Below are 45,597 nucleotides of genomic sequence, written 5' to 3'. Positions count from 1 at the left end.
TTGATGGCTGACCAGGTGGATGGGTAGTCGTCTTTAGCTTCAATTAGCATACGGACGGCGCGCTCTTTCATTTCGGGGGTATAGTTTCGTGTTTTCATTGTCGTATTCTCTCAGATAAATGAGTCTCCGACAATCCCGGGGCGGTTCAGTGTGTTTCAAAATCTTCTTCCTCCCACATCTCTATTGGTTGTGCCATAGTAAAATATAGCCATTCATAGCCAATAGCTTTAATGTATTTCAAAATACTTTGATTGCTAGGAGGCTTTTTTGCATTTAAAAAGCTGAGTATCCAGTGTAGTAAAACACGTTCACTCAGATCCTTATATTGATTGCAGCGCTTTTCAATCCGTTCAATTAAAGTAGGTGGTTTATAACTGAGCCGCTTTGTCTTGAGTTCCTTATCTAATTTAAAGTCCTGAGTCAGCTTATCAATCAGGTCCGACTTTCTAACTTTAATTTTCTTCTTATTAGTAATGACTGTATCAGTATCATCGGATTCGTGGATATTGAGCTCAATGATATCTTTGAGCTCGTAAGTAAGTTTCACTGCTTTATAGTTTTGACTTAACAGTGTTTCAAAGTTAAACGCCTTAAGCCCAGAGGTATTTTGCCTACCTCGCAGGACGGTTACGGACGCTTGGTCGATATCGACATTATCCAACACTTCCCAGTGATAGCTTGCGTAATACATGAGCTTTGCCAAAGTAGGTATCTTGATATCAAAAGGCTCGAGTACCGGTTTCAAAGCATTCTTTAAATGATGCTTTAGTGTCTTATCAGATAATTGGCGGAGTGTTTGCTCAGTCTTTTGTGGGCTAACCTGCTGATGATAGCGTATAAGCCAACATTGACTGACTAAATCGACAATGATTTGTTTGGTGTTGTAGAGAGTTTTGCCATCTTCAGATCGCTCATTGCCATAATATACATATTCAAACTTTGCGGATATAAAGGTTCTTTGATGAATAAAGGGTTTATATTCTTTGTTTAGCAATGCAGCAAGCCAAGCTCTAAGCATGTTACCTTCATTTATCCCACCATAGATGATGCCTGAGAAAATTAGCCAACCTAAAATTTCATCTGGGCTGTATTCTTTAGTTTGATACCAGTGATCATGTACGGCCCGAATAACCTGATTTAACTGTTTTCCCTGCTTAATCCAGCTTTGATTCACAGTCAGTGGGTTAGGTTTGGTTGGCTTCGGTGGATGAATGATAGGATAAAAATGCTTAGCCAGCATAAAGTGTTGATTCTGAAATTCAATAAAATCGGTAACACCAATTCCTGCTTGTTTTTGCTCCTTTTTAGTTTTGAACTTCCTAGCTATTAGTGCATTGCACCGCTCATGAAATTTTTGATAGCCTACGCTAGATAGAGGCCTTAGTCTTTCATAGACTTGGTAATGGAGCTTAGAGGGATAAGAACTCCAATATAACTGCAGGCTATTAAATCCTTGTTGAGAGCTAGGTTTGAATTCAAACGAAAGGCTTTCTATAGGTGCTACTAACTCGAAAAAATTTGAGGCTGATTTTAAAAACCTTATATTGCCAGGATACTCTTTTTGTAATTGTTCCCACAGTGTTTGTAGCTCTGAGAGTATCGAGATCCGAAGCTTTTTAACCTCACTGCTTTGGTTATAAATTTCGGGGTAAGGGACATATTTCTTTTTTCGGCCATCAAATTTGGCAAGCCCATCAATTATTTTAGGAGTATTTAATTTAAGCATTACTTGGCTCTCCATAATAATGCAGCGTTTTACTTTTGACGGTGCTTAGTTCCAGTAAATTGGCAAGATGCTCCAAGAATCCTCCAACTCCTTTAATCTTTGCTTTGCTAGAGGAGGACAGCTGGCCAAGCGCTTCTTGACGACCTTTCTCATGACCAATGACTGTATTAATCAGTGCAAGATTAACTCCATACTTCTCTAGCTGTGTTCTAACAAAATGACGATTCCAATAGGGGTCAGCGTCGAGTATATCTTGAGTCATCCGATAAGCATCACCTCGCTTAATATTATCTAAGCCATCTGCACTGTCTGATAACAGTCTTAGTAAAGCAACGTCCTCTCCAAGACTGATTGCATCGACACACTCGCTTATCTCATACTTTAAGGGATTGCGTAGCTGATAATCTATGAGGTAGGCCTTGTAGTCTGTTAAGTACCGTACTAGGGTAGGGCATAGGGGTACAAGCCTATGGTTTTGAACATTTTTGCTGGGCTTGTCATAAACTAATAGCCACCCTGTTTCAAGATCTATATCTGATATCGTACCGATGCTATTGTTTGGGCGCACTCCTGTTAATGTGCAGAATATAAACCAGACTAAAATGCTTGTCCTATTAAAGTGGATATCAGGATTTGGGCTATTCCGAACCCATGCTTTAAGCTCATTCATAAAGCTATGAACATAATCGACTTTAAAAGCGAAGGCTGACCCTAATGTGTATTTATGCCAAGCGGTTATATACGATAGATCAAAGTCTTTATTTGCATTTAATTTATTTAAAGCGGCTTTATAGTGAGTAATTAACTCTTCACTCGTATGACTGCTGTAGTACATTGCAGGCGCATGGGAAGCAGGTACTCGGCAAATAATATCTGCAATATGAGAATGGCAGTTAGGGGTGTATCGAGAAAGGATAACGTGAAGCGCAGTTTCTACTCTATTTATTGACAGATAGGGCAATTGAAGAGAGGTGCGCAGCGTTGATAAGTAGGCAATTAACGCTTCTTTTGTGGGAAGTTGATTTGATGAGAGGTATCCAATTAACCAAACTGGTAATGGTATTTTGACCTCATCAAATTCGTTCTCGAAGATTGCGTTATCAAACTTCTTGGACCTTTTGGTAACACCCAAGTGGTGCTTAATGTAAGCTCGACTAATGCCGACACTAAAGACACTGGGCTGATCGATATATCCCGGCATCATTAAAGACTTAACAGGTAGGCCTGTAAGCATTGACAGTAATAACAGACTAGCTGTACCTTTGTCACCCTCTTTAGCGGCTGCTTTGGCATCATGACTTAGTCTACTAAATAAGCCTTGATATCCTGCCAAGGATAGTATTCGTGTATTTGAATTTAGCTCCAGCTCACGCTGGGACATATAGTTTTGTTGCAGTGTGATATCTATTGCTTGTAAAGGAGCTGAGTGATTAATTAGTGGGTCTGGTGGCCTACTATAGCTAATATAAGGTCTATCATAATGGTCAATTATTTCTTCAGTGCTTGCCTTTAATCCACTAGACTCATCTTCTTCAATTTCAGCCTCGAAAAACCTTGTATCTACTTTTGGGAGGTACGCCTCAATATCATTAGGTGTTGTGTCCCAATAATAAGGCTCAGGCTCATTATTTGAAGGTTCATAAACAGGATTGTCCTGGGTTAAGTTAATAGCTTTAATCTTCTTTTTATTAAGGGCACCCTCTTTGTTTTTACGGCTTTTTGACTTTCTGTGCCTGGCTATTAAGAAGAAGACATCTTGATAAGCCAAGTGTATTTTTTGTATTTGCCCAAGCCTAGTGCTTAAAGGAGACCTACTTTTTTCTGATTCAATAAGACTGATAACATCACTGTTTTCAAAAGACTTAATCTCGTCTTCTTTTTGCTCAAGGATGCCCAATAGTATAAGTAAGATACTCTCTGTATCCATGCTTAACTCAGAGATGCCAGGTAGTGAATCCCATATCCAAGCTCTGTTAGCAGACTCATAAAACTGAGCTAACTTAAACTGCATTAGGATGTCTTTTTTAACACTGTATGACTGATAGTAAATCTGTAATACAGAGGTGTGTAGGGCTATAGATATCCAAATTAACTGATTTTTTAGTTGATAATACTGCTTATTAATCACGATATCCTGCATTAGCATAATCAATGTCATTAAACGTGGCTTGCTCGCTAATGCCGATTTGTTGATTTGCATGTCATCATTGGAAACAGGTCTTTTTTGCAATTGCTCTATGATGATCTCAATCAAGCTATGGGTGGATATGCTTGGATTCTTGTAGCTTAAGTGTACGTATAAGGTGATGGTTGATATAGCAGACCAAACGGCCTTAGGATATTTGGGATTAATATCAGTGTAACTGTAGTTAGATAGGTCGATATTAAACTCATATCTCCAAGTCAGCTCTAAAGAGAAAGGATTTATGGCCTTGTTATAATTGCTAAGAAAATATGATAGTTCTGGGTTACATAACCATTTTTTTGGATTAGTTTGTACTTTATCTTGTGTCATAGCTTGAGACTCTTAGTTCTGCGAATATGGTAGGTTCTCTCCGTAATACCTATGAGTGCACAAAATGTTCTGATAGAAAAATTGTTTTTTTTGAGAAGCTTTTGGGTCATATCTTTGGTCAGTATGTTATTAAGCTTCGTATAAATAATGCTTAAGTCTAGGATAGCTTTATATCTGGAGATGATTTCGAGTAACTCAAAAAAAGCTATACCAAAGCTACCTTCCTCTTCAGTTAATGAGCTGACAAGGACATTTTGTTTAAATGTGTCTTGATCAAGGTTGTGACTTTTGATCAGGTAGTAGAGCTCGAAGTTATTGGCTAGTAGCTGTTTTTTCTCGCTTTTAACAATAAGAGTCGGTTTGAAGAAGGCGCGCCTTTGCTCAAGCTTAAGATGCTTGTTTTTCTGCTTATCTAGGACAGGTCTGATATCTACAGTGTAAATTTCAAATAAATTGGCAATGACAGGGGAGATGAGAACCCCTTTCTTTTGTAGCTTGGCTATTGTTGTTATATCCATTATTAAATCTCTAAGTTCAAGGCCATCATTAATAGCTTTGAACTTAGCACTGTATGCTTTGAATTTGAAGTAAATTTACATTTGAAATTTTTTAATACCGATTTGGGTTAGTTTAAATAGGTGAAATTTGAATGAGGTTGTATAGAACGCCTCGGAATCGTCGGACTCTTTAAAAGTATTTGATTAAATCCTAGCCTAGAATATAATTTTCTAGGCTGCAGTCTATAATAAAGATATAGACATTAAAGAGGTGCCTTTTATGAATACGTCTTTAGATTGCACAAATATAGTCGGTCAAGCCTGTGCCATAACCTTTCAAGGTAATGCCAGTAACAACCGTCAGCAGGATGCTTTCTTTTTTATAGATGATTATTACCAAGAAAGACTGGGTGTGACAGCAGTTAAGTCTATCAGCCCGCCTTTTTGCTTGGCTGTCTCTGATGGTGTTGCCAGCTCTAACTACTCTCAGCATTGCTCAAAAGCTGTGGTGAAATCTATAAAATCTTTAATAGATAGCCAGCAGTCATTGAACGCTATTAATATTCATAATGTTATTAGCGAAACCAAACACAGTGCTAAGCGTTATGGCGCAGCTGCCACGTTGGCGATGCTTGAGGCAAAAAGTGAGCAAGGAGGTATTCAAGGCAAGATAACCCATGTTGGCGATAGCCGCGTTTATCGACTTACAAGCGAATCTTCGCAGTGGGAGTGTTTAACCCGAGATCAAAATTTGCTTAATGACTTGATTGATGAGCAAGTACAAGCGGAAGGCAGGCAAGCACAGATGACAGATTATAACCAAGCAGGTATGGCTGGCATGCTATATGGCATTACTGAGTGTTTTAGTTTGTCTACTAAGGATGGGTTTAATGCTGAAGCGCCGCAAAGCGAAGTGACTACGATAGAGATTAATACTGGCGACAGCTTGGTTGTTTGCACTGATGGTATACACGATTTGGTGCCTAGTGATGAGTGGAAATTAATAGACAAGCATACGGATTTGCAGAAATGGCTACTGGCATTAAAGACACAAGTTTATCAATCAGAGGGCAAAGCTTATGACAATGGCACAGCAATTGTGGTGCGTTTTGATTAAATTAAGCAAATTTTAAAGCACAGTTATCCCAGCTATGTAGTGTCATAGGAAAGTTAATACTAAATAACGGTATAGCAGCCTAATAAAGCGAGTAAAAATGTCAGCCCATCCTATTTCAAGCTATAAAAAATCTGAACGTCTGTTTGCGTTATATCAATATTTGCCGCGTAGCAAAGCGCAGGCGACATCACTGACAGAACTGATGGATAAATACGCTAGCGACACTGATAACGTTTCTAATCAACGTAAAAATCTTGAAAACGATTTGTTTAGCTTAAACCAAATATTTACAGATATCTTTTATAGCCAGGCTTTGGTTCGGATACCAGCTTGGGGTCAAAACATTAGCGGGCAAACCGCACGGTTTTATATCGAACCTGATTTTAGTATCGATGCTATTAATGAGCAGACCGTATTTTTTTGGGAGATGCTTAGTAATTATACAGCCAACTATTTACCTATCTCCTTTCAGCAAACCCTTCATCATAAATTAGCGCAGATTCGTAAACGTGAAAAGGTACGATTCCATCAAGGTGCATTGGGGCAGTGGCAAGAGCATCTCATAAATTTACCAAGTGTGGTACAAGCGCCAACTATCGATAACCAAGTATTAGCAGGCATACATCAGGCACTGCTGAATAAAAGCCAGCTATGCATTGTTTATCAAAACAAATCCTGTTGATGAGCATATTGATGATGAGGTTTTATTAAAAGCACATCGAAACTTCGCGGTTAATCGAATCAAAGAAGCGGTTGTGATTGATAAGCCCATGCCAGACTGGGTTAATCGAGATGCCTTCACGCTTACTCATTTGCATAAGCTTGGTAAGCTTGAGCCCACCAATAGCCATGAGATTAAACTGGTCCTTAAGGTTCAAAAATATGCTTGTCAGCATTTATTTGAGCGTCCCTTAGCGGATAATCAGCAAATTGAGAGGATTGATGATAACTGGAATAGAGTGACGGCAACGGTTGCTAACACTCAGCGTTTAGAGGACTGGCTGGTGAGTATGTCGCAATTGGCTGTGGTGGAAGCGCCAAATGAGCTGAGGGCGGCAGTTAGGGAGAGATTGTTGAGTGCTATAGAGCTTTATAAAGATTAAGCGCTTTGGCTGTATTAGATAAATATTAAAAAAGATATTGAGTATAAGGACTAAGCAATGATTAGCGATCAAATTTATGTGAGCAATAGCCAAAAACAGGGCTATGTCAGAGCTAAGCTATATAAACCAGACATCATCGATGATACGCCATGTGCTTTTGCTTGCGTGATTATTGATGAACAATGGAATGAAAACTCTCTTTTAGAACTAAAGGATAAAACAGGGTGTGTGAGTCTGATAAGTATATGGACTGATAGCGATAAGGACGACACAAGTAATAAATGTTTGGAAGTCTTAAATACCGTTGACGGAGTAGTGAAGTGCCAACCAGATGAGGTACAAGAGGTTGTTGAGTTGGTGCAATCTAAACCGTCAAATGGATTATTGGTTCTAGATGCGTTTGATATAAAGTTGTTGTTTGAAACAGAAGGCATTGTTAAGTTTACTCAGGTTCATCCTATAAAAATTGAATCAACTCGAGAAGAGACACTTAAAATAGTTGTAGATAAGATAATAGAGAAGCTATCTCAGCCCGCATATTTTGGCAGTATATTATTGGACTTTAATGCCCAAGATGTTCTCATAGAAGAGCTTGGCTATATCTGCGAGACGATTGAATCGACCTTGTCTGTTGATGATCGTAACCTGTTTTATCAAGCGACTCATGCCAATAAGCCTGACCATATGGGGTTTAGGGTGATTTACGCTTAATTATATGGATAATTTTGATCAATTAAATTATGCTTAACTAGCAGTTAAATTAAAAAAAAGGAGCTAAACAGGCTATTAACGACATATGAATCAAAATCATACGATTGAAATTGGCTTGGTTGTCTATGAGAAAGCGCAAATGGCTGCCATCCTTGGACTGACGGATTTACTGATGGTGGCCAGTAAACTCACCGCTAAATCTCAAGATACAACCGATCTGCCTTTACAAGTCAGTCACTGGGAAATTAGCCGTGCTGAGCAGCGGCCTAAGCGCACTTTTTCGAGCAAGCCTGATAGCGTAGGAAAATTAGCAGCCATCATCATTCCACCCACGTTAGAGGCACCTATTGCAAAGCAAGCCGCCGCTCCTTGGCTTCAATGGTTAAAAGAGCAGCATTCGACAGGGACGATACTGTCATCTGTCTGCGCTGGTGCTTTTTTGTTGGGCGAGACAGGACTACTATCTAAACGTCAGGCAACCACACATTGGGGTTATGTAGAGGATTTTAAGCAGCGTTTCCCCGATGTGTATCTTGATGTGGATCGCATTATTATCGAAGACGGTGATATTGTGACCGCTGGTGGGGCAATGGCTTGGACAGATTTAGGTTTAAGAATGATTGATCGCTTTCTTGGCTCTAAAGTGATGAATGAAACCGCTCGTATGTTATTAATTGATCCCTCAAGGCGTGAGCAATGCTATTACAGCGCGTTCTCTCCAATACTCACTCATGGGGACGCGGCCATACTAAAAGTTCAGCATTGGCTGCAAAAGACCAATGCACAAGATATTGATTTGTCCACATTAGCAGGCTGTGCTGGATTAGAGGAGCGTACTTTTTTGCGTCGTTTTAATAAGGCGACGGGCATGACATCGACAGAATACTGTCAGCGATTACGCATCGGAGCAGCCAAAGACTTTCTACAGTTCTCATCGTCTCCTGTTGAACACATTGCGTGGAAGGTGGGTTATGGTGATGTCAGTGCATTTCGTAAGATATTTAAGCGCCTTGTTGGGTTGACACCAAGTGAGTATCGGCGCAGATTTAATGTCAATAAGGCGTGACCTCTACGATCCATCTTATAGCCATTAAATTTATCTAACTCTCAAGGTATCAATGACGGCTCGTAGCGCAGGCGATACATTGTGATGTGGATAATATAAATGAAAGCCGCTAAAGGTATGACTGAACTCTCGCAATACATGAATGAGTTGGCCACTTTTTAATTCCTCTTTAACCATATCGATGGGCACATAACCAATGCCCAGTCCCCGTTTTGCGGCGTCAATTACAGAATAGTCAGTCGAAAATACCCATTGCCCTTGCGTCTTTAACTTATAGGGCTGACCATCAATCACAAAATCCCAATGATACATGCCACCGTTCATAAATCGATAGCCCAAACAGTTGTGATTATTCAAATCTATTGGGGTCTTAGGAAAGCCAAATTCATGGAAATAGTCCGGTGAACCTACTACAGCAATCTCCTCATCATAGTCGATACTTACCGATATCATGCCATCAGTAACCAAGCTGCCAAAGCGTACACCTGCATCAAATTGTGTGCTGATAATATCAGACAGCGCGGTATCGCTTATCAATTCTAGCTCAATATCAGGATAAAGCTGCTTAAACTTAGCTAATTTAGGCAAAAGAACTTTATCAATAGCGTATTGACTAGCACTGATCCGTACCAATCCCGCAGGCGTTTCTCGCAAATGCTTGAGTTCATCTAATTTTTTATCTAATGCGCCAAAACTTTGCTCGGCGGTCACAAATAATGCTTCACCTGCGTGTGTCAAAGACAAGCTGCGTGTGGTTCTCGTAAATAACTGTAGCCCTAAGCGCTGCTCTAATAATTTGATGGAGCGGCTCAATGCCGATTGTGATATCCCAAGTTTGATAGCAGCTTTGGTAAAACTGCTTTCTTGAGCAACCAATAAGAAAGCATGCAGCTCATTATAATTTTCTTGTTGTCGCATATCTAGAACCTGAGTGAATAAATAAAAGCTAAAAAATAGGTATTATCACGGCAATGGTAGCAGGATAAGATAATCTCATAACCACAAAGAATAGATTATAAAAAGCTTTGCTTGGTTTATAACACTACTATTTTTGCACACACAATATAAGTAATCATCAGTTACGTTATTGTCTGACATTACAAAGGGTGACCAATGACTGCCTCATCAATGATAAAAAAGCTTAGCTTAGGATTACTTGTCAGTGCAACTCTCTTTGGAGCGAATCATATGGCACAGGCAACCACATCCACTCTACCACTTACACAAAAATGGGACAAAACCTTTGCTAAAAGTGACAGCGTCACACATCAAAAAGTAACCTTCAACAACCGTTATGGGCTCACTCTCGCAGCAGATCTTTATATCCCAAAAACATATAAGGGTAAAAAGCTGGCAGCATTGGCTATTAGTGGGCCTTTTGGGGCTGTGAAAGAACAAGCCTCAGGACTATATGCCCAAAAAATGGCAGAGCAGGGCTTTGTCACTATCGCCTTTGACCCTTCATATACAGGTGAAAGCAGCGGTACGCCTAGAAATGTCGCCTCACCAGATATTAATACTGAAGATTTTAGTGCAGCGATAGATTATTTGGGGTTACGTCCTGAGGTCGATAGAGATAGGATAGGCATTATTGGTATTTGCGGCTGGGGCGGCATGGGGCTCAATACGGCTGCGATGGATACCCGTATTAAAGCGGTCGCCACGACCAGTATGTACGATATGAGCCGTGCGATGGGATATGGTGTTGGTAATGGCGCTGATCGCTATGATGCGGGCGATCGTCAAGCCATGCTAAAACACCTTAATCAACAGCGCTGGGTAGATGCAAAGAATGCGCAACCTGCGACGGCCAGTCATGACCTCAATGTAGACGATAATGGCAAAGTGACCACGGCAGATAGAGTTTTGCCCGAAACCTTGGACAGTAACCCGAACCCGGTACAAAAAGAGTTCTTCGATTACTACCGCACGGATCGAGGTTTTCATAAAAATTCGGTGAACTCAAACGGTGCATGGACGGCTACGATGCCCTTGTCATTTATGAATATGCCACTGCTGAGCCATATTGATGAGATATCTCCGCGTCCCATTTTAATGATTGTTGGTGAAAACGCACACTCTCGATATTTTAGCGAAACTGCTTATCAAAAAGCCAAAGAGCCCAAAGAGCTACTTATCCTGCCCAATACTAACCATGTCGATTTGTACGATCGCATGGATAAAATCCCTTTTGATAAATTAACAGAATTTTTTCGCACAAATCTAAAATAAAAACAGAGCAGCTAATGAAGCATAACAACAACCGGCTACGTGATGGCCGGTTGTTCATTTATGTTGAGGGAGACTTCTTTAGCCCGTCATGTCTCTTTAAACACCGACGTTTTAAATATATTAATATCGAGAATAGATATGTTAAACACCAAAAAAAGTGAACTAATTGAAGAGCAGCCTGCTTACTGGAGTGGGGTTTTCGCCATGACACTGTGCGTTTTTACCTTAATTGCTTCAGAGTTTATGCCAGTAAGTTTGTTAACTCCGATTACAGCAGATCTCAATGTCAGTGAAGGCATGGTGGGTCAAGGTATTGCTATTTCTGGCGCTTTTGCTGTGGTTACCAGTTTATCTATTTCTCACTTAGCAAGAAGCATGAATCGTAAAACACTATTATTGCTTTTAACGGCAATGATGGCCGTATCAGGTGTCATTATTGCATTGGCACACAGTTATATGGTTTATATGGTGGGTCGAGCGTTAATTGGTATTGTGATTGGTGGTTTTTGGTCAATGTCAGCAGCGACGGCCATGCGCTTAGTATCAAGCTCGGATGTACCTCGGGCAATGGCGATTTTTAACAGCGGTAATGCACTGGCAATGGTTATTGCAGCGCCTATGGGCAGTTATCTTGGTTCCGTCATTGGTTGGCGCGGTGCGTTTCTGTGTTTGGTTCCTATCGCTATACTGGCGCTTATTTGGCAGTGGATTAGCTTGCCCTCCCTACACGTTACGGTCGATCACTCAGCAAAGCAATCGACTATTTTGGGGCTATTACGCAATCCTATAGTGACCATGGGTATGCTCGCAGTCAGTTTGTTTTTTATGGGGCAATTCTCACTTTATACCTATGTAAGACCTTTTTTAGAAACCATTACCCAGGTTGATACTTCCACCCTGTCCTTGATTTTGCTTGGCATTGGGGCGATGGGTTTTATTGGAACCTGTGTTATTACTATATTTTTAGATCGCCGTTTCTATGCCACGTTAATGATTATTCCCGTTATCATGGCAGCCATTGCCGTGATGCTCACCTTATTTGGGACATCGCTTGTGGCTGTGGCCGTACTATTTGGTATATGGGGGCTTTTAGGCACAGCAGCACCTGTAGGTTGGTGGAGCTGGCTTGCTCGCACGCTTCCAAAAAATGCTGAAGCGGGTGGCGGATTGATGGTGGCTGTCATTCAGCTTGCTATTGCGGTGGGTTCGACACTGGGTGGGGTTTTATTTGATCATAACGGTTACCAAGTCACGTTTATAGCCAGTGCTGTTATTTTAGTAATTTCTGCGCTCTTAACATCACGCTTGGCGACCAATGACGGTCATCTGGTAGAGAAGAGTTAACTTGGAAGGTGTTAACCCTACAGTTCGTCGATGCCTAGATAGCCTACCAGTCTTATTTGAACCATTTTTAAGACAGTATGGAGATGACAACTCAGGCAATATTTGAAAGCGTCAATCTCATGATTGGGGCTTTTTTTATGCCCATTTTATAAGAGATTCCATATTTGAGTAAGGTGTTTTAGGGGGTAGTTACAAGGGGACAGCTACTTAAATAGACGGCTTTGACGGCAAGGCACCATAACTTAGCATAAAAAATGGTGATCATGCTAAAAGCACAATCACCATAAAAAATTATTTTAAGGCCAGCTGAAAGTTTAAACAGCAGACTTCTTATAATTTCTACGATATACACTGCGTATAACTGGCATGAACACCATTAAAATAGCCAATAACCATAATACTACTGTAATAGGACTACTCCAAAGAATACTCAGTTCGCCTTGAGAAATAGATAAAGCACGTCTTAGGTTGGACTCCATTAGCTCTCCTAATACGTAGCCTAAAATAAGTGCTGATAATGGGAAGTTTAATTTACGTAAGAAATAACCGAATATACCAAGTGCTACCATAAAGACCAAATCAAAAGTGGTGCTATGAATAGAATATACGCCAACAAAACTGACAGCAGCAATGCCTGGTATTAATATGTAATTTGGTACATCAAGCAGTTTGGCAAACAAACCAACCAAAGGTATGTTCATAACTAACAAAATGACGTTACAGATGAACAAAGAGGCAATAAGACCCCAAACGATATCTGGCTGCTCAGTAAATAACTGCGGACCTGGCGTAATGTTATATAAGGTTAGAGCGCCCATCATAACGGCTGTCGTACCAGAACCGGGTACACCTAAAGTCAGCATGGGTACAAATGAGCCACAAGCTGAGGCATTATTTGCTGCCTCTGGTGACGCGACACCACGTAGATCACCCTCACCGAAGGTACCGGTATCACCAGCAATTTTGCGTTCACTGGCATAGGTCATGGCACTGGCAATGGTAGCCCCTGCACCTGGCAAAATACCAACCACAAAGCCCATTATACCGCTACGTAGCATAGCGCCTAGTGTAAACGTAAACTCTTTGAAGTTTAATAAGCTACGCTTACCTTGTTCAATGATCTTGTGGCCTGTAGTGGTTTTTTCGAGCAAGATTAATATTTCACTCACACTAAAGAAACCAATAACAATGGTGGTAAATTGAATACCATCAGACAGGTTGACAGAGTCAAAGGTAAAGCGGTAGATACCGGTCACGGCATCGACACCGACAGTTGCTAGACCAAGACCAATTAACGCGGCGATACCCGTTTTAACAGGCTGATCACCCACCAAACCGCTTAGGCAGGTAATCGCGAATACCATTAATACAAAGTATTCAGCGGGACCAAAAGAGATTGCCCACTTAGCTAATAAAGGGGCAAATAGTACCACGCCGATTGTCGCGATAGTGGCGCCAACAAAAGAGCTGACAGCAGATAGCGATAGTGCAATACCTGCTTTACCTTGCTTTGCCAGTGGATAACCATCCAAAGTCGTCATAATGGCACCGGCATCACCAGGTACGTTAATAAGAATGGCAGAAATACGGCCACCGTATTCACAGCCAAGGTAAACGGCTGCAAGTAGAATGAGTGCACTCTCTGGTGGTAAACCAAGCGCAAAGGCGAAAGGCAGTAATATCGCCACGCCGTTGATTGGACCAAGACCGGGCAGCATACCAACAATGGTACCTAAAAAAGCGCCGATCAGTGCAATCAGTAAATTATTTGGGGTAGATGCGATAGCAAAGCCATGCATCAAAAAATCAAAAGTATCCATATTGGCTATCCTATTATCCCTGACAACAATCCGAGTGGTAATTTGACATCTAAAAATATGTCAAATAAGACATATAAGCCAATACTGATTAAAACTGAAAAGACAAGGCTTTTTATAGGATTACCTGCAAACAGTAAGCCTAAGACAAAAGACATTATGATAGTAGAAATAATAAAGCCTAAGCCTTCAAAAATAAGACCATATACCAATAATGCGAGTGCACAAAGTACTAGGTTTTTGATGATCGGCTTAGTAAGTCCCATCTCAATAGGCTTAGTAAAACGTGCTGGGCGAAAAGCGACTACTAAAGCGCCAAATGCCAGCAATGAAAAGATTAAAATAGGGTAAGGACGAGGACCAATCGGATCATAAGCAATAGGGGCTACATAACCAATCGCTAGGTATATTAAGAATAAACTAACCAGGGCCATTATCCCAGAAAACAGACGTTCCATTGTCATAAGGAGACTCCTTGAATTTTGGGGAAAAAAGGCTGACATATTCATATTTTGTCAGCCTTTTAAAAGTACGATAAAGCTTTAGTAGTCAATCAATTAAATCAGTGAGGCTTAATGTTGCTATTTTGCTTCAGCTTCAACAAGACCATACTCAGCAGACAGTTCACGCAGCTCATCAGTACGCTTATAAACGTAGGCTTGTAGTTCTTCGCCTGTCATAGAGAAGGGTAATAATTCCTGCTGCTCACGTATTTCAGCGAATTTTGGATCAACAAGCATCTTATCAAAAGCATCTTTCCACCAGTTGTAAGCACTAGGACTAACGTCTGGACCCATATAGTAACCACGAATGACCGGCCAAGTAACATCGTAGCCTTGCTCTTTGGCAGTAGGAATATCAGCCATGGTGCCACCTAGTCGTTCATCTGAAAATACTGCTAAGACACGTAATTTACCAGCAGAAGCTTGTGGCATGATTTCAGCAATACCCGCACTAACAGCTGTAATATGGTTGCCCATTACCGCTGTAATCGCTTCACCACCACCCTCCATCGCGACATAAGTCATGTCACTAGGATTGACGCCAACTGCTTTGGCTAAGATGGCAGTTTGCATCCAGTCTTGACCACCGACACTACCACCAGCGCCAAAGCTAATAGCTTTTGGATTTTTTTTGAGCTCAGCAACTAAGCCAGCCAAATCTTTAATAGGAGAATTTGCGTTGACCGCAATAGCGCCATAATCAGTACCAACACCAGCTAGCCATTTCACGTCTTTTTCAGTGAATTTACCAAACTTACCTTGCGATAAATTAAGAATAGAGCCCGTAGAGAAGGCAATGATAGCATCGCCATTGTCACGATCATTGGCAACGATTTTGTTATAAGCAACAGCGCCGACACCGCCTGGCATGTAGGTGACGCGCATAGGATCTTTTAAGATGCCAGTATCTCTTAAGCCAGCTTGTGCAAGCTTACAAGTTAAGTCAAAACCGCCGCCTGGTTTGGCAGGCGCAATACATTCTGGACGTGAAGGTGCGGTTAGCTCACTTGAGCCTTCTGCGGCAGTCGCATCTGTACTGGCAGTTTCGTTTGGCTTGTTACAAGCGGTCAAAGATAAGAGAGACAGGCCAAGAGCCAGATAGGATAATTTTTTCACACGACACTCCTTGTGTGTATTTTTACGGTAAAAATTCAGAAGAATTCTAATCAAAATAAATAAAGGTATGACAGGTAAAGCTGAACCTTATTAACGAGGTTACTAAACTTCATCAAAATATGTTTTTTTGTCACTGCACAAAAGTAACAGAATATTTTGTAAATGACAAGAAACATATGTATGTATATATGAATTTTATAGTAATATATTGACTCAAAGATTAATTATTGGCCTTCTTTATCAGTCTAAAAAACAAAAAAAATCAACTTAATCCTTATTGTTGATGGAATTTTTTTATAATTAAAACAAATAGATATAAGGGTGTTTGGTGGTGCAGATTATAAAAATGTAGTGATAATCATAGTGATGTTAGGGGCACTATGATGTTAAGACAATGGCTCAAGCACTTATGCATTCAGTGAGAAGAATAGATATAGTAGTGGGACGTAAACTAGGGTAAGCATGTATGAGAGACACTAAAAAACCAGGGTGATTTTTACTTATGACAGGGTACTTTTTACTTATGAGTCGTTAAAAAATGAACTGGATAACTAAAATTGCGAGTATTCCAATAATAATATCTAAGGGCACAGCTTTGAATAATAGCGTATTAAAGAGCTTGTCTTTATCTATAACGACTTGAGAGGCGCCTAACATCAGACTACCTCCTGATGAGAAAGGGGAGAGTGATGAGCTTTGCGCTCCAACAACGATACATGTAAATAGTAATAAAGGGCTTAGTCCTGAGGCAACGGCTAAGGGCAGAACCATAGGAAATAAGGTAGGGGCGACTACCCCGAGTGTACTGGCAAATATCGACATAATAGCGCTAATAACAAAAACTAAAATCGGTATCATCCAGATAGGTACATTCGTACTTAGCCACTCTGTTAGCTCGTAGATGACGCCTACTTCTACTCCGAGACTAATTAACATACCGACGCCACAAATCATAATGAGAGTATTCCAGGGTATTAAAGCAATGACTGCTTTTTCATCGCCTAGTTTCAAAAATAAGCTCACTAAAGCAAAAACAATGGCGATAAAACCAATGTCAATCCGAGCGTTCAAAAATTGAATCACTGACACCTGTGGCATGAGTAGATTTAAAATAGGCACGATAAGTACAATAGCCATCATAATGAAAATTAGGATAAGAGATTGTTTTTGCTTGCTATCAAAGGGCTCAGGGACGGTGGTTTGAATCAATATTTTGCTATTTTTGGCATTAATCAAGCTATAACTACCCAATACGATAACAGGCATTATAAAAGTAGCAGAGAATATTCCTAAAACATAAGTAAAGGTATTGTCATTTGCGACACCTGCGCCGTGCATGAGCTCTCTAAAAATAACGCCGCTTTGTGAAGTTATAAAGTTAGCGCCAGCTAAGGCACCATAGTTAATTGATAAAGTAGCAATGACAAGATTTAAGTTGGTGCGTTTAGACAACAGCAAGATCATCGGTGCCATTGTCGCTAAAACCGTATAATAACCAGCACCTAAGCCTGCGACAATTGTGGCAACAAAGAAAATAACTAACGGTAAGAATGTAGGAAAGTGACGGCACTTATAGATCAAATAATTGCATAACTTTTCTAAAGCACCATTAGCTAAAGGAAAGTTGTAGAAAAGAGTCACAGCAAAAATAACAAAGAAAATTTTGAGAGGCCACAGTTCAATAATTTCATGAGCCTTTAATCCCATACCAAAACAGCCGATAAGATATGAAAAAGCTATCGCAAATAGGCCAATATTAATTTTGGTGGTATAGCCCAAAATGATACATACCATGATGGCGGCTACAATATAAAGAGTCACGGCTATTCCTTGACTTTAACTGTATGAATTCTATAAAAACCATAGCAGTGTTTATAGCGTAAAGAGTATTAGGGCAATATCGACAAAAATATTTCTAGACTAGAAAATCGTATGAGCCTTAAAACACAACTAAATGAGTAGAATGATAGCAAAAAAGATGAGGTTAATTAGATAAAATTGACCACCGCTACTTAGATGAATATTAATATTAAAGGGATTTGGTATGTTCTCGCTTTTACAGTAATAAAAACGCTTGACGAGATTGAGACAGTTTATAAAAACGTATCTATTTTGGTGAAAAAAAATGTTAAATAATTTTAAAGATTTTAAAATCCCACGCTATGAGCAAGTGCGTTGGCACATACAGACATTATTGACTGAGAGCAAATGGGATGAGAATACGCCTTTACCTACAGAGCAGGAGTTTGCAGATAAGTATAAAGTATCGGTAGGAACTGTCCGTAAAGCTGTTGAAAAACTAGTAGAAGAGGGGATTTTAATAAAGCAGCAAGGCAAAGGCACTTTTTTAAAGCGTCCAGACTTTGAAAGCTCATTATTAAGGTTTTTTAAGTTCCGTGATAAAGACGCTGGCTATGGCACACCGACAGGTGTAATCAAAAAAATCATGGTAATAGACGGTATTGCTGATATTAATAAAAAACTTAATATAGGTAAAAACAAAGCTTTAATTTATATAGAACGAATGCGTATGGTTGAAGATAAAGTCTTGTTGAGTGAGAAGATTTGGTTACCTAAGAGTCGTTACGAAGCCTTTGCAACTTTAGATCCTGAAGATTTTGAGAATCTTCTCTATCCGTTTTACTATAAAAAGTGCGGCCAGTTTGTGTCATCTGCGGTAGAGACATTATTTTTTATAACTGACTATAAAGACCCTTATTTGGGCAATTCTGAGCAAGAAAGCTTGGTTAAGGTATGTCGTGTCGCTAAAAATTTAGAAGGTGAGCCTATCGAATATAGAGAGTCCTATGGGCTAGCTGAGAAGTTCAGTTATGAAATTAATATTATTTGATGGTGACTAAGCATGATTGTTTAAGCTAAGGGATATAAGATAAAAGGCAGTAACGTTAATAGGTTAGCGACTGCCAATCACTCAGCGAACATTTATATCTATTGTACTTTCAGGGTTTTGTATCGAACTGGGCGTCTATATAAAAGTAATGGTTTATGAGAACAACACATTGACGTTTCTTATTATCATTACTATGCCGCTGATGACCATTAGAATCAGCAACATTATTCTAAACTGACTAATACTCATGCCCGCCAAAAATCGTTTACCAATGATATTGCCAATAACGGCACCTAGCCCTAACACCAGACCATATACCCAAAGCTTGGCAGTGATTACGCCAAAAAAACTGTAGCTTCCTATTTGTACAATACCGACAAAAAAAGAGTTAGCGGTTTTAGTGGCAATAAGATTTTCTTTTTCTAGTCCGGCATTCATATAAAAAGGATTGAGGATAGGACCGAGACCACCTACCAACGTACTCATAAACGCGACAATAAAGCCCAAAGGGATAAAACCTACTTTTGGCATATCAAATGTTTTACTTACCTTGCCAAATTTATATTGAAAAATAGTAGAGACTAAAAAAACGCCAACCAATAACTGAATCCAGTTTGCATCTAACCGGCTAAAAACCAATGCTGCTAGCCACGCGCCTATGATGGCGCTTGGTACATAGTATTTGGTTAATGACCAATCAATAGCACTCCAGAATAAATAAAGCCGTGAGGCATTACTAATAAGGGTAGCCAGATTAATGACAGGTGGTGCAATTGCTGTCCCTATCATCGACGAGGTGACTGGTATCAACAACATGGCACCGCCACCACCTGATACCGTAGAGATGATAAAAGCAATGATGCCAGCGACAAATAGGCCTACTAAATGCCAATGTGGGATGGTCTGCAATAGATCTAAAAAAATGCACACTATGAAATCCTATTCTAGGAGTGACACCAAATAATGATTTTTCACATAATCAATGCACAAATCCTGTCAGCACGCCACGCTTAACACAACATCATAGAACATTAAGCCACCTGTCTGCATTCAGACATACGAAGTTTGGGCGATTAGACCATCTGTCTTAAGAAGCTGTTTATTGCTAGTGCGGTGCATCAGGTTGGTTCATAGGCTCAGCATCAATAAATGCTTTGATCGTACGACAGCGTTCATCAATGCGCATAATGTTGGGGAAAGGGGTTAAATCAACTTTGAAGCGACGCGCCGAATAGATTTGTGGAATCAAATAGCAATCGGCAAAAGTTGGGCGGTTGCCATAACAAAAATCTTCTCGAGCACTGTCTTTGGCCAATAACGTCTCAAGTGCAGTAAAACCATCAGAAATCCAGCGTTGACACCACAATAGAACCTGTTCTTCATCGACCGATAACTCGTTGCGTAAATACTGCAAGATGCGGCGGTTATTAATAGGGTGAATATCGCAGCCAACCATGGCGCTTAGTGCGCGCACTTTCATGCGGCCAGCAGCATCTTTAGGCAATAAAAGTGTTTCTGGATAGGTCTCCTCTAACCACTCTAAAATAGCCGGGCTTTGGAACAGCATTAGATCATCTGTTTGTAGCGCAGGTACCAAACCTTGCGGATTAATCACTTTGAAGGCCGATTCTAGCTGCTCATCTTGGGCTAAGTTAACAGAGATGTTATCATAATCTAGGCCTTTAAGGTTCATGGCAATACGCGTACGATGTGACGTACCGCTACGAAAGTAACCATATAAAGTCATCATAATTGTTCTCCTAAGTTTCTTTCTTTCAAGTGTTTAAGATAAATGACGGTTAATAATTAACGGTGACTGTTTAATCTCTTTAACCGTGTTAATAATTAATCATTGTGTATATAATTACATAATAAGTAATATGACCATGTTTTAATGAATAATTACCGTTATTAAGGTATTTACTGCACTTGACCAAGCACTATTTAACTGAGGGTATAATGTCAGCAAAAGAATCAACACCTAAAAATCAAAATGGCGTACAGTCGCTTGAGATCGGACTCTCAATTTTAGATATACTCATTGATCATCACGAACCTATGATGCTCAAAGACATTGCTCAATCAATGGGAATGCATCCTGCAAAAATGCATCGCTACTTGGTCAGTCTCATTCGTAAAGACTATGCACGAAAACTAAGTGATGGACGCTACGGACTTGGCAATCGAGGTAACACGCTAGGCCCCATCAGTCTGGATCAAGGCAGTCTTTTGCAGCGTATCATGGATGCCGCAACCGAAATCAAAGACACGGTTCATTGCGGTGTACAAGTTGCCAAATGGTTTAACGAGGGGCCAATTGTTATTCACTCATTCGAACCTGACAGACCCATCAGTATCATTACTCGCATAGGGTCGCGTATGCCATTGACGTCTTCTGCCACAGGTAGGCTATTTGCCAGCTATCAGCCTGATACCCTCATTAAGCCATTGGTGCGCTCAGAGTGGCAAGATGATGGGCATAATCCTCTCTTTAATAAGCCTACTGATTTGAATGCTAAATGGCAAGATTTTACTCAGCTACAAACCGATATTCGTTCGCAAGGTTATGCAACGGTGACAGGTGATATGCTCATGGGTATTAACGCAATCAGCATTCCGGTTATCCCTTCAGCGCCTAAAGCCGATGAAACTGAGCGTTCACTTATTGAACAGACACCGCTGGAATATGCAATCACCATTATTGGTACGCCTGAGCAATTGCCGCTAGGTAACGGTGACATCATAGATGCCGTACGTTCAATCGCTAAGCGTTATCAGATTAGCCAGTTTTAATTTAATCTAAGCTTTTGTTTGATGAGTGGCAAGTCCGAGCTCACCTGTGCGTAGTACATTTTTAGTCCTGCGCAAAGGTAGCTTAAGCCCAGCTCTCCATCAGGCGTCTTTATAAAACGGTGCTTGGGACAATCTCCCCAGCACAGTGATAAAAAATCACATGTCTTGCAATAATTAGGCAGGGTGGTTTGCTTTAAATAACCAAACTGAGTTTGCTTTTTGCTAAACGCCAAGTCTCCTTGATGAGTGTGGTGAATATTGCCTAATTTATATTCTGGGTAAACAAAGTGATCACAGCAATACAAATCCCCATTGTGCTCTAAAGCCAAAGCTTTACCGCAAATGGGCGCGGTGGTGCATTTTTGCGCGCCTTTTTTTAGAGCCTGTGAAATTGTATTTTCAAAATGGTCGACAAACACGCGACCGAAATCTAAAGCAATCCATTCTTGCCACACAGTGGTCAAAAACGCCCCCCAGCCTTGGGGTGTGATTGACCAGTCAGTGACCACGTCATCCGTTATTTCTAATTCAGATCTGTCTGTTAGCTCATCGATTTGCTTGAGTGAATTTGGTTTCCAGTGCAAGGTTGCAACGGTTTTATAGTCCAGCGGCTCAACCCCAGCCAAGAACTGAATCATGCGCGGTTTGACCTCGTCACGCAAAAATCGATAAACAGCCAAAGGCTCTTTTGCGTTTTCATTATTAACCACACACAGCGCATTAAAAGGGATGCCGTACTCTTTTAGGCGACTAATGGCTGCCATCACAAGGTCATGGGTGGGCTTGTCGTTATTGGTACGGCGGTAGCGGTCATGCAAATGTTTGGGGCCGTCAATCGAGATGCCTACCAAAAAATTATTGGCCGCCAAAAACTGACACCATTTTTCATCGAGTAATAAGCCATTGGTTTGGATGTCGTTATGAATGACCATATCATCAGGACAATATTGTTTTTGCAGCTCAACCACTCGAGTAAAAAAATCTAACCCCATTAAGGTTGGCTCGCCCCCTTGCCAGGTGAAGACCACTTCTTTAGCGCCAAATTGTGCCTCGATATATTGCCTAATGTGCTGCTCTAGGGTTTCTTCTGGCATGCGTGGATGCTTAGGTTGATTCAGCAAATCTTGTTTGTGCAGATAAAAGCAGTAATCGCAATTAATATTGCAAGCAGACCCGCTCGGTTTTAACATGGTATGAAAGCGATAAGCCGTATGCTGCGTATTCTTTAAATTGAGTTTGGGATGTGTTGCTAGGTTATTGGGGTTATGGTGATTGACAGGTACGGTAGGGATGCGTTTCATAAGTATAGACTCTATAAGTTTAAAGCGTATGTTGCTCAATTGATGCTGAGCTCAGCTTGAGTCAAAAGCGGCAGCCTTAACCGGGTATATCGCACCCAAACGTTTTGGGGTTGGTTAAAGCTGCTTACGTTTTGTTCAGATTAAGCAATGACTATCAATGCCTGAATCCTTTTTATTTGCTACTTGGCGACACTTCCACTATCCCCACTTTTTTAGCATAATCGTTGTAACTGTTGATCATACTGTCTAAGATTCCAGGGTGCTTATCAGCAATATTGGTTGTTTCACCTGGATCCTGACTGAGGTTGTATAGTTGCCATTTTTGAGTGGGTATGACGTTCTCTTCTAACCCTGCAAAGCGATGCGTATGGGCAATCGCTTTAAATTCGCCCAAACGAACCATTTTGGCACCATTCATTTCAAGGGTTTTAGGCTCATAAGGACCTTGTGCCCCCAGTGTCGGCTGTGAGATGGCCTGCATTAAGCTCTCACCATCTAAGGCAGCTTTACCTTTTGGTGTGGTTTTTTCTACGCCAGCAATATCGAGAATGGTGGGTGCTAAATCCATAAGGTTGCTATACTTATTTGATACTTTTTTCTTAGGAACGCTAGGTCCAGAAACAATCAAAGGAGAGCGGACGCCACCTTCAGAGGTATATCCTTTAAATAGCGCAAATGGCATGTTAGACGCTTGAGCCCAGCCAGTACCCATTGATACATAGCTGTCGTAATTGCCCATATTCTCTAGAGAGTTATTGTGCGCATTATTGACCCAGTCTTTCCATCTACCAGCAGTTTCACGATATTTGCCCGCAGCGCCATTGTCTGAGAAAAAGAAGATGTAGGTGTTATCAAGCTCACCTTTAGCACGAAGGTTGTCAACAATTCTGCCAATATTACTGTCCATGTTATCGACCATGGCAGCATATATTTGCATACGCTTGATCTCTTTTTGTCTGTCCAATTCGCTAAAGCTATCCCATTCTGGATACCCAACCATAGTAGGTTGTTTGGCTGTTTGTGGAATAAGGTTTAATTTTTTTGCATTCTCAAATCGTTGGGTCGCTAAAGCACGTGGGCCATCTTGATAATAACCACTGTATTTTTCTATATCTTCACGTGGTGCTTGCAAAGGCGAGTGCGGTGCTGTGAATTGCAAATAGGCAAAGAAAGGTTTGTCCTTTGGACGCTTATCTAGAGAGGTTATTAAATAATCGGCAAAATTTTTCGATGAGTAATAGTTGTCAGGTAGCTCTGTAAGCTTACCATTTAAGCGATAGGGCTGATCGCCATCGGGTCCCTCTGGATAGTTATCGCGCTTGAAATGATTTCCTTCCCCTTTTAGATACACAAAAGATTCATCAAACCCCCATTTATTGGGGGCATCTTTTTCTTCTGTGCCTAAATGCCATTTACCAGACATCACGGTAAAATAACCTGCTTGCTGCAAACGCTGAGCAATCGTTATAGCGTTGTCATTTAAGTGGCCTACATAATCAGGACTAGCTTTCTGCTCTGGTGTACTCAGTTCAATTAGATTACCCAAACCCACTTCATGTGGATCTGATCCTGTTAAGAATGCAGCTCTAGAAGGTGCAGAGTAGGGCGTTACCGTAAAGTCGGTAAAGCTTACCCCATTTTCTGCTAGCAGCTGTAGGTTTGGCGTCTGAATTTCACCGCCATAAGGCGAGATATCTGAGAAGCCAAGATCATCAGCCATAATGACCAATACGTTAGGGGCTTTTTGATTATTAGCATTATCAGCAGGCATCGTTGCCGCATGTCCTAATGACATGCCGGTTAGCATCATGCCTGATACTGTGGCTAATTTATGATTAAAAGTAGTCGACATTGCGTATATCCTTATACTCTTGTAAATAAATTTAATAATATAGAAAAAACCGTTATAGGCAGATAGCTAAGCCTTGATAAAAGAAGGTTTTTCCTGGCTTTTAACTGATGTTGTTAATCTCTAACTCATCAGTACTAACGATATTGCAGCAGGTGCAATTAAGAAGGCTAATCGGATTAGGTCAGATACAATAAATTATCCAAACTTAATAAACCTTGTGTGTCTAATACCGATAAATTTAGTGCACACTCTTTAATGGCAATACCTGTACGGCAAGCACCATCTTCGGTATGACTAAAAATAGCATACGCAAGGTCGTGGATAGAAAAGTCAGAATAAGCAGCGGTACGGATGAAAGAGGGGAGGGAATGGTCAATCATTGACATGATATGCTCCTTGCAAATATAGCTCCCTTTACGCTATAGATAACTTCTTACGTATAGTGGAATTTATATTATCTTATATTACATTGCAAGTATTTTTGCCAGATAAACTATCACAAATAGCGCATTCTAATTTGGCCACTCGTTGCAGGCAGGCGTGGTCAAGTCGTCGGCTTAATGGATGATATTTCAACCTGTGCTGCGCTATTAGATCGCATTGTCGCTGATTGTAAGCAGCGATTGTTTATTGCCTCAAGCTAGATGGCATAGGCCATCCTAAGGGCTGCGTTGTGTATGTTACGGGGCTTAGTGTTTTTGGCTGAAGATAAATGGTAGTTAGCTGTCATTATCTTGGTGAAACAAGGCATAACACACCTGTCTTAGCCACTGATTATCAGGATTTGCATGCATCCGTTCGTGCCAGTGCTGCTTTACCTGATATTTGGGAATGTCTAAGGGGAGGGGCAAAGTGTGGAGACGGTTTTCTTGTAACAGTAATTTGGCCAATTTATCAGGCAACGTGGCGACCAAATCAGTCTGTTGAATAATTAACCCCACGCCTAGATACGTGGGTAAGGTGATGGCGATATGACGTTTTATATGTCGCCGTCGTAAATGGTCTTCAAGAAGATAGTGACCTGTACCACTGGATATCACATCCGCATGCTGCTCTTGTTGATAGGCTTCAAGTGTTAACGTATTTTGTGTGAGTCGTGGATGGTCTTGACGGACCACTACCGAATAATGCTGCTCAAAAAAGGTTTGTTGAAAAAAGCCTGCTTCAAGATGTGGAATATAACCAATTGCCAAATCAATTTCGCCACTACTCATCCGTGAAGGGGTATCGCTATTAATGGCAGAGATATCAAGCTTGGTATGAGGCGCATGCTGTTTTAGATATTTTATCAATTTAGGCACAATAATCATGTGACTGATATCAGTCATACTGATATGAAATCTTCGTGATGAATTTTTTGGTTCAAAGTGATGTGTATAGTCATTAACTGCGCGAATATGCTGCAGCGCATTATTAACTAAAGGAAATAAATTTTGTGCCGTTTGGGTAGGCTGCATTTGATTACCCACTCTCACAAATAATGGATCATCAAAATGCTGGCGTAATTTATTTAAGCCCAGACTTGCAGCGGGCTGCCCTATATCCAGCTTTTGTGCAGCTTTGGAGATGGTATTCTGCTGATAGATGGCTTGGAACAGTAATAACAGCCTGACATCAATATCAAACATATGGTCTTTCCTAGTTGTCTATTTCACTTTAAATAAGCTTGTTTTAGAAGTGGCGTGTTTTAGAAGTGCCGTGGCTGTTTTAACCGCCAAGCGGATGCTTGATAAGATGTATTGTAGCAAGGTTATTAATATTTTTAATAGAGTGAATTATTTTGATTGCATAGATGAAACAGATAGTGGGTGATACAGTATAAAAATAGTCAATCACTATTTTTATGGAGTCTCCCTCATGGAAGAGTTAGCCACCTTGGCAGATTTGCCAGCCGATTATGTCACAGACATTAACAGTAAAAATTTGGTTCCACTTTGGCCAAGCCTACGTGATGTTCTTCCTCCTCTGAGTCCTAAACCTCGTACCAAGCCCACGCTTTGGGCGTATAAAGATATTCGTGGACCACTTTTAAAGTCTGGTGAGTTAACACCGGTTGAAAAAGCGGAGCGTCGAGTATTGGTACTGGCTAACCCTGGGCTTGGACTTGACAATATGTCAGCAAGTCCGGTGATTTATCTGGGCATGCAGTTACTACTGCCAGGTGAATGGGCGCCTTCTCATCGTCACACCCCCAATGCCGTACGCTTAATTGTTGAAGGGGATGGGGCGTACACCACCATTGATGGGATAAAATGCCCCATGGAACATGGTGACTTGATTTTAACCCCCTCTGGTACTTGGCATGAACATGGTCACGATGGCGATGAGCCTGTCATTTGGTTAGATATTTTAGATTTGCCGCTGGTTTATTATAGCGAAGCTACCTATGTAGAGCCTATCGGTCGCCAACAAGTCGAGTCCACCTCCATCAACTCTCCCTATGTCAATGGGATCGTACCTGTCAAAAACTTTGTCCGTAATGATGCGGCATATCCCATCTTACGTTATCGCTGGCGTGATGTTAAACATGCGCTGCACACGATAGCTGAGAATGAGCCAGACGCTGAAATCGTACAAGTAGCGTATACCAACCCTGAAAATGGTCAACCTGCTGAGCAGATTATCGGCTTTAGCTGTATCATGCTACGCCCCAATGAAACGGTTAAGCTTGTCAAGCGCTCGTGTGCCATGGCGTTTCATGTCATCGATGGTGATATGAAAATGACCATCAATAATGCAAATGACGTACAAGACTTTACCATGACACGCTCTGACACCAGTGTAGCCCCTTGTTTTGCCGAGGTCGACTTAACGAACTTAAGCGACAAGCCTTGCTACGTCTTTGTGGCAGATGAAGCCCCATTCCAGCAAAAAATTGGGGTGTATTCAGAGCGTGAACGGGGTTAGTCGTCGTTTGACCAACACATATTGACCAACACATTAAAAATAAAACGCTGATATCAAAAGCTCACGTTTGTTAACTAGGGGGCTATTTTACGCCCTATTATAAAGGGTGAATAGATGAATGTCGTTTTATTGAATTTTTTCAAATCAATGAAGGTCGTACCGGTAAATTAAGGAATAGCCATGAAGCTCTACAATTTTTTTAGAAGTGGTACATCGCACCGTACTCGTATTGTATTGAACTTAAAAGGGCTGGATTATGATTATGTGGCGGTAAGTCTTGCTAAAGAAGAGCACTTACAACCTGCATTTAAAGCATTAAATCCTCAAGGGCTTGTGCCAGTTCTCCAAACAGACGATACGTTATTATTTCAAAGCCCTGCCATCATTGAATGGCTTGAAGAGCAGTATCCTGATCCTGCATTACTACCCAAAGATCCTTTTGAGCGTGCTCACGTACGTGCGTTAGCAGCAATGGTAGGCTGCGATATCCATCCCATCAACAACCGTCGTATTTTGCAATACCTTCGCAATGAATTGCACCAAGATGAAGAAGCGGTATTAACGTGGTGTAAGCAGTGGATTAACGATGGTTTTACTGCCCTAGAGCAAATACTTAGCGAAGATAAGAACCGTCAAGGTTTTTGTTTTGGTGACACACCGACCATCGCTGATGCCTATTTAATTCCACAAATTGAATCTGCAAAACGCTTTGAGGTGGATTTGACCCCATACCCCTTAATTCGTGAAGTAGAAGCCAATTGTATGCAGTTACCAGCGTTTATTGATGCTGCCCCGTTTAAGCAACCTGATGCCCCTGCTAAGGTATAAAGCATCACTAATTAAATGATTAAAAATAAGGAGTTACCATGAGCCAAGTTGTCGCCCCTATGAATGCCGTTGAGTTACCCATTCATGGCAGTCAAGATACCTTTCCTGTTCGCCGTATTTATTGTGTAGGACGCAATTATGCCGCCCACGCCAAAGAGATGGGCTTTGACCCTAACCGCGAACCACCATTTTTCTTTTGTAAGCCTAATGATGCTGAATCAATTCTGCCAATAAAAGCAGGTGAAAATTATCAGCTACCTTATCCGGATCAGACCCAAAACTACCATTATGAAGTTGAACTGGTAGTGGCTATCGGAAAACAAGGTAAAAATATTAGTGTTGAGAGTGCTAAAGACCATATCTATGGCTACGCAGTTGGCCTTGACATGACACGTCGTGATTTACAGATGAAAATGCGTGAAATGGGCCGTCCTTGGGAAATCGGTAAGGCATTTGATTACTCTGCGCCAATTGGTGAGATTTATCCGCTAAGTGATGTTGGTGAAATCAACCAAGCTGATATTAAATTGACCGTTAATGGTGAGACTAAACAGCACAGCGATGTCAACCACTTGATCTGGGATGTGTCTGAGACTATTGCTGAGCTGTCTAAACTTTTTGAGTTACGAGCTGGCGATTTAATTTTTACTGGTACACCTGAAGGGGTGGGGGCAGTGGTCAAAGGCGATACCATGGTTGCTGAGGTTGAAGGACTGGGCAAAATTGAAGTCACTGTGGTATAGACGAACCATTTTTTATTCCATAAGCCATTCCCTTGTTCAACGATGATCATGTGATTCATTTAAATCACTGTGAGAAAAGTGATGGATAAACATAGATAGTGAGGTTTGATTTTTAAACATTTAAAAAGGTGATTAAGATTTCTAACTCACTATCTATAGGTTTATTGATGTTGCTCGTTGATAGTAGATGAGTGCTTTGAAAAGTATTTTAAAGTAGGTGTTAAACAAGGATGTTACATGAAATCAATCGTATTAAAGGATTTTATTGATAGTCGAGCGCTTGGCAATCGTCAAAAGTCTATTATAGCCCTATGTATGGCTCTAATGATTTTGGACGGTTATGATATACAAGCGATGGCTTATGCCGCCCCTCTAATTATTAGTGATTGGCAAATTGACAAAACCATGCTGGGTGCGGTGTTCAGCTCAAGCTTGGTTGGTTTGTTCTTTGGTTCATTATTGATTAGTAATTTGTCAGATCGCTTTGGGCGTCGTATCATTTTGCTAATCTCAACCTTACTGTTTTCGATATTTATGTTAGTCACGCCAATGGCTCATAACCTAGAGCAATTGGCGATTTTGCGTTTTGTGACGGGTATTTTTTTGGGCGGTATTATGCCCAATGCTATGGCATATTGTGCTGAGATTGTGCCAAGCAAATACCGTGTGTTTACAATGATTATGATCTCATCAGGCTTTACCATTGGCGCAATGCTAGGTGGTTTTGTGGCAACGTGGTTAAAGGCTTATGGGTGGCAAGCAATCTTTTATTTTGGTGGTATCGTCCCCTTAATTTTGTTTGTGATCATGTTTATGGCCTTGCCCGAGTCGTTACAATTCTTGGCCTCAAAGCCCAATAATGAGAGCAAGATAAAGTCAATATTACAGCGCTTTTATCCCAGTGCTACTATATCTAATGACACCACTATCATATTACCTAAGAATGAAACGGTTAAAGCCTCACCAATAGAATTATTTAAAGAAAATCGCAGCTTTTTTACCATCACTATCTGGATTGCCAGTATGATGAACTTGATGAGCTTGTACTTTTTATCAAGTTGGCTACCGACACTGGGTATGGAGGCAGGACTTACCACCACTCAAGCGTTAATGATAGGCTCAACGTTACAATTTGGCGGTACAGTGGGTAGTTTATTGATGGGGACACGCATCAATAAGCTGGGCTTTTATAAAGTATTAATTCCCATCTTTATAGTGGCTGCTCTTAGTGTTGCAATGATTGGCTTTAGTGCAGGCAGTATTGTAGTGCTATTTATTGTGGTGTTTATTGCAGGGTTCACGGTTGTCGGTGGACAACCTACACTTAATGCGTTGTCTGCTGAACGCTATCCTACCTTGCTACGTACAACAGGTGTTGGCTGGAGCTTGGGAATTGGTAGAATTGGATCGATGATAGGCCCGGTTATTGGCGGCTTGCTCTCAAAATCTTTAACATTAAGTACACTGTTTTTATTTGCAGCAGTGCCTTCAATTGTGGTAGTTATAATGATGATAATGCAAGCAAGACACCCTGGTAGTAAGTCTGAGCTTTAGTAACTTAATTTCAGATACGATCTCAGTTACGTTTAAATAAAAAGCTAAGACCATAGGGTATTAACGAACAATAATCTAACAAGGAATTGCCAACATGACATCAACTAATAAAACAATACAACATGCGCGTCACTGGATAAATGGCGAATGGGTAGATAGCGGTATTAAGAAAGAAAGCATCAACCCAAGTACCGGGGAGGTGATTGGCAGCTATGTTGAAGGTGGCGAAACTGAAGCAGAGATGGCAATTAAAGCTGCTCATGACACATTTACTAACACTGATTGGCGCACCAATCGTGAATTAAGATTTAACGTACTACAAGAAATGGTACAAGCATTTGATGCCCGGCAAGATGAGCTTGCCACAATCCTTGCCACTGAAAATGGTAAGATTTTGGGCGAGGCCAATTTTGAGATCAGTCTGGTTAAACCCAACCTAAACTTTGCTGCATCAACTATTTATACTACTTATGGCCGCGCCGCCGAATGGTCAGCAGGCAAGTTCTCAGTCGTTTTAAAAGAGCCTGTGGGCGTAGCTGGCATTAGCGTACCTTGGAACTCTCCAGTAGCCCTGTTGATTCGCTCATTGGCACCTGCATTAGCAGCAGGCTGTACCACCGTGCTTAAAATGCCGGGTCAAACAGCATTAACCAATGCCACAATAGCTGACATCTTAGCAAGCATTAAGTCCTTGCCAAAAGGTGTGATTAATATGGTCACTGGCGAGAGAGAACTGCTAGAAACCATCGTTACTCACCCTCATGTGCCAACCATTAGCTTTACTGGCAGTACCAATACGGGTCGTGCATTACAAGAAGAGGGCGCGAAGCAATTAAAACGCTTTGGTCTAGAGTTAGGTGGCAAAACACCACTGATTGTTTTCAACGATGCTGACATTGATGCGTTGATTCCCAAGGCCGAAAAAGCCCTGACCGTATTTGCAGGACAGTTTTGTATGACAGGCAGCCGTATCTTGGTGCAAAGCGATGTCGCTGAGCAAGTACGTCAAAAGCTTGTCGAGCGCTTAGCCAACGTCAAAGTCGGTAATGCCCTTGACCCTGAAAGCGATATGGGCGCACTGATAGACATGAACAGTGTCAATCGGGTTGATGGTATGGTTGAAGATGCCATCGCTAAAGGTGCTAAAGTCTTATTACGAGGCGGGAAATTTACCGACGGTGAGCTTGCCAAGGGGGCGTTTTATCAACCTTGCTTATTAGAAGTCGATGATAATCAAGCAGATATTGTGCAATCAGAGGTATTTGGTCCGGTCTTGACGCTACAGGTATTTGACACTGAGGCCGAAGCGATTGAGCTGGCGAATGGCACACAATATGGACTGGCAGCGAGCATCTGGACAAGAGATGTGGACAGACCGTTACGCATTGCCCGTGCTATTGAAGCTGGCACTATCTGGATTAATGATTGGGTAGTGATGCGAGATGAGTTTGAGGAGGGCGGCTACAAACAAAGTGGCAGTGGTCGTTTGCGCGGTATGGCAAGTATTGAAGACTTTATCGAATACAAGCACATCGTCATGCAGCCTGGTGTCGCAGGTACGTCAGCCGATTAGTATTTAGCTACTTCTTCGCGTTGTTACATAAGGAAATGATAATGCAACACGATTCAATAACCCCCTTATCAACAAAGACGTCTATGTTAGATACCACAGCGGAGTCTGTGGTATCGCAGACCGTGCAGCAGGTGGTGTTTGAGTTAATGCGCACGCTTAACATGACCACCGTTTTTGGTAATCCTGGGTCCACTGAACTGAATTTTCTGACCAACTTTCCTGAAGACTTCTCTTATGTATTAGGCTTGCATGAAGCTTCAGTGGTCGGTATGGCAGATGGTTATGCTCAGGCTACAGGTAATGCCGCTTTTGTTAATCTACATTCGGCTGCAGGTGTGGGCAATGCGTTAGGCAATATTTTTACCGCCTACCGCAACCACACCCCGTTAGTCATTACAGCAGGGCAGCAAGCCCGTAGTTTATTACCCTTTGCTCCGTATTTGGGCGCTGAGCAAGCTGCACAGTTTCCACAGCCTTATATTAAATGGAGTATTGAGCCTGCCCGCGCGGAAGATGTGCCGCTAGCTATTGCTCAGGCATATTTAATAGCCATGCAGCACCCACAGGGCCCGACATTTGTGTCGATTCCGTCCGATGATTGGGACAAGCCTGCGGTATTGCCACTGCTATCACAGTCTTGTGGCCATAGTATTCCAAGCCCAGATGCGTTGGCTGAGCTGGTAGAGGTTATGTCAACCAGTCAGAATATGGCACTGGTTGTTGGCTCAGATGTTGATCGCCAAGGGGGTTTTGAGTTGGCGGTTGCTGTCGCAGAAGCGTGTCAAGCTCCTGTGTGGGAAGCGCCAAACTCCAGTCGAGCAAGTTTTCCTGAAAACCATCCTTTATTTGCCGGATTCTTACCTGCAATTCCTGAGAAGCTGAGCGAAAAGCTACTTGGCTATGATACGATTGTGGTGATAGGGGCACCTGCTTTTACTTTACATGTTGCAGGGACACTCTCGCTCAAAAAGAGCAAGATTTATCAGCTTACCGATGATCCACAGTATGCGGCTCAATCATTGGCAACAAAAACCTTATCAGGCAATATACGCGATAGCCTACAAGCGCTATTAGACAAATTGCCCACGAGTATGACACCTCGCTCAGGGCTTGATTTGCCGGTTCGTAAGCCTGCCGCTGAGGTTCAGGGCAGCAATCCAATTAGCATTGAGTATGTGATGGCGACATTGGCGAAATATTGCCCAGAAGATGTCGTTATCGTTGAAGAGGCTCCCTCACACCGTCCTGCGATTCAGCGTTATTTGCCCATTACTCAGCCTAAGAGTTTTTATACGATGGCAAGCGGGGGACTGGGTTATGGGTTACCGGCTGCCGTTGGGGTTGCTTTGGGCACCCAGCGTCGCACCCTATGTCTCATTGGTGATGGCTCCTCCATGTATTCTATCCAAGCCATCTGGACCGCCGTACAGCATAACTTACCGGTTACGGTCATTGTGTTGAATAATACAGGCTATGGGGCGATGCGCTCGTTTAGTAAAATTATGGGTAGCACGCAAGTACCAGGCTTAGACCTACCTAATATTAATTTTGTTCAGCTGGCACAAAGTATGGGATGCCAAGCGCAAAAAGTAACAGACTATTCTGTGCTTGATAAAGTGTTCGCTGATACCATGCAAGCAGCGGGTAGTTATTTGCTAGAGATTATGGTCGATGCCAATACAGGCGCTGTCTATTAGAGTTGGCAAGACTTGTCACCCTAGGGCGGCAGTTTGCAATACCAGTGCTAACAATACTAACACTCTCGTCAGTACTGACATCCTGATGAGGCTTACGACAGCTCATCGCTAAATAACATCATAATAAGCAGGTTACCGCCGGTGACCTGCTTTCTAAGCTTGCAATATTTTAATTGCGAACCCTTCTCATTACTATTATAATCCTCAGTCCAATTATCAAGTGAATAACTAGGGTTGTTTCATACTGCTCTAACCCTGTGGATTATTAAATGACCCAAATAATGAGCAAACACATCATTCGTGAGCAACGACGAATAGAGAACAAGCGCCGTATGGTATTGTTGGTGTTTGCGATAGCGTGTCTTGTGGGACTGGTTTTGGATGTGATGACCGGTCCTTCGATGCTGCCTGTAAGGGATGTGATTGAGGCTTTATTACGCTTAAGCGGTGTCGAGGATACCACGCATACCATTATCTATGATTTGCGTCTGCCCATTGCTTTGATGGCATTATTGGTTGGTGCCTCACTTGGGGCGGGCGGCGCTGAAATGCAAACCTTATTAAATAACCCGATGGCCAGCCCTTATACATTGGGGTTGGCCGCCGCCGCAGGGTTTGGCGCGTCATTGGTGATTGCCTTTGGCGGCTTTGGGTTGCCTTTGCAATATGCGGTACCGATCGGGGCATTCGCCATGACCATGCTGGCCTCAGCAGTACTGTTCTTATTCGCCTCTTTAAAGCAATTTGCCGCCGCTACTTTGATTTTGGTGGGTATTGCACTTTTGTTTATTTTTCAATCGCTATTATCCTTGGTGCAATTTATCGCATCCCCTGAAGTCTCCCAACAAATTCTATTTTGGCTCTTTGGTAACCTCAACAAAGCCACCTGGACCAACCTTGCCGTGGTTGCTGTGGTCAGTACGGTGTGTATTACCTTACTTATGCGAGATGGTTGGCAATTAACCGCGCTACGTCTGGGCGAAGAAAGAGCAGCGGCACTTGGTGTCAACTTAACAAGGCTGCGGATCAGAACCCTTATTTTGGTGGCTATGATGACCGCAACGGCGATTAGTTTTGTCGGGGTTATTGGGTTTATTGGCTTGGTTGCCCCGCATGTGGCCCGTCTCTTGGTTGGTGAGGATCAACGCTATTTTTTACCCGCGACCATGCTGGCGGGCGCCGCTTTTTTATCATTTTCATCGGTGTTGTCTAAAGTCATTATTCCTGGGGCATTATTCCCTGTGGGTATTGTGACCTCTTTTGTGGGCGTGCCTTTTTTATTTTGGATTATTTGGAGTAAACGATGAGACAAGCTATTCGTGCCACATTGGCAGCAGCAGTATTAATGGCAACGATGAACTCACAAGCTGAAGTTAAGACCATTCATGATGTGTTAGGGCGTGATGTCAAAGTTGACGTGCCAGCCAAAAGGGTCGTGCTAGGGTTTTATTATCCAGATTATATTGCAGCAACAGGTGCCGAAAATTTTGGACACGTGGTGGGTATTTCTCGAGAGTTTTGGGAGAGCTTTAACCCAGGAAGCTGGGCGCTATACAGTCAACAACTGCCCAATCTAAAAAACATTGGTGATATTGGCAATATTGATAGAGGCACATTCTCACTCGAAAAAACTCTGGCCATGAAGCCGGATGTGGTGGTATTAGCAAAGTGGCAATACGATACGCTAAAGGCTGAAATACCACGTTTTGAGGCCGCAAACATTCCTGTGGTAGTGGTGGACTATAATGATCAAAGTGTCGCTAATCACACCAACAGTACCAAGATTTTTGGACAAATTGCAGGGACAGAGCAGCGCGCCAATCAAGCGGCACAAGAGTATGCCGATGGCATTGCTGATATCCAAAAACGGGTTAAAGCGGCAGGGACTGCCAAGCCAAAAATCTATATTGAATTTGGCGATAAAGGCCCACAAGAGCATAGCTTTACCTTTGGCAAAAATATGTGGGGCGCTATTGCCGATACGGTAGGCGGTGAAAACATCAGTAAGCCTTTTGTTGAGAATTGGGGACCCATTAACCCCGAGCAGCTCTTAGTGAGTAAGCCGGACGTGATTATTATCTCAGGTACCGAAGTGGGTATGAAGCAGACTGATGCTATGGCAATGGGTATTGATATTAGTGCTGATGAGGCTCAGCGCCGGTTAAAAGGGTTTACCACCCGAAATGGTTGGGAGAATCTGCCTGCGGTGAAGAACAACCGTGTGTATGGTATCTATCATACCGCTTCTCGCTCGTTGTCTGACTTGGCATCGGCTCAGTTTATGGCAAAAACCTTGTACCCTGAAGCCTTTAAAGATGTTGATCCTGAAAAAACCTATACAGAGTTCCATGAAAAATACCTGCCCGTTAAACCCAGCGGTACGTTTTTTATTCAGCTAGGCTGCGGTGCAAGCCTTTGTAAAGACAAGGCATCTGCTGTAGAACAAGCGGCGCCAACAGAGGCAGCGCCTCAGACCCTGTCATGGTGGGATAAGCTGGTCAATTGGCTACGTCACTTGTTTACCTGATTTTTTGCCATTAACTTTATAAAGATATCATCATGCTTGAACTTGAACAGTTAACCGTGAAGCGTGGCGCACTTACCGTGGCCCAATCTATCAATGCCCAGTTCCATCCGGGCAAAATATACACGCTGCTCGGAGCAAATGGTGCAGGCAAATCAAGCTTATTAAAGGCAATCTTTGGTGAGTTAGCGTTTTCAGGTAACATTCGTTATCACAGAACCACACAAAGTAAAGCCAACCTGATGTCTTGGCGAAAGCCTATTGCTTATATGCCCCAAGACAGCCATACCGATGCGGAGCTTAACACGCTTGAGGTAGTGCTATTGGGGCGTATGGATGCACTGGGCCGACATATTAGTGATGAGCTGATGCAAGAGGCCATTGAGCTCATGGCACAGTTGAATATCGCCGAGCTGGCACATCGGCCGATCCGTGCGCTAAGCGGGGGACAGCGTCAGCTTGCCATGTTTGCTCAAGCCTTATTAAGTTGTCCCCAAATCTTGTTGCTTGATGAGCCTGTTTCAGCACTAGACATGGCGCATCAAATCAATCTATTACATAAGGTGAGTCACTATACTCAGCAAAATCAGCTTATTTGCTTGATGGTATTACATGATTTAAGCCTTGCCGCTCAATTCTCTGATGAATTGTTGCTGTTATCTGAGGGTCATATTCAGGCTCAAGGCGCACCTCAAGATGTGCTACAACCGCACATTTTACGCCAAGTATATCAAGTAGATATCGAGATTCTAACCAGCTCTCAAGGGCTGCCCGTCGTCTATCCTTACCGAAAAAACATGCAAAGTAAGTGACTAATATAAGTGGCTAATATAAGTAACCAGTATAAGCGCTTAATATTGGTACAGAATTACTGTGCGGTTTTTTCGGGCAAGCTACTCACCACCCCTGCTAAGATTACCGCCACAATACCTAAGATCTCTAATAGACCAATGGTTTCACCGGCAAAAACCACCCCATAAATGGCTGCAAATACCACGGTCAGATAAGACAACGCCGCCACCGTAAATTTTTGGCCAACATGATAGGCATGAGTCATTGCCAGCTGTGCCAATAATCCTGCACCGCCAATACCCAGAATATAAGGTAAGCTCTCTACAGTTAGGCTGTGCCATCCTATCCAAGTTGCCAATACTGCCGAAATTGCCGCTGCGACTGCCGAGAAATAAAACACAATACGCCAAGCCGGCTCGCCCATAAAAGACAATGCCCGCACTTGTAATAGAGCAAAAGCGGTAAAAATGCCACCACTTAGAGTGATTAGGGTTTCAATTAATCGGTCCGACTCAAATGCAGGTTGCAACATTAAGCAAATACCGCCTAAGCCCATCAATAGCGCCGTCCATGTCTTTATCGATGGCGTCTCTTTTAGCCAGACAATAGATAAAATAGCGATGAATACCACTGAGGTATAGTTTAGAGTAACCGAGGTCGCTAAAGGCAGCTGACTTAACCCATAAAAAGATAATAATAAAGCGGTTGTACCGGCGACGCTACGCTTGATATGCCCCACAAAAAAAGGGGTTTTTAGGGTTTGCCCACGTACTAGGGTGCCACAAAAAATCATCAGCGCCGGTAAAAGCGATCGCCAAAAGGCCAACTCATAAAGATGCATACCCAGCTTTGTGCCTGCATTTTTTACCAAAATACTCATTAAGGCAAATAAGAAGGCCGCCACAATCATCCACGCCGAACCTAACCCATACTTTATTTTTATCATAGTAATATATCAAGTCATAAAAACCGTTATTGTACCACTGGCAAGCATTTTCTGATGACTTTGCTATGAAGACTTTGCAAAAGGGTAGGCAAGTTAAGCCTAACAAACAAGACAGCCCCAATATTAGGATTGGGGCTGTCTGATGCTAACTGATGCTGATGTTGTTATTTAGTGCCGAAGTAGTTTTTACCGCCAGAGTCTTCAATGGTAGTGGCCTGGCCGGTGAAGGAGAACCCTTTATTGCTAAAGGTGCCGATCATAATGGTCTCAACCAAAGGTTTGGTTTTTTTCTCACTACTTTCAACAGCCACCACGAAGTTGGCCCCATCACCACCGGTGTCATCAAGCTTTTCAACGATATAGTTGAGTGTGCCCATGGGCGGCAGCTCTATGGACTTGGTGAGATAAGGGCGGACATAGTCGCCTTTGGTATTGTAGTAATCAATTTTGGTGATATAAATCTTATGGCTTAAGCTGGTATTACGGATGCTTAAAGTGGCTGAAAGCATTACTTTAGGATTGTCCTCATCCACATAGATATTGGAGTATACCGGCACATAAAACAGCTTTTGGTAAGGCATATTACCAGCAGGAACTTTATCTATCTCAAGCTGTTTTATAGGATCTTTGTGCTCGTCACTGTACAAAATATTGGGGTCATGCTCGGGTGCATTACAAGCACTTAGGCCAGTAATAAGCAATAAGGTAGCTAACGCTGATAATATTTTCATAACGCTCCTTGTGATAGTCCCAACGCTTGAGGTTAACCCACCAAGACGTTGGTTTCAGGATAATGTATCCGCGAGCTTTTTGGCATGGCAATAAGATAAGCTAAGGTTAGCGGACCTACGCGGCCTGCGAACATCATAAACATAATCACCACCTCACCGGTATGACTCAATTGTGTGGTTAGTCCTCGGGTCAGTCCCACGGTACTTAGTGCTGAGACCACTTCAAATAAGACATCTTCTAAAGAGTGCTCCGCTTCCACCACAGACAAGATAAACACACTCATAAATATTAGCATCATAGTAATGCTAATCAAAGCCAGTGATTTGCGCACCAGACGATCGGGAATACGGCGCTTAAAGATAATCACATGATCACGTTGACGCAAAAATGCCCACGTGGTTAAGATTAAAATAACAAAGGTACCAATCTTAATACCACTGGCGGTAGAGAGAGAGCCGCCGCCAATAAACATCAAAAACATGGTCAGTAGTGTACTGGCATCGGTCAGCTGATCAATCGGTATGGTGTTAAATCCAGCCGTTCTTGGGGTAATGGCTTGGAACCAAGCTGCGGTCAGTTGATCACTAAGGCTTAAGTGGCCAAAGGTATTCGGATTATTGTGTTCCAGTAGCCAAAATAGCACAAAGGCGACAAGGTTTAGCCCAATAGTTGTGCCAACCACCACCTTGGTATTGACGCTGATCTTGTGCCAGCTGCGGTGGTCTATCAAGTCTTTAATAACAATAAAGCCCAGACCACCGATAATGATTAAACTGGTGATAATAAAATTAATGGATTTGTTGTCCACATAGCCCGTTAGGTTATCACTAGTAAGTGCAAAGCCTGCATTATTAAACGCTGAGACGGTATAAAAAAACCCGTGATATAACGCATCAGATAACGGCATTTCTTGGACAAAGGCGATGCTTAGGGCAATAAAACCTAACAGCTCTACCGACAACGCAATGGTAATAACGGATTTGGCAGTGGTGGTGATATTACCAAAACTGGTCTCAGCAAATGCTTCACGGGCGATTTTTTGTCCGACTAGGTTTAGCCGGCGCTGTAAGCTTAAAAAAGCAAATACCGCGAAAGTCATGAACCCAAGCCCCCCAAGCTGAATGAGTATGGCGATAACCACCTGTCCTAAATGGGTGTAATTGGCCGTATCTACGATGGAGAGTCCGGTTACAGTCACCGCAGAGGTGGCAGTGAAGGCTGCCTGTAGCCAAGACACTGAGTTAATGGTCGCAGCAGGGAGCTTTAATAAACAAGTGCCAAGCGTAATGAGTAATAAAAAGCCTGTGGCTAAAATGGCTGGCGGTGAGGATAAGAGTTTGGTAGGCGTTGACGGCATGATGGTTGCTTTAGACCTCAGTTGTTTTATAGGGTCGTATCTTTATTCACGATAGCCGGTGCCGATGACGAGCATCAGCAGACAGGCATAAAAGCACAATTAGCTTTGAATAAACGACTTTGAGAGATACTTAAGGTCACTGACCAAGCCGGTATATACCAAGCGGTCCGGATATTGAATCACCGTGTCACTGTCAAAATTACGCTCTACATGATTATCACGAATAATCAGCAGCAAAGAGGTGTCTGGGTGACGGCTTTTGATTTTGCCCACAGTGATGGGCCGCAATTGCTCGGGGACATCAATACGTACCAAAAACTCATCATTACCCAGCGATAAGTACTGCTTCATCATAGGATAGGCCATAGCCTGAGCAATACGGATACCCATATCCTGTTCCGGATGGATGATGTTGGTCACACCAAGGCTGTCTAGAATATCATGATGGGCATCAGTCTTGGCTTTTACCCAAAGATTCTGGACCGGCAGCTTAATTAGATTGAGGGTACACAATAAACTGGCTTCTAAATCCTCACCGATACTGACAATAACCCCATCAAACTGGCTAAGATTGAGCTCCTTTAAAGTATCAATATCTGTGGCATCAGCAATCACCGAGTGGCTTAAGATGTCACTGACCTTATTGACCTCGTTCTCATCCATATCGATACCGAGCACTTCATTGCCTTGGCTTTGTAATTCAAAAGCACAAGCGCGACCAAATACACCCAGTCCTATAACAGCAAATTGCATAAGTTACCTCTATATAGCCATGGCTCAATAGCCATCAAGTTCTGTACGGTAGATTTCACAGAGCTTTAGCTTAGATTAATAATTTATAGTGCTTATTAAGAGTACTATATTTTTCGGAGAATTATACTCCTAAAGTTTCTTAATAATAACCAACAAGAAAAGTTAAGTTACCAAATATAATAAATAGACGACAAAAAAAGAATCCCAAGTTTTTGGGATTCTTTTTTAAAACGACTAAGGGATACCTTGTAAATAATGTGTCAGCAGCCAAACAGTGTTAGAGATTACAGGCTAACTTTAGCCAGTAGCTCTTCACGGCTTAGTAGCTGCTTCTCGCCATCACGGCGGTCTACATATTCATATTTGTCTTCTGCTAAGTTGCGATCTGAGACCACGATGCGGTGCGGAATACCGATAAGCTCAAGGTCAGCAAACTTCACCCCAGGACGCTCATTACGGTCATCTAAGATAACATTTAAGCCTTTCGCTTTAAGCTCTTCATATAATGCTTCAGCAGTTTGCATCACTGTGTCCTCTTTTGATTTCATCGGCACAATGGCAATATCAAAAGGTGCAATAGAGTCTTTTATATCCGGTGTTTTGGCCCAAATGATACCGTTGTCATCATGGTTTTGTTCAATAGCCGCTGCGATAATACGGCTAACACCAATACCATAACAGCCCATCATTAAGGTCACAGGCTTACCATCTTCACCCATGACAGTGCAGTTTAGCGCTTTTGAGTATTTGTCACCCAACTGGAAAATATGGCCCACTTCAATACCACGTTTGATACTAAGGGTGCCTTTTCCATCTGGAGAGGCATCACCCTCGACCACGTTACGGATATCGACGACGTCAGTGATAGTGGCATCACGCTCCCAGTTCATACCGGTGGTGTGCATGTCATATTCATTGGCCCCTGACACAAAGTCACTCAAAGCAGCGGCAGCACGGTCAACATAAACCGGCATATCTAAGTCTACCCCAATAAAGCCTTTTTTGAGGCCGGCCGCTTTCATCTCCTCTTCGGTAGCGAAGGTAAGTGGTGTGGCCACTTCAGCGATTTTCTCAGCTTTAATCTCATTTAAGGTATGGTCGCCACGCACAACCAGTGCCACCAACTGCTCATCCCCCTCAGAGCCATCTTCATTAATGCGATGACCTTTGACCACTAAGGTTTTTACCGTAGTGTGTAGAGGAATGTCTAGGAATTTAGCCAATTCTTCATTGGTTTGAATCTTAGGCGTTGAGACATTTTGTTTGTCTTGAGTGGGCGCCGCGCGCTCATCGGTGCAAATGGCTTCTGCCAGCTCAACGTTGGCTGCATAGTCTGAGCCATCAGAAAAAGCGATGGCATCTTCACCACTGCCGGCCAGTACATGGAACTCGTGTGAGGCTGAGCCACCAATAGAGCCAGTATCGGCCAATACCGCACGGAAGTTTAACCCCAAACGTTGAAAAATGCGGGTATAGGCATCATACATTTGTTGATAGGTTACCTCTAATGAGGCTTGATCTACATGAAAAGAGTAGGCATCTTTCATGGTGAATTCGCGGGCGCGCATGATACCAAAGCGAGGACGAATCTCATCACGGAACTTACCTTGGATTTGGAAAAAGGTCACTGGCAGTTGCTTATAGCTGCGCAGCTCACCGCGGGCCAAATCAGTGATCACCTCTTCGTGGGTGGGGCCCAGCACGAAATCACGGTTGTGACGATCGGTAAAGCGCAGTAGCTCAGGACCATAATCCTCAAAACGTCCTGACTCTTGCCACAGCTCAGCTGGCTGAGTCATTGGCATTAAGACCTCTTGGCCGCCAATATTTTGCATCTCTTCGCGCACAATTTTTTCAACTTTTTGCAGCACCTTAAGTCCCATCGGTAGCCACACATATAGGCCTGAAGCCAACTTGCGGATAAGTCCGGCTCTGAGCATAAGTTGGCTTGACACGATATCGGCATCACTTGGGGTTTCTTTTAGGGTAGCAAATAAAAACTGGCTGGCTCTCATAACTGACTCGACTTTACTCAATGTAGTTAAAGGGTGGTTAACGATAAAAGTTAACTCAAAAAAATCAAAATAAATTTGAACAAAAAAAGCACCGTCAATAACGCCCGTCTGTTGATGGCTGATAACCAGTATTTAGGCGGGTATTACGGTGTTCAATAATAATAAGGAAAAATCATAGCGATAGCCTGACTATGTTAGGTAAAGTCGGGCTGTGACGCAATCCTTTTTTGACGTCTAACTGGATTTAGACAAATTTTAGCAGCATTTTGGGTCAATTGCCGCCAGATCTGCCTCAAACTTAAAAGGCAGTACCCCTTTAATACAACAGACACACACTTATTTATTGGCTATATTTAGAGAACGACTTAACGGTTTTGATTAAAAACAGTTCAACCAACAATAGCGTCACTCAAAATGCCTCGAAATAAGACATATTATAGCCGTGGCAAAGCCAATTTCAGCCAAATAACATTCAAGTAACATCTAAATAATAACCCTATGAGGGATTCTTTATGAGCAATACTTTGCATACCCAGTCTAACAAAGCGGCTAAAAGCAGTGGCGTACTGTTTAAGCTTTTGTTTTTACTATTAATTATTTTAATAAGTGTCTTGTTATGGCAGCGGTTTCATCAAGACAGTGCCCCCAAGATTCAGACTGTAAGCCGTGACGGGGTGGTGAGTAAGATTCAACAGCTCAACCGTCTTGAGACCGTGGCTTATAATGTCGATACGGTGATTACCAGTGAGCAGCCAGGCAGTTGGCAACGCTTGTGGCAAGACCAGCAAAAGGGGCTGTTTATCGCGCGTGGCCGAGTGGTGGCGGGTGTGGATCTGAGCGAGCTTAGCCCAGAGATGGTACAGGTGAGTGATCCAAGTGCAGAACAAATCGCCAAAGCTCAGGCCACTGCCGAGGCACAAGGCAATAGCGATGTGCCCATTACCTTAATGCCCAATATCATGATTACCTTGCCACCGGCTCAGATATTCACCGTGTACTTAGATGACATTGATGTTTATGATTGGAAATCAGGCGGCTTATTCGGCATGATAAAAGCAGAGCCTGAGATTTTGGCACAAGCTCAAGCCAGCGCCAAGGCCGAGGTGCTAAAGCGCGCCTGTGCTGATGGGGTAATGCAGCAAGCTGAAGACAATGCCAAAAAAGAGATGCAGCAGTTATTTTCTATGACCGGTGCTGATGTTAGTGTGACCACTCAAGGTGCTGGTGCCTGTCAGCCGATGCAGTAGTTGACACTTATAACCTTAGTTAGCCACGAGCCTTAAACTGCTCAATGGCATAACGGCGCGCTTGTTTGTGTTCTACCATAGGTAGAGGGTAGTTAACATGAGCAAACGCGCCTTGTTTGCTAAGGGCTTTACGCAGTTTGTTTTCATCATGCAGTATATTAGCCGGTATGTCTTTAAGTTCAGGTAGCCAGCTTTTAATAAAAATGGCATCTTTATCATGCGTTTTGGCTTGGCTAAACGGATTCATGATACGAAAGTAGGGCGCTGCATCGGTGCCTGTTGAAGCGCTCCATTGCCAGCCGCCGTTGTTAGACGCAAAGTCACCATCAATCAGATTTTGCATAAAATAACGCTCGCCTAAGCGCCAATCAATAAACAAATCTTTGGTCAAAAACATCGCAGTCACCATACGCAGTCGATTGTGCATAAAGCCAGTTTGATTCAGGCAGCGCATGGCTGCATCAATAAGCGGTACCCCTGTCATGCCTTGACACCAAGCTTCAAAGTCATCGTTATCATATGACCAGTTTAGCTTATTGTCAGTGTCCTTTTTATAAGCAGCGCCTTTAACGATGTCGGGTCTATCGACAATCACATGACGATAAAAGTCACGCCAAGCCAGCTCACTTATCCAGCGCTCGACATCACTTTTGCTGTTATTCTCAAATATTTCAAGCTCTGATTCATTATCTGCAAAGCTTTTAGATTCTAGCCTTGCGTTGGCAGTTAGATAGCATAAGCGCGGGCTAATCACTCCTAGCGTTAGATAAGCTGACAGCTGACTGGTGCCCATCAAGGCGGGCTGATCACGTGTTATGCCATATTCTTCAATGTCTTGTTGCACAAAATTATTTAGCCGGTCTATCGCGGCTTGCTCACCGGCAGGGTAGGCCGCTCTAGCTGACTCAAGTATCGGTATCGCCTCAGCATTATTCTCTGAGAGCTGATAATGGGATGTAAAGCGTTGTAGGACAGATTGATGACTGTCTTTTATCGATTGCGTCGAGCTTGTATGTTGAGTGCTGCTTGTATGTTGAGTGCTGCTTGTATCTTTCGAAGCTTGATTGATGTTCAAGTCGGTTAATTTCTGTTTGATATCACCCTCAGCTAAGCTGTTAATATCATACAAAACAGGGGGGCTTATCTGTAATGTCTGCTGCCATTTTTTATAAAATGGGGTGAAGACTTTATAGAGGGTGTCATCACCGGTTTTGATGGTATTGGGCGGCAAGATACATTGGTCATGGTATTGATTAAATTTAATATTAAGTTTAGACAGCCGCTTTGCTAATGCGGTATCACGCTGCTGCTCATTGACTTCATACTCATAGTTACAGCCCACATGGGTAATATGATTGTCGATACAAAAAGCTTCGATAACATCA

The 45,597-nt window shown here is 42.3% G+C and carries 39 protein-coding genes (1 of these 39 running past the window's edge); 19 read left to right on the top strand and 20 right to left on the bottom strand.

Going from position 1 to position 45,597, the window contains the following annotated elements:
- Window positions 1-145 precede the first annotated feature (145 nt).
- The 3 genes from JMX92_RS02955 to JMX92_RS02945 are packed head-to-tail and all read right to left on the bottom strand — an operon-like array spanning window position 146 to window position 4,759.
- A complete protein-coding gene (locus tag JMX92_RS02955) occupies window positions 146-1,726 on the bottom strand; it encodes a hypothetical protein (RefSeq protein ID WP_201543824.1) in 1,581 nt (526 codons plus the stop codon).
- Window positions 1,719-4,241, bottom strand: a complete 2,523-nt coding sequence (locus JMX92_RS02950; protein ID WP_201543822.1) for a site-specific integrase — start codon at window positions 4,239-4,241, stop codon at window positions 1,719-1,721. Before JMX92_RS02950 ends, JMX92_RS02955 begins: the two co-directional genes overlap by 8 nt.
- Window positions 4,238-4,759, bottom strand: a complete 522-nt coding sequence (locus JMX92_RS02945) for a hypothetical protein (protein ID WP_201543820.1) — start codon at window positions 4,757-4,759, stop codon at window positions 4,238-4,240. Before JMX92_RS02945 ends, JMX92_RS02950 begins: the two co-directional genes overlap by 4 nt.
- A gap of 259 nt (window positions 4,760-5,018) precedes the next feature.
- Between JMX92_RS02945 and JMX92_RS02940 the strand changes: the two genes are divergently transcribed.
- The 5 genes from JMX92_RS02940 to JMX92_RS02925 all read left to right on the top strand — a co-directional run bounded on the left by JMX92_RS02940 (window position 5,019) and on the right by JMX92_RS02925 (window position 8,735).
- Window positions 5,019-5,855 carry a PP2C family protein-serine/threonine phosphatase gene (locus JMX92_RS02940; RefSeq protein WP_201543818.1) on the top strand — a complete coding sequence of 279 codons (837 nt, stop codon included), beginning with the start codon at window positions 5,019-5,021 and terminating at the stop codon, window positions 5,853-5,855.
- Between the two features lie 97 nt (window positions 5,856-5,952).
- Window positions 5,953-6,537, top strand: coding sequence for a hypothetical protein (locus JMX92_RS13460; protein WP_227675240.1), 585 nt, complete (start codon window positions 5,953-5,955; stop codon window positions 6,535-6,537).
- Complete coding sequence (locus JMX92_RS13455) at window positions 6,512-6,958, top strand: helix-turn-helix transcriptional regulator (protein WP_227675239.1); 447 nt, start codon at window positions 6,512-6,514, stop codon at window positions 6,956-6,958. The genes JMX92_RS13460 and JMX92_RS13455 overlap by 26 nt, the downstream gene beginning before the upstream one ends.
- Window positions 6,959-7,015: 57 nt before the next feature.
- Entirely contained in the window at window positions 7,016-7,669 is a 654-nt protein-coding gene (locus tag JMX92_RS02930) for a hypothetical protein (protein WP_201543816.1), read from the top strand.
- An 85-nt stretch (window positions 7,670-7,754) separates the two neighbouring features.
- The gene (locus tag JMX92_RS02925; protein WP_201543814.1) at window positions 7,755-8,735 is read left to right on the top strand and encodes a GlxA family transcriptional regulator; all 981 of its coding nucleotides are present in this window, start codon (window positions 7,755-7,757) and stop codon (window positions 8,733-8,735) included.
- Window positions 8,736-8,765: 30 nt separating this feature from the next.
- On the opposite strand, the gene JMX92_RS02920 is transcribed toward JMX92_RS02925, so the two are convergent.
- On the bottom strand, window positions 8,766-9,653 hold the full coding sequence (locus JMX92_RS02920) for a LysR family transcriptional regulator (protein ID WP_201543812.1): 888 nt from the start codon (window positions 9,651-9,653) through the stop codon (window positions 8,766-8,768).
- A gap of 270 nt (window positions 9,654-9,923) precedes the next feature.
- On the opposite strand from JMX92_RS02920, the gene JMX92_RS02915 reads away from it, so the two are divergent.
- Both JMX92_RS02915 and JMX92_RS02910 read left to right on the top strand, forming a co-directional pair.
- Window positions 9,924-10,967, top strand: a complete 1,044-nt coding sequence (locus JMX92_RS02915) for an alpha/beta hydrolase (RefSeq protein ID WP_265089763.1) — start codon at window positions 9,924-9,926, stop codon at window positions 10,965-10,967.
- A 138-nt stretch (window positions 10,968-11,105) separates the two neighbouring features.
- The gene (locus JMX92_RS02910; protein WP_201543811.1) at window positions 11,106-12,311 is read left to right on the top strand and encodes an MFS transporter; all 1,206 of its coding nucleotides are present in this window, start codon (window positions 11,106-11,108) and stop codon (window positions 12,309-12,311) included.
- A gap of 314 nt (window positions 12,312-12,625) precedes the next feature.
- On the opposite strand, the gene JMX92_RS02905 is transcribed toward JMX92_RS02910, so the two are convergent.
- The 4 genes from JMX92_RS02905 to JMX92_RS02890 all read right to left on the bottom strand — a co-directional run bounded on the left by JMX92_RS02905 (window position 12,626) and on the right by JMX92_RS02890 (window position 17,568).
- Window positions 12,626-14,131 (bottom strand): tripartite tricarboxylate transporter permease, encoded by a 1,506-nt coding sequence (locus JMX92_RS02905; protein ID WP_201543810.1) that lies wholly within the window; start codon window positions 14,129-14,131, stop codon window positions 12,626-12,628.
- A gap of 5 nt (window positions 14,132-14,136) precedes the next feature.
- Window positions 14,137-14,592, bottom strand: a complete 456-nt coding sequence (locus JMX92_RS02900; protein WP_201543809.1) for a tripartite tricarboxylate transporter TctB family protein — start codon at window positions 14,590-14,592, stop codon at window positions 14,137-14,139.
- A 117-nt stretch (window positions 14,593-14,709) separates the two neighbouring features.
- Window positions 14,710-15,747 (bottom strand): Bug family tripartite tricarboxylate transporter substrate binding protein, encoded by a 1,038-nt coding sequence (locus tag JMX92_RS02895; protein WP_201543808.1) that lies wholly within the window; start codon window positions 15,745-15,747, stop codon window positions 14,710-14,712.
- 531 nt (window positions 15,748-16,278) lie between these two features.
- Entirely contained in the window at window positions 16,279-17,568 is a 1,290-nt protein-coding gene (locus JMX92_RS02890; protein WP_201543807.1) for an SLC13 family permease, read from the bottom strand.
- A 304-nt stretch (window positions 17,569-17,872) separates the two neighbouring features.
- On the opposite strand from JMX92_RS02890, the gene JMX92_RS02885 reads away from it, so the two are divergent.
- Window positions 17,873-18,598 (top strand): GntR family transcriptional regulator, encoded by a 726-nt coding sequence (locus JMX92_RS02885; RefSeq protein ID WP_011960008.1) that lies wholly within the window; start codon window positions 17,873-17,875, stop codon window positions 18,596-18,598.
- A 153-nt stretch (window positions 18,599-18,751) separates the two neighbouring features.
- Here the strand turns inward: JMX92_RS02885 and JMX92_RS02880 are convergent, their stop codons facing one another.
- Window positions 18,752-19,528, bottom strand: a complete 777-nt coding sequence (locus JMX92_RS02880; RefSeq protein WP_201543806.1) for a sulfite exporter TauE/SafE family protein — start codon at window positions 19,526-19,528, stop codon at window positions 18,752-18,754.
- 175 nt (window positions 19,529-19,703) lie between these two features.
- Complete coding sequence (gene maiA / locus JMX92_RS02875; RefSeq protein ID WP_201543833.1) at window positions 19,704-20,345, bottom strand: maleylacetoacetate isomerase; 642 nt, start codon at window positions 20,343-20,345, stop codon at window positions 19,704-19,706.
- Between the two features lie 212 nt (window positions 20,346-20,557).
- Between maiA (JMX92_RS02875) and JMX92_RS02870 the strand changes: the two genes are divergently transcribed.
- Window positions 20,558-21,391 carry an IclR family transcriptional regulator gene (locus JMX92_RS02870; protein ID WP_201543805.1) on the top strand — a complete coding sequence of 278 codons (834 nt, stop codon included), beginning with the start codon at window positions 20,558-20,560 and terminating at the stop codon, window positions 21,389-21,391.
- Here the strand turns inward: JMX92_RS02870 and JMX92_RS02865 are convergent.
- The 4 genes from JMX92_RS02865 to JMX92_RS02850 form a co-directional block, all read right to left on the bottom strand.
- Window positions 21,388-22,692: an anaerobic sulfatase maturase gene (locus JMX92_RS02865; protein WP_201543803.1), complete on the bottom strand. Its 1,305-nt coding sequence runs from the start codon at window positions 22,690-22,692 to the stop codon at window positions 21,388-21,390. The genes JMX92_RS02870 and JMX92_RS02865 overlap by 4 nt on opposite strands.
- A 172-nt stretch (window positions 22,693-22,864) precedes the next feature.
- Window positions 22,865-24,544, bottom strand: a complete 1,680-nt coding sequence (locus JMX92_RS02860; RefSeq protein WP_201543802.1) for an arylsulfatase — start codon at window positions 24,542-24,544, stop codon at window positions 22,865-22,867.
- Between the two features lie 176 nt (window positions 24,545-24,720).
- Window positions 24,721-24,930, bottom strand: a complete 210-nt coding sequence (locus JMX92_RS02855) for a hypothetical protein (RefSeq protein WP_155586964.1) — start codon at window positions 24,928-24,930, stop codon at window positions 24,721-24,723.
- A gap of 333 nt (window positions 24,931-25,263) precedes the next feature.
- On the bottom strand, window positions 25,264-26,172 hold the full coding sequence (locus JMX92_RS02850; RefSeq protein WP_011960012.1) for a LysR family transcriptional regulator: 909 nt from the start codon (window positions 26,170-26,172) through the stop codon (window positions 25,264-25,266).
- Between the two features lie 229 nt (window positions 26,173-26,401).
- Between JMX92_RS02850 and JMX92_RS02845 the strand changes: the two genes are divergently transcribed.
- The 9 genes from JMX92_RS02845 (at window position 26,402) to JMX92_RS02805 (ending at window position 37,182) form a co-directional block, all read left to right on the top strand.
- The gene (locus JMX92_RS02845) at window positions 26,402-27,451 is read left to right on the top strand and encodes a cupin domain-containing protein (protein ID WP_201543801.1); all 1,050 of its coding nucleotides are present in this window, start codon (window positions 26,402-26,404) and stop codon (window positions 27,449-27,451) included.
- A gap of 180 nt (window positions 27,452-27,631) precedes the next feature.
- On the top strand, window positions 27,632-28,279 hold the full coding sequence (gene maiA / locus JMX92_RS02840; RefSeq protein WP_201543800.1) for a maleylacetoacetate isomerase: 648 nt from the start codon (window positions 27,632-27,634) through the stop codon (window positions 28,277-28,279).
- A 38-nt stretch (window positions 28,280-28,317) separates the two neighbouring features.
- Window positions 28,318-29,022: a fumarylacetoacetate hydrolase family protein gene (locus JMX92_RS02835; RefSeq protein ID WP_011960015.1), complete on the top strand. Its 705-nt coding sequence runs from the start codon at window positions 28,318-28,320 to the stop codon at window positions 29,020-29,022.
- 237 nt (window positions 29,023-29,259) lie between these two features.
- Window positions 29,260-30,576, top strand: coding sequence for an MFS transporter (locus JMX92_RS02830; protein WP_201543799.1), 1,317 nt, complete (start codon window positions 29,260-29,262; stop codon window positions 30,574-30,576).
- Between the two features lie 94 nt (window positions 30,577-30,670).
- Window positions 30,671-32,149: an aldehyde dehydrogenase family protein gene (locus JMX92_RS02825; RefSeq protein ID WP_201543798.1), complete on the top strand. Its 1,479-nt coding sequence runs from the start codon at window positions 30,671-30,673 to the stop codon at window positions 32,147-32,149.
- 41 nt (window positions 32,150-32,190) lie between these two features.
- The gene (gene mdlC, locus JMX92_RS02820) at window positions 32,191-33,846 is read left to right on the top strand and encodes a benzoylformate decarboxylase (protein ID WP_201543797.1); all 1,656 of its coding nucleotides are present in this window, start codon (window positions 32,191-32,193) and stop codon (window positions 33,844-33,846) included.
- Window positions 33,847-34,115: 269 nt separating this feature from the next.
- Window positions 34,116-35,153, top strand: a complete 1,038-nt coding sequence (locus JMX92_RS02815) for a FecCD family ABC transporter permease (RefSeq protein ID WP_011960019.1) — start codon at window positions 34,116-34,118, stop codon at window positions 35,151-35,153.
- Complete coding sequence (locus tag JMX92_RS02810; RefSeq protein ID WP_201543795.1) at window positions 35,150-36,373, top strand: ABC transporter substrate-binding protein; 1,224 nt, start codon at window positions 35,150-35,152, stop codon at window positions 36,371-36,373. Before JMX92_RS02815 ends, JMX92_RS02810 begins: the two co-directional genes overlap by 4 nt.
- Before the next feature lie 32 nt (window positions 36,374-36,405).
- On the top strand, window positions 36,406-37,182 hold the full coding sequence (locus JMX92_RS02805; RefSeq protein WP_201543793.1) for an ABC transporter ATP-binding protein: 777 nt from the start codon (window positions 36,406-36,408) through the stop codon (window positions 37,180-37,182).
- A gap of 56 nt (window positions 37,183-37,238) precedes the next feature.
- On the opposite strand, the gene JMX92_RS02800 is transcribed toward JMX92_RS02805, so the two are convergent.
- The 5 genes from JMX92_RS02800 to JMX92_RS02780 all read right to left on the bottom strand — a co-directional run bounded on the left by JMX92_RS02800 (window position 37,239) and on the right by JMX92_RS02780 (window position 42,965).
- A complete protein-coding gene (locus JMX92_RS02800; RefSeq protein ID WP_041773289.1) occupies window positions 37,239-38,108 on the bottom strand; it encodes a DMT family transporter in 870 nt (289 codons plus the stop codon).
- Window positions 38,109-38,272: 164 nt separating this feature from the next.
- Entirely contained in the window at window positions 38,273-38,839 is a 567-nt protein-coding gene (locus tag JMX92_RS02795) for a DUF3124 domain-containing protein (RefSeq protein WP_011960023.1), read from the bottom strand.
- A gap of 32 nt (window positions 38,840-38,871) precedes the next feature.
- Entirely contained in the window at window positions 38,872-40,197 is a 1,326-nt protein-coding gene (locus JMX92_RS02790) for a TrkH family potassium uptake protein (protein WP_201543791.1), read from the bottom strand.
- A 99-nt stretch (window positions 40,198-40,296) separates the two neighbouring features.
- Window positions 40,297-40,950, bottom strand: a complete 654-nt coding sequence (locus JMX92_RS02785) for a potassium channel family protein (RefSeq protein ID WP_011960025.1) — start codon at window positions 40,948-40,950, stop codon at window positions 40,297-40,299.
- A gap of 284 nt (window positions 40,951-41,234) precedes the next feature.
- Window positions 41,235-42,965, bottom strand: coding sequence for a proline--tRNA ligase (locus tag JMX92_RS02780; RefSeq protein WP_110816302.1), 1,731 nt, complete (start codon window positions 42,963-42,965; stop codon window positions 41,235-41,237).
- A gap of 512 nt (window positions 42,966-43,477) precedes the next feature.
- Between JMX92_RS02780 and JMX92_RS02775 the strand changes: the two genes are divergently transcribed.
- Window positions 43,478-44,212 (top strand): DUF4230 domain-containing protein, encoded by a 735-nt coding sequence (locus JMX92_RS02775; RefSeq protein ID WP_155586956.1) that lies wholly within the window; start codon window positions 43,478-43,480, stop codon window positions 44,210-44,212.
- 19 nt (window positions 44,213-44,231) lie between these two features.
- On the opposite strand, the gene JMX92_RS02770 is transcribed toward JMX92_RS02775, so the two are convergent.
- Window positions 44,232-45,597, bottom strand: partial view of a cryptochrome/photolyase family protein gene (locus JMX92_RS02770; RefSeq protein ID WP_201543790.1) — the 3' portion only. Its footprint extends 293 nt past the window's final position; 1,366 of the gene's 1,659 nt are visible here — the last part of the coding sequence; its start codon lies beyond the right edge, outside the window; the stop codon is at window positions 44,232-44,234.

Source organism: Psychrobacter sp. H7-1 (genome assembly GCF_904846585.1).
GTDB classification, from domain to species: Bacteria; Pseudomonadota; Gammaproteobacteria; order Pseudomonadales; family Moraxellaceae; genus Psychrobacter; species Psychrobacter raelei.
This window is presented reverse-complemented; position numbering and strand designations above follow the sequence as displayed.

Bases quoted from the DNA above. Each gene is read 5' to 3' on its own strand.
- JMX92_RS02955 (WP_201543824.1), bottom strand. From the start codon at position 1,726: ATGCTTAAATTAAATACTCCTAAAATAATTGATGGGCTTGCCAAATTT.
- JMX92_RS02950 (WP_201543822.1), bottom strand. From the start codon at position 4,241: ATGACACAAGATAAAGTACAAACTAATCCAAAAAAATGGTTATGTAAC.
- JMX92_RS02945 (WP_201543820.1), bottom strand. From the start codon at position 4,759: ATGGATATAACAACAATAGCCAAGCTACAAAAGAAAGGGGTTCTCATC.
- JMX92_RS02940 (WP_201543818.1), top strand. From the start codon at position 5,019: ATGAATACGTCTTTAGATTGCACAAATATAGTCGGTCAAGCCTGTGCC.
- JMX92_RS13460 (WP_227675240.1), top strand. From the start codon at position 5,953: ATGTCAGCCCATCCTATTTCAAGCTATAAAAAATCTGAACGTCTGTTT.
- JMX92_RS02930 (WP_201543816.1), top strand. From the start codon at position 7,016: ATGATTAGCGATCAAATTTATGTGAGCAATAGCCAAAAACAGGGCTAT.
- JMX92_RS02925 (WP_201543814.1), top strand. From the start codon at position 7,755: ATGAATCAAAATCATACGATTGAAATTGGCTTGGTTGTCTATGAGAAA.
- JMX92_RS02920 (WP_201543812.1), bottom strand. From the start codon at position 9,653: ATGCGACAACAAGAAAATTATAATGAGCTGCATGCTTTCTTATTGGTT.
- JMX92_RS02915 (WP_265089763.1), top strand. From the start codon at position 9,924: ATGGCACAGGCAACCACATCCACTCTACCACTTACACAAAAATGGGAC.
- JMX92_RS02910 (WP_201543811.1), top strand. From the start codon at position 11,106: ATGTTAAACACCAAAAAAAGTGAACTAATTGAAGAGCAGCCTGCTTAC.
- JMX92_RS02905 (WP_201543810.1), bottom strand. From the start codon at position 14,131: ATGGATACTTTTGATTTTTTGATGCATGGCTTTGCTATCGCATCTACC.
- JMX92_RS02900 (WP_201543809.1), bottom strand. From the start codon at position 14,592: ATGACAATGGAACGTCTGTTTTCTGGGATAATGGCCCTGGTTAGTTTA.
- JMX92_RS02885 (WP_011960008.1), top strand. From the start codon at position 17,873: ATGTTAAATAATTTTAAAGATTTTAAAATCCCACGCTATGAGCAAGTG.
- maiA (WP_201543833.1), bottom strand. From the start codon at position 20,345: ATGACTTTATATGGTTACTTTCGTAGCGGTACGTCACATCGTACGCGT.
- JMX92_RS02870 (WP_201543805.1), top strand. From the start codon at position 20,558: ATGTCAGCAAAAGAATCAACACCTAAAAATCAAAATGGCGTACAGTCG.
- JMX92_RS02865 (WP_201543803.1), bottom strand. From the start codon at position 22,692: ATGAAACGCATCCCTACCGTACCTGTCAATCACCATAACCCCAATAAC.
- JMX92_RS02860 (WP_201543802.1), bottom strand. From the start codon at position 24,544: ATGTCGACTACTTTTAATCATAAATTAGCCACAGTATCAGGCATGATG.
- JMX92_RS02855 (WP_155586964.1), bottom strand. From the start codon at position 24,930: ATGTCAATGATTGACCATTCCCTCCCCTCTTTCATCCGTACCGCTGCT.
- JMX92_RS02850 (WP_011960012.1), bottom strand. From the start codon at position 26,172: ATGTTTGATATTGATGTCAGGCTGTTATTACTGTTCCAAGCCATCTAT.
- JMX92_RS02845 (WP_201543801.1), top strand. From the start codon at position 26,402: ATGGAAGAGTTAGCCACCTTGGCAGATTTGCCAGCCGATTATGTCACA.
- maiA (WP_201543800.1), top strand. From the start codon at position 27,632: ATGAAGCTCTACAATTTTTTTAGAAGTGGTACATCGCACCGTACTCGT.
- JMX92_RS02835 (WP_011960015.1), top strand. From the start codon at position 28,318: ATGAGCCAAGTTGTCGCCCCTATGAATGCCGTTGAGTTACCCATTCAT.
- JMX92_RS02830 (WP_201543799.1), top strand. From the start codon at position 29,260: ATGAAATCAATCGTATTAAAGGATTTTATTGATAGTCGAGCGCTTGGC.
- JMX92_RS02825 (WP_201543798.1), top strand. From the start codon at position 30,671: ATGACATCAACTAATAAAACAATACAACATGCGCGTCACTGGATAAAT.
- mdlC (WP_201543797.1), top strand. From the start codon at position 32,191: ATGCAACACGATTCAATAACCCCCTTATCAACAAAGACGTCTATGTTA.
- JMX92_RS02815 (WP_011960019.1), top strand. From the start codon at position 34,116: ATGACCCAAATAATGAGCAAACACATCATTCGTGAGCAACGACGAATA.
- JMX92_RS02810 (WP_201543795.1), top strand. From the start codon at position 35,150: ATGAGACAAGCTATTCGTGCCACATTGGCAGCAGCAGTATTAATGGCA.
- JMX92_RS02805 (WP_201543793.1), top strand. From the start codon at position 36,406: ATGCTTGAACTTGAACAGTTAACCGTGAAGCGTGGCGCACTTACCGTG.
- JMX92_RS02800 (WP_041773289.1), bottom strand. From the start codon at position 38,108: ATGATAAAAATAAAGTATGGGTTAGGTTCGGCGTGGATGATTGTGGCG.
- JMX92_RS02795 (WP_011960023.1), bottom strand. From the start codon at position 38,839: ATGAAAATATTATCAGCGTTAGCTACCTTATTGCTTATTACTGGCCTA.
- JMX92_RS02790 (WP_201543791.1), bottom strand. From the start codon at position 40,197: ATGCCGTCAACGCCTACCAAACTCTTATCCTCACCGCCAGCCATTTTA.
- JMX92_RS02785 (WP_011960025.1), bottom strand. From the start codon at position 40,950: ATGCAATTTGCTGTTATAGGACTGGGTGTATTTGGTCGCGCTTGTGCT.
- JMX92_RS02780 (WP_110816302.1), bottom strand. From the start codon at position 42,965: ATGAGAGCCAGCCAGTTTTTATTTGCTACCCTAAAAGAAACCCCAAGT.
- JMX92_RS02775 (WP_155586956.1), top strand. From the start codon at position 43,478: ATGAGCAATACTTTGCATACCCAGTCTAACAAAGCGGCTAAAAGCAGT.